General features: G+C 50.9%; 48 protein-coding genes (2 of these 48 running past the window's edge). 26 read left to right on the forward strand and 22 right to left on the reverse strand.

Annotated elements, in window-relative coordinates; genetic code table 11:
• Positions 1-283: the 5' portion of an LTA synthase family protein gene (locus Q0Y46_RS02605; protein WP_297944542.1), read on the reverse strand. It extends 1,637 nt beyond the left edge of the window; only the first 283 of its 1,920 coding nucleotides appear in the window; the start codon lies at positions 281-283; its stop codon lies off the left edge, out of view.
• Between the two features lie 212 nt (positions 284-495).
• Between Q0Y46_RS02605 and Q0Y46_RS02610 the strand changes: the two genes are divergently transcribed.
• From Q0Y46_RS02610 to Q0Y46_RS02675, 14 genes are all read left to right on the forward strand, one after another.
• A complete protein-coding gene (locus tag Q0Y46_RS02610; protein WP_297944545.1) occupies positions 496-1,095 on the forward strand; it encodes a flavodoxin family protein in 600 nt (199 codons plus the stop codon).
• 98 nt (positions 1,096-1,193) lie between these two features.
• Positions 1,194-1,697, forward strand: a complete 504-nt coding sequence (locus tag Q0Y46_RS02615) for a sigma-70 family RNA polymerase sigma factor (RefSeq protein WP_295681026.1) — start codon at positions 1,194-1,196, stop codon at positions 1,695-1,697.
• Positions 1,694-2,491, forward strand: a complete 798-nt coding sequence (locus Q0Y46_RS02620) for a hypothetical protein (protein ID WP_297944548.1) — start codon at positions 1,694-1,696, stop codon at positions 2,489-2,491. The genes Q0Y46_RS02615 and Q0Y46_RS02620 overlap by 4 nt, the downstream gene beginning before the upstream one ends.
• A gap of 8 nt (positions 2,492-2,499) precedes the next feature.
• On the forward strand, positions 2,500-4,911 hold the full coding sequence (locus tag Q0Y46_RS02625) for a caspase family protein (RefSeq protein ID WP_297944553.1): 2,412 nt from the start codon (positions 2,500-2,502) through the stop codon (positions 4,909-4,911).
• 137 nt (positions 4,912-5,048) lie between these two features.
• Positions 5,049-7,616, forward strand: a complete 2,568-nt coding sequence (locus tag Q0Y46_RS02630) for a TonB-dependent receptor plug domain-containing protein (protein WP_297944555.1) — start codon at positions 5,049-5,051, stop codon at positions 7,614-7,616.
• Between the two features lies 1 nt (position 7,617).
• Positions 7,618-9,282, forward strand: coding sequence for a hypothetical protein (locus Q0Y46_RS02635; RefSeq protein WP_297944557.1), 1,665 nt, complete (start codon positions 7,618-7,620; stop codon positions 9,280-9,282).
• Between the two features lie 80 nt (positions 9,283-9,362).
• A complete protein-coding gene (locus tag Q0Y46_RS02640) occupies positions 9,363-10,190 on the forward strand; it encodes a DUF3450 family protein (protein WP_295681039.1) in 828 nt (275 codons plus the stop codon).
• Positions 10,187-11,839, forward strand: a complete 1,653-nt coding sequence (locus Q0Y46_RS02645) for a MotA/TolQ/ExbB proton channel family protein (protein WP_297944560.1) — start codon at positions 10,187-10,189, stop codon at positions 11,837-11,839. Before Q0Y46_RS02640 ends, Q0Y46_RS02645 begins: the two co-directional genes overlap by 4 nt.
• Positions 11,840-11,962: 123 nt before the next feature.
• Positions 11,963-12,259, forward strand: coding sequence for a GIY-YIG nuclease family protein (locus Q0Y46_RS02650; RefSeq protein WP_295681044.1), 297 nt, complete (start codon positions 11,963-11,965; stop codon positions 12,257-12,259).
• Positions 12,256-12,939, forward strand: a complete 684-nt coding sequence (locus tag Q0Y46_RS02655) for a MotA/TolQ/ExbB proton channel family protein (RefSeq protein WP_297944564.1) — start codon at positions 12,256-12,258, stop codon at positions 12,937-12,939. Before Q0Y46_RS02650 ends, Q0Y46_RS02655 begins: the two co-directional genes overlap by 4 nt.
• 52 nt (positions 12,940-12,991) lie before the next feature.
• Positions 12,992-13,396: a biopolymer transporter ExbD gene (locus Q0Y46_RS02660; RefSeq protein ID WP_290959098.1), complete on the forward strand. Its 405-nt coding sequence runs from the start codon at positions 12,992-12,994 to the stop codon at positions 13,394-13,396.
• A 245-nt stretch (positions 13,397-13,641) separates the two neighbouring features.
• Positions 13,642-13,767: a hypothetical protein gene (locus Q0Y46_RS02665; protein WP_297944567.1), complete on the forward strand. Its 126-nt coding sequence runs from the start codon at positions 13,642-13,644 to the stop codon at positions 13,765-13,767.
• 4 nt (positions 13,768-13,771) lie between these two features.
• The gene (locus Q0Y46_RS02670) at positions 13,772-14,419 is read left to right on the forward strand and encodes an energy transducer TonB (protein WP_295681052.1); all 648 of its coding nucleotides are present in this window, start codon (positions 13,772-13,774) and stop codon (positions 14,417-14,419) included.
• Between the two features lie 54 nt (positions 14,420-14,473).
• Positions 14,474-15,565 carry a tetratricopeptide repeat protein gene (locus Q0Y46_RS02675; RefSeq protein WP_297944569.1) on the forward strand — a complete coding sequence of 364 codons (1,092 nt, stop codon included), beginning with the start codon at positions 14,474-14,476 and terminating at the stop codon, positions 15,563-15,565.
• 15 nt (positions 15,566-15,580) lie between these two features.
• Here Q0Y46_RS02675 and Q0Y46_RS02680 read toward each other — a convergent pair whose 3' ends face one another.
• Positions 15,581-16,648: a serine hydrolase gene (locus Q0Y46_RS02680; RefSeq protein WP_297944572.1), complete on the reverse strand. Its 1,068-nt coding sequence runs from the start codon at positions 16,646-16,648 to the stop codon at positions 15,581-15,583.
• A gap of 56 nt (positions 16,649-16,704) precedes the next feature.
• Here Q0Y46_RS02680 and Q0Y46_RS02685 point away from each other — a divergent pair, with 56 nt between their 5' ends.
• From Q0Y46_RS02685 to Q0Y46_RS02700, 4 genes are all read left to right on the forward strand, one after another.
• Positions 16,705-17,250 (forward strand): NUDIX domain-containing protein, encoded by a 546-nt coding sequence (locus tag Q0Y46_RS02685; protein ID WP_297944575.1) that lies wholly within the window; start codon positions 16,705-16,707, stop codon positions 17,248-17,250.
• A gap of 36 nt (positions 17,251-17,286) precedes the next feature.
• Positions 17,287-19,320, forward strand: a complete 2,034-nt coding sequence (locus tag Q0Y46_RS02690) for a hypothetical protein (RefSeq protein ID WP_297944578.1) — start codon at positions 17,287-17,289, stop codon at positions 19,318-19,320.
• Between the two features lie 18 nt (positions 19,321-19,338).
• Positions 19,339-19,578: a DUF1653 domain-containing protein gene (locus tag Q0Y46_RS02695; protein WP_297944583.1), complete on the forward strand. Its 240-nt coding sequence runs from the start codon at positions 19,339-19,341 to the stop codon at positions 19,576-19,578.
• Between the two features lie 74 nt (positions 19,579-19,652).
• Positions 19,653-21,125 carry an amidophosphoribosyltransferase gene (locus Q0Y46_RS02700; RefSeq protein ID WP_295681069.1) on the forward strand — a complete coding sequence of 491 codons (1,473 nt, stop codon included), beginning with the start codon at positions 19,653-19,655 and terminating at the stop codon, positions 21,123-21,125.
• A 51-nt stretch (positions 21,126-21,176) separates the two neighbouring features.
• Here Q0Y46_RS02700 and Q0Y46_RS02705 read toward each other — a convergent pair whose 3' ends face one another.
• Both Q0Y46_RS02705 and Q0Y46_RS02710 read right to left on the reverse strand, forming a co-directional pair.
• Positions 21,177-22,250 carry a glycoside hydrolase family 5 protein gene (locus Q0Y46_RS02705; RefSeq protein WP_295681071.1) on the reverse strand — a complete coding sequence of 358 codons (1,074 nt, stop codon included), beginning with the start codon at positions 22,248-22,250 and terminating at the stop codon, positions 21,177-21,179.
• Positions 22,251-22,278: 28 nt separating this feature from the next.
• Positions 22,279-22,569 (reverse strand): hypothetical protein, encoded by a 291-nt coding sequence (locus tag Q0Y46_RS02710; RefSeq protein WP_295681074.1) that lies wholly within the window; start codon positions 22,567-22,569, stop codon positions 22,279-22,281.
• A gap of 79 nt (positions 22,570-22,648) precedes the next feature.
• Between Q0Y46_RS02710 and Q0Y46_RS02715 the strand changes: the two genes are divergently transcribed.
• Together Q0Y46_RS02715 and Q0Y46_RS02720 are read left to right on the forward strand one after the other, a co-directional pair.
• Entirely contained in the window at positions 22,649-23,467 is an 819-nt protein-coding gene (locus tag Q0Y46_RS02715) for a menaquinone biosynthesis protein (protein ID WP_297944587.1), read from the forward strand.
• Positions 23,468-23,649: 182 nt separating this feature from the next.
• The gene (locus Q0Y46_RS02720) at positions 23,650-24,519 is read left to right on the forward strand and encodes a diguanylate cyclase (protein ID WP_295681079.1); all 870 of its coding nucleotides are present in this window, start codon (positions 23,650-23,652) and stop codon (positions 24,517-24,519) included.
• Between the two features lie 76 nt (positions 24,520-24,595).
• Here the strand turns inward: Q0Y46_RS02720 and Q0Y46_RS02725 are convergent, their stop codons facing one another.
• The 4 genes from Q0Y46_RS02725 to Q0Y46_RS02740 form a co-directional block, all read right to left on the reverse strand.
• Complete coding sequence (locus tag Q0Y46_RS02725; protein ID WP_295681084.1) at positions 24,596-25,225, reverse strand: bifunctional 4-hydroxy-2-oxoglutarate aldolase/2-dehydro-3-deoxy-phosphogluconate aldolase; 630 nt, start codon at positions 25,223-25,225, stop codon at positions 24,596-24,598.
• A 131-nt stretch (positions 25,226-25,356) separates the two neighbouring features.
• Positions 25,357-28,557, reverse strand: coding sequence for a glycoside hydrolase family 9 protein (locus Q0Y46_RS02730; protein ID WP_297944591.1), 3,201 nt, complete (start codon positions 28,555-28,557; stop codon positions 25,357-25,359).
• 98 nt (positions 28,558-28,655) lie between these two features.
• Positions 28,656-29,861: an ABC transporter permease gene (locus Q0Y46_RS02735; protein WP_297944594.1), complete on the reverse strand. Its 1,206-nt coding sequence runs from the start codon at positions 29,859-29,861 to the stop codon at positions 28,656-28,658.
• Between the two features lie 30 nt (positions 29,862-29,891).
• On the reverse strand, positions 29,892-30,596 hold the full coding sequence (locus tag Q0Y46_RS02740; RefSeq protein WP_366522468.1) for an ABC transporter ATP-binding protein: 705 nt from the start codon (positions 30,594-30,596) through the stop codon (positions 29,892-29,894).
• A 161-nt stretch (positions 30,597-30,757) separates the two neighbouring features.
• On the opposite strand from Q0Y46_RS02740, the gene Q0Y46_RS02745 reads away from it, so the two are divergent.
• The 6 genes from Q0Y46_RS02745 (at position 30,758) to Q0Y46_RS02770 (ending at position 37,178) form a co-directional block, all read left to right on the forward strand.
• A complete protein-coding gene (locus tag Q0Y46_RS02745) occupies positions 30,758-33,166 on the forward strand; it encodes an OmpA family protein (protein ID WP_297944600.1) in 2,409 nt (802 codons plus the stop codon).
• Between the two features lie 167 nt (positions 33,167-33,333).
• Positions 33,334-34,275: a hypothetical protein gene (locus Q0Y46_RS02750; RefSeq protein WP_297944602.1), complete on the forward strand. Its 942-nt coding sequence runs from the start codon at positions 33,334-33,336 to the stop codon at positions 34,273-34,275.
• An 18-nt stretch (positions 34,276-34,293) separates the two neighbouring features.
• Entirely contained in the window at positions 34,294-34,446 is a 153-nt protein-coding gene (locus Q0Y46_RS02755; RefSeq protein WP_297944604.1) for a hypothetical protein, read from the forward strand.
• A 464-nt stretch (positions 34,447-34,910) separates the two neighbouring features.
• Positions 34,911-35,891, forward strand: coding sequence for a hypothetical protein (locus Q0Y46_RS02760; protein WP_297944607.1), 981 nt, complete (start codon positions 34,911-34,913; stop codon positions 35,889-35,891).
• Between the two features lie 17 nt (positions 35,892-35,908).
• The gene (locus Q0Y46_RS02765) at positions 35,909-36,067 is read left to right on the forward strand and encodes a hypothetical protein (protein ID WP_295681107.1); all 159 of its coding nucleotides are present in this window, start codon (positions 35,909-35,911) and stop codon (positions 36,065-36,067) included.
• On the forward strand, positions 36,003-37,178 hold the full coding sequence (locus tag Q0Y46_RS02770; RefSeq protein WP_297944610.1) for a nucleotidyltransferase family protein: 1,176 nt from the start codon (positions 36,003-36,005) through the stop codon (positions 37,176-37,178). Before Q0Y46_RS02765 ends, Q0Y46_RS02770 begins: the two co-directional genes overlap by 65 nt.
• Positions 37,179-37,203: 25 nt before the next feature.
• Here the strand turns inward: Q0Y46_RS02770 and Q0Y46_RS02775 are convergent, their stop codons facing one another.
• The 14 genes from Q0Y46_RS02775 to alaS form a co-directional block, all read right to left on the reverse strand.
• The gene (locus tag Q0Y46_RS02775; RefSeq protein ID WP_297944613.1) at positions 37,204-37,788 is read right to left on the reverse strand and encodes a DUF1353 domain-containing protein; all 585 of its coding nucleotides are present in this window, start codon (positions 37,786-37,788) and stop codon (positions 37,204-37,206) included.
• Positions 37,789-37,993: 205 nt separating this feature from the next.
• On the reverse strand, positions 37,994-39,739 hold the full coding sequence (locus Q0Y46_RS02780; protein ID WP_297944616.1) for an FISUMP domain-containing protein: 1,746 nt from the start codon (positions 39,737-39,739) through the stop codon (positions 37,994-37,996).
• Positions 39,740-39,748: 9 nt separating this feature from the next.
• On the reverse strand, positions 39,749-40,582 hold the full coding sequence (locus Q0Y46_RS02785; RefSeq protein ID WP_297944619.1) for a TIGR02147 family protein: 834 nt from the start codon (positions 40,580-40,582) through the stop codon (positions 39,749-39,751).
• A 275-nt stretch (positions 40,583-40,857) separates the two neighbouring features.
• A complete protein-coding gene (locus tag Q0Y46_RS02790; RefSeq protein ID WP_297944622.1) occupies positions 40,858-42,684 on the reverse strand; it encodes an FISUMP domain-containing protein in 1,827 nt (608 codons plus the stop codon).
• A gap of 9 nt (positions 42,685-42,693) precedes the next feature.
• Positions 42,694-43,527 carry a TIGR02147 family protein gene (locus tag Q0Y46_RS02795; RefSeq protein WP_297944625.1) on the reverse strand — a complete coding sequence of 278 codons (834 nt, stop codon included), beginning with the start codon at positions 43,525-43,527 and terminating at the stop codon, positions 42,694-42,696.
• A 303-nt stretch (positions 43,528-43,830) separates the two neighbouring features.
• Positions 43,831-45,429, reverse strand: a complete 1,599-nt coding sequence (locus tag Q0Y46_RS02800; protein WP_297944628.1) for an FISUMP domain-containing protein — start codon at positions 45,427-45,429, stop codon at positions 43,831-43,833.
• A 17-nt stretch (positions 45,430-45,446) separates the two neighbouring features.
• Complete coding sequence (locus tag Q0Y46_RS02805; RefSeq protein WP_297944631.1) at positions 45,447-47,144, reverse strand: FISUMP domain-containing protein; 1,698 nt, start codon at positions 47,142-47,144, stop codon at positions 45,447-45,449.
• 9 nt (positions 47,145-47,153) lie between these two features.
• A complete protein-coding gene (locus Q0Y46_RS02810) occupies positions 47,154-47,987 on the reverse strand; it encodes a TIGR02147 family protein (protein WP_295681129.1) in 834 nt (277 codons plus the stop codon).
• A 220-nt stretch (positions 47,988-48,207) separates the two neighbouring features.
• Positions 48,208-50,235 carry an FISUMP domain-containing protein gene (locus Q0Y46_RS02815; RefSeq protein ID WP_295681132.1) on the reverse strand — a complete coding sequence of 676 codons (2,028 nt, stop codon included), beginning with the start codon at positions 50,233-50,235 and terminating at the stop codon, positions 48,208-48,210.
• Positions 50,236-50,244: 9 nt separating this feature from the next.
• Positions 50,245-51,078 carry a TIGR02147 family protein gene (locus tag Q0Y46_RS02820; RefSeq protein ID WP_297944636.1) on the reverse strand — a complete coding sequence of 278 codons (834 nt, stop codon included), beginning with the start codon at positions 51,076-51,078 and terminating at the stop codon, positions 50,245-50,247.
• 299 nt (positions 51,079-51,377) lie between these two features.
• A complete protein-coding gene (locus Q0Y46_RS02825; RefSeq protein ID WP_297944639.1) occupies positions 51,378-53,417 on the reverse strand; it encodes an FISUMP domain-containing protein in 2,040 nt (679 codons plus the stop codon).
• A 9-nt stretch (positions 53,418-53,426) separates the two neighbouring features.
• Positions 53,427-54,260 (reverse strand): TIGR02147 family protein, encoded by an 834-nt coding sequence (locus tag Q0Y46_RS02830; RefSeq protein WP_297944642.1) that lies wholly within the window; start codon positions 54,258-54,260, stop codon positions 53,427-53,429.
• A 234-nt stretch (positions 54,261-54,494) separates the two neighbouring features.
• On the reverse strand, positions 54,495-55,457 hold the full coding sequence (locus Q0Y46_RS02835; protein ID WP_297944645.1) for an FISUMP domain-containing protein: 963 nt from the start codon (positions 55,455-55,457) through the stop codon (positions 54,495-54,497).
• A 28-nt stretch (positions 55,458-55,485) separates the two neighbouring features.
• Positions 55,486-57,671: the 3' portion of an alanine--tRNA ligase gene (alaS, locus tag Q0Y46_RS02840; RefSeq protein ID WP_297944648.1), read on the reverse strand. The gene runs 460 nt beyond the window's last position; 2,186 of the gene's 2,646 nt are visible here — the last part of the coding sequence; its start codon lies beyond the right edge, outside the window; it ends in the stop codon at positions 55,486-55,488.

Consider the following 57,671-nt stretch of genomic DNA (forward strand, 5'->3'; position numbering starts at 1 on the left):
CTGCGACAAAATTCCTCCAGTGCGCGATGATGACGAGCCCGATATGTGTATCGGCGAAACTTTGCGAGACTTGGGTACAAAGGAAACAGGCAAGAAAAAACCAAATAAAAGTAAAAATGGTATTTTTTTGCGGTGTCGTATCAATTTCTTTGTGGCCGATGAAGGCGAAGGCGATGCCGAAGGGGATGGCTGCCTCGATATAGCCCATCGCTGTGAAGGTGCTGAACGCGACGATGCCTAGAACAATGCCTATGAATCGGCGAGAAGGAGTTCGGATTTTCACGAAATGTAAATATAGAAATATGAGGCTCGGGGCACGAGGCTCGAGCAGTGAGTAATGAGTCATGAGCGATGAGCCGTGAGCAATAACAACTTTTTCTCTCGTCTAATCCTAACCACTGCCTACTTCCTACTGTCTACTGTCTACTTCCTACTCCCTCATCCAGTAACACTTTCTCCCTCTTCCGGTGTTTAACTCCAAAAAGGATTGCAAAAATGAACATTTTAGTATTGAATGCGAGTCCGCGCAGGCGCGGGATGACTTCACAGGCGTCGGAGTGCTTTGTTGAGGGCGTAAGGTCTGCAAGCACCGATGATTTTTCTAGCGAATCGGTCCATGTGGATGTTCTGAACGTGAACGACCTGAATTTTTCCCCTTGCAAGGCGTGCCTTTACTGCCGCAAGCATGGCAATTGCTGCCAACCGGTAGATGATGCCCACAAAGTTGCAGAGCTGGTTCGTGCCTGCGACGTGCTAGTGGTGGCGGCTCCGGTCTATTGGGGCAACATCCCTGGGGTGCTGAAGACGCTTTTCGACCGCTTGGTGTATGTGCTGATGGGCGAGACCAAGGTGGGGATCCCGATTCCTAAACACAAGGGCAAGCAGGCCTATGTGATTACGAGCTGCACGACCCCGTTCCCGTTCGACGTGCTATGCGGGCAGACAACCGGTGTTTTTCGCGCCCTCAAGGAGGTTTTAGGGACATCCGGGTTCAAAATTTGCGGAAAAATTGCAATTCCTGGGACGCGAAAGCTTCAGGAGCTCCCCGAACGGGTAGGCAAGAAAGCCTATAATATGGGTGTGCGCTGTGTTTAAGACCCGATGCCATTCTCCTAACCACTAACCACCAACCACTAATCACTATTTTCTAAATTTGAGGTAACACTTTTGACCTCCATTGGTGTTACACAGGCATGGAAAGGACAAATCCCGCAGACCGCATGGCATTATCGAAACTCTACGAGGCATACGCCCCGATGGTTTTCCGCCGCTCCATGATGCTCTTGAAGGACGAATCCGAAGCCGAAGACATGGTGCAGAACGTGTTTTTGCGCGTGTTTGAACGCTGGGACAGCCTGGATGTATCGCAGCCGTCGAGTCTTTTGTGGAATACGGCGACGAGGCTCTGCCTCAACCGTATCCGCGACAAGAAACGCCGTGGGCTCGATTGCAATACGAGTGAACTGCTTCTCTCTATTGCTTGTGCCGACGATGAACAGGACTCTTTCGAAGCGAAAAACCTTCTCGCAAAAATTTTTTCGCGGGAACAGGAATCGACAAGGACTATTGCGGTGTTACACTATGTAGATGGCATGACGCTCGAGGAAACTGCCCGCGAGGTAGGACTTTCGGTGAGTGGCGTGCGCAAGCGCTTGCGTGGTTTGCAAGCCAAGGTAAAAAATCTGGAGGTAAAGTGATGATCCCCGATTGGAAACTGGAACGATACTTGACGGGCGACCTGCCCGAAAGCGAGATGCGCGAGATTCGCGAACTCGAGCAAAAGGACGAGATTTTCGCCCAGCGCGTGAAACTCATGCGCGAAGATAATGCGGCGATTCTCCGCAAGATGCCTTTTGAAAGGCTTTCCGAAAAACTGGATGCGATGCCGGAACGTTCGAATTCTGCAGGCAATATGGTGCCTGTGAATTTCAGGCTCGTGAAGTTCGCTGCCGCTGCGGCCTTTGTGCTTGCGGTGGTTTCTGTTGCGCTGTTCAGCCAGCGCGAGATTGCCAGCCAAGGTGTTGGCGGGCAGCTCGCAAGCGATGGCTCTGCGGAATCTGCAATGGAAGTCGCGATGGTCGATGAGGATAACGGTACGCGCATCAAGGGCATGGATGCCCGCATGGAAGTTTGGAAAAAGACGGGGGACAGTGCCGTGCAGATGCAGAATCTGGACGCTGCCAGCGAAGGCGACGAAATCCAGTTGCGCTATTCTGTGCCCGAAAAATGCTACGGGCTCCTCTTTAGCATGGACGGCAACGGCACTATCACGATGCATATGGGCGACAATAATCGCGCCATCGTACTTGAACCTGGCAAGATGACGACTCTCCCGTTCGCATACAAACTGGACAATGCTCCGAAATTCGAAAAGTTCTTCTTGCTAACGTCAAAGGCGGGTTTTGCTGTCGATGTCGACAATATTGATGCCGTGTTCAAGAACAAGGAAATAAGCAACGTATCTATCACGTTGCACAAGGTGGCGAAGTAGGAGGATGTATGAAGAATTTGCTGAAGAAAATAGCGCTTTGTGATTTTTATACGCAGTCGATTGTCATTTGTTTTGTGTGCCTTGCGGCGTTGCTCGTCCTTGCTGGCAAGGCGAATGCCTCCGAAGGGCAAGGGCCGATTGCGATTGACCGCTACGTTTTTGCGGTGAGTGCGAATAACGGTGGCAAGGATCGCCCGAAGTTGCGTTATGCTGAATCCGATGCGCGTTCCTTTGCAAATGTGCTTTCCCAGATGGGTGGTGTATCGAAGCAGAACATCATGATGGTCAAGGAACCGAAAGTCGCCGATTTGCAGCGCGAGCTCAATGCCTTGGACGAGAAAATCCAGGCTGCGCGAGCCAAGAAGAAAACGGCGGGTGCCGGTAGTTCTCGCGAAGAGGTGCTGGTGTACTACAGCGGCCATGCCGATGAAAAGGGACTGCGTCTCGGTAACGAACTGTACGGTTGGCAGGAATTCCGCAAGCGCATTGATGCCTTGCATGCCGACGTGAAGATTGCCGTTATCGATGCATGCGGTTCCGGTGCGATTACCCGCCTCAAGGGCGGTGTGGCAGTGCCTGCGTTCATGGTGGACCAGAGCAGCGACATGAAGGGTTACGCCTTTATCACGAGCAGTACGCAAGACGAATCGAGCCAGGAAAGCGATAAGCTGAGGGGATCCTTCTTTACGCATTCCCTGGTGAGCGGTATGCGCGGCGCCGGCGACCTGAGCGGCGATGGCAAGGTGACCTTGTCCGAGGCCTACCAGTTCGCTTTCAACGAGACTTTGCAAAAGACCGAGACGACATTGGGCGGTGCCCAGCATCCGAGCCGCGACATGAACCTTGCCGGTACGGGCGATGTGGTGATGACGGATCTGCGCAGTACAAGCGCTGGGCTGGAACTGGACGAAGACGTAGATGGCCGCCTGTTTATCCGTGACGAGAAAGGTGAGTTGGTCGCCGAACTTTACAAAAAGGGCGGACGTGCCATGAGCCTCGGCTTCCCGGCCGGTAAGTACAACATTCGCCTGGAACGCCCTGCCGAATACAAGGAAGCGAGCGTTACTCTCCAGGACAACTACCGTGCCCGTCTTTCGCAGAAGCAGTTTGCACAGGTTTCTACCGAAAAGACGACGCTCCGCGGCGAAATCGGGAAGGCGAACCGTACCGATTCTGTGCAACATTCCCTGGACTCTTTGGATCATAACGGAAAATATCGTGTGACGTTCAATCTTGTGGATACCGACAAGGAACCCCGCAAGGGCATGCAGTATGGCCTTTTCGCTACCATGACTCACGACTACATGCTGGGTTCGCAGGTAAGCTTGTTTGCAAATGCGGCGAAAAAGGAAATTCACGGCATGCAGCTGACGTTCGGCTTGAACATGGCCCGCGACAGGATTGAAGGTGCCCAGGCATCTACGGTTTTCAATTACGCTGGCGAGTTCGATGGATTGCAGGTCAGTTTCGTGAACGTCGTACGTAACCCCTCCCACGGTATGCAGCTGGGATACGTAAACTTCGGTGCCGACACGGTGAGCTTTATGCAGGCGGGTTTTGCCAACTACATGAGGCACGGACGGTTCGGTTTTGGTTTTCTCAATGTGGGCGTAACTTCGTCGGGCCTGCAGGCAGGCTTCGCTAACGTGGCCAGGGACTCTTCGAATGTCCAGGTCGGCTTTGCCAACTACATGGGGCACGGACGGTTCGGTTTTGGTTTTCTCAATGTGGGTGTAACTTCGTCGGGCCTGCAGGCAGGCTTTGCTAACGTGGCCAGGGACTCTTCGAATGTCCAGGTCGGCTTTGCAAACGTGAACGGCGGTACTGGTGGGGTGCAGATCGGCTACGCGAACTACGAGAGGCATGCGACTAATCGCCAGATAGGTTTTGTGAACGTCTGTGCAAAATGCGAGAAGACGCCGATCGGTTTCTTGAGCATTGTCGGCAATGGCGTGTGGTCCGCAACGACTTCCATGAACGAAATGGGCGCACTCGATCTCGCACTTCGATTCGGAACGGCCTATTTCTTCACCTCGTTTGAAGGCGGGCGCCTTATCGAAAAAGGTACGGAATTCGAACACTTCAGCGATGTGTATGAAAATGGTGTCGGTTTCGGTACGCAGTTCGGCAAGTACGGAAGCCACGCTGAACTGGAATACATGTTCCTGAATATATGCAAGGGCAGGATGTTTGACGACGATGTCGGCTATCACCACCGTCTGCGCCTGGGCTATACGAGCCAGCTTGTTCCGCTTGTCGGCCTTTCTATCGGGGGAACGCTCAACATGGCTACTATTGGCTACGGTGACGGCATTTACCTGAAGCCCCTGAGCGAATACCACGACGACTTCGGCTCCGAAAAGCACAAGGCTCGCTGGTGGCCTGGCTTCTACGCCGGTTTGACCGTCGGAAGGTTTTAAGTACTCCACAATCTCAAAGACCGCAAAACTGCGGTCTTTTTTTTTTGCAAATAAGTAACACATTCATCTTTATCAGGTGTTACAAGGGCAAATAGGGTTTCCTATTTGCTATTTTTTACTAAAATACGAGAATTTTGTTGAAAATCTATACTGGCATTATCGTTTTGTTGGCGGCTCTTGCCGCCATGGCACAGGAGCCGAGCGCGTCCGATGCCGTTGTTGGAGATTCTGCGAAGGTTCAGGGAATTGTTTTTAACGGCGTGGTGCAGGATTCTTCCTTTGCTGCGGGTGAAAAACTGAATGTGGAAATCCTTGAATCGGGCGAGGCTTTGCAGACGACAGTCGGCACGCCTTTCAGCGTCGTGCTTCCCGAAGATACTCTCTGGAACATTTGCGTTACCAATTCCGATACGGCGGGTGCCGAGAAGGAAAAATGCTACGAACTTGTGTATACGGGCTCCGAAGGCAGTTTCTCGCAGGCATTGGGAGAGGCTTTTGTAGACGAGAGCGCAGAGACGAAAGACGAGAGCGTGGCTCAGGGACCTGATTCCGCCAAGGTCGGTGCCAGTGCTGAGCTCGGCCGAAGCAAGCCTGCCGAACCGACCACTGCCAAGACGGAGGGCTCGGGGCCCGAGGCTCAAGACTCGAAAGATTCTGCACAGGCAAAAAAGCCCGCCGAGGACGTGGATGTGGACGCGCTTCTTGCCGGGGGTGACAACACGAAGGTCACCGAACTCAAGAAAGTCGTGGTGCAGCTGCGTCGCCGTCCCAAGCGCAAGCCGGGCGAATCCGTTGTGACCGCGAAATCTATCAAGCGCATGCCGGGCCTTGCCGAAGCGGACGTCATCAAGAGTGTGCAGGCGCTCCCGGGCGTGGTCGCGAGTTCCGATTTCAGTTCCAAGATTTACGTGCGCGGTGGTGCCGCCGACCAGAACCTCTTCTTGTTCGACAACGCGGTGGTGTATTCCCCGGTGCATTTCTTCGGCCTGTTCAGCACCTTCCTCGTGGAAGGCATCGACGACGTGCAGTTCTACAAGAGCGGTTTCCCGGCGCAGTACGGCAACCGCCTGAGTTCCGTGCTCAAGATGGACGGACGCGCCGGTGGCCAGGACACAGTCAACGAGTGGTTCAGCAAGTCAAGTCTCAAGATAAGCACGTTTGCCGCACAAGCCCACACCGAAGGACACCAGGGCCCGGCCCGCTGGGTGTTTGCAGGACGTACCACCTACATCGGCTACATGCTTGACCTCTGCAATGCTATCGGCATTCTGGACCTGGAACTAGATTACGAATTTACGGACTTGCAGGGCACGTTCATGTACAACTTTACTGACGATACACGCATCAAGTTCAGCTACTATGTGGGTAAGGACCGTCTGAGTTTTGATCCTCTCTACATGGACTGGGGTAACATCGCCATTCCGTTGAATTTCTACCATCGCTTTAACGGGAACTGGGATTACAATATGACTCTCGCATTCAGCGAGTTCTACCAGACCATGAAAATTAGCGATCTCATGTCTATCGAGATGTACCTCTACACCTTTGCCGGTAAGCAGTGGCTGAATTACCGCGGCATTGCTAACCACACGATAACCTTTGGCTACGAATTGGAATACGACTACGAACGTTACCAGGAAGCCATCGCCACGATAAGCATTACCGATATCCAGAAGCCGTTCCACCATGTGGCCTACTTGCAGGATGCCTGGAAGTTTGCTCCCGATTACCTGTTGCAATACGGCATGCGCTTCAATTACCAGACGGCGGCTGAACACTTCGGTGTCGAACCCCGCGCCTCCTTCACGGTCAACGTGGACGAGAACAAGACGGTTGAACTGTACGGTGGCTATTACCTGCAATACTTGAATTCCATCGTCTACACCGACCAGGAAACGCTGAACGAATTCTATTATCCGGCGACGACCACGACCAAGGGCAAGCATATCAAGCCCGCGTCTTCGTGGCTGTTTGCCGCGGAATACAGCCAGCGCAACATCTTCGAGGATTACGATGCGACCGTAGGTGTCTATTACAAGACGCAGAATAACTTGAACACGTTCCAGGCGGTGCTCGACAGCAACGAGGAAACGGCTTCGGACGACTTCGTGATTGCCGACGGGTTCGGCACGGCGGAAGCTTATTCCTTTGGTTACGAACTTTCTCTGCGCAAGGATAGGGGCTGGCTGTTTGGCGGTATCAACTGGAGCCAGAGCATCAGCGTCGCCAAGACTCATGACGGTTCTAAACCCTATTTCCCCAGTTGGCATCAGCCTTACGCGCTCAAGATGGATGCGGGTATCAACTGGAAGGGCGACGAGAACTCTCTCCGGAAACACAGGAAAAAAGGCCGCTATTTCCGCTCTTCCGTGATTCTCAAGTACTCTGCAGGCATGCCTATCAGCGAATACCTGGGCTACTACTATCCCGAAGAAATTGGAAGCCAGCAGTACTCGGACGAAATTACGGTGTTGCCGGGTAGCCGCAATGCCGGGCGCCAGACGGATTACTTCCGCATCGACGTGAAACCGATCGATATTGGAAAAGAAGACAAGTGGAATTTCAGTTGGACGATCATCAACTTGACAGACCACGAAAACATGTTCTACACATTCTACGATACGAGCAAGAACCCTCCCAAGAAGACATCCATCGCGCAGTTCCCCTTTTTACCGATAATGGTTAGCTATGAATATTATTTCTAGAATGCTTGTTGTGTTTGCGCTTATGCTGGGGGCTTGTGGTGATTTCCATGGGCCGTGGGACTACTATCCCGAAGAGCGGGATGTTTATCTGGGTATTTACACGTATGGGTATATTATGCCCGAGGAAAATTCGCACATCTGCTTCTCGAAAGTTTACGCTTTGGATGAATCGTCTGCGGAGGACTTCATTTTTTACGACAGTGCCTATGTGACGGTAAGTGGGCGTTTCTCAGTTTATGGAGAAAGAATTATTGACACCACTATGGTCTTGCAACAAAGCGGTTCGCCAAATTGTTTTAAAGATTATAATGGTAAAGGCGTCGTGGGTGAAACTTACACGATGGAAGCTTATTTCGTTTGGGATAGCGCGGGCCATACTGCAAAATCCAGATACAAGGCTGAAGCGAAAATACCGGAAGCCGTCCGTGTCAAGGGCCTGAACGTTCCGCAGCAGGATGGAAGTTACAAGTGGATGGAATATGACAAAAATAAGGAGATCACTGTCCAATTCTTGGAATTTCCGATGGATATGGAATTCATCAAGTGCGCCTTGGATTACGACCATTCTGTGCGCGGAGTCCTTTCTGTGATGAACTATGGGATTGAAGAAAACGCGGAATCGCAAAAGACGACTATTAACCAGATGCTCAAGGGGTTGACCGAAGAGGATTCACTAGGGTATAGGGGCATAGCCTTGCATGATCCGCTCGAGACTTCGCAAAATTTGGGCTATACGTCGAATTCTAAGGTGGCGGACTACTATGCACTCGATACGCTTTACCTGATGAACATGATGATGCCCTTGGGAAAAATCTCGGTGGATTTCTATGCAACCGATGCGGCCTACATTGACTATGAAAGTAAGGTGAAGGGCTCGGTGAGCGATTCCAGAATTATTCCGGAATCCAACATCGAGAACGGCATGGGGGTCTTTTCTGGGATGGCAAAGACGACGATTGAGTTGTTTGTCGAAGGAACTGGGGTGAATATGTGGTATATTGCTTCAAAACAGTGTCATAATGAGAAAGGTGATTTTTCGGATAGTTGGGATTCAAAGGCATGCAGGCTTTATAAGGATGCAATTTGTGCGGGAGATGAAAACTTGGATACCTGGCAGGATGGTTTAATGGGTGCCAACAAAAATGCTTACAAACTGTACAGAGATAGCGTTCCCAATATAGCAGTCAGGTCATGTTATGCTTCACATGTGAAGGCGGCGATGATGCTCGATACAACCAAGTGGTCTATCTTTTTGCCGGATACGATTAATGAAAAAGATAAAAATAATGCTTATGGCGATGGTCTGAAACGTTATTGCGTGGCAAGCAACTTTGAGAGCAACCATATTGCGGATTGTACGGAAATGTATGAACAGTGCATAGAAAGCCCTGAAAAGAACAACTGCAAGGAATATTTGTGGATGTGGTGTGCCGACCGGGATTGGGATACAAGGGAATATCCGCAGTGTAATTCTGCACTTGTGAGTCGTTACTATATCGAAAAGCCGAAATCAAACATATTGAAGCGGGAAGTGGAAACTATTTGTAGTTATTATTGGAATGAAGATGTCAAAGAAAAGGACAAAGTGAAGACTGTCTATCACTTGAGAAACCGTTCTTGTGAAAATTGGTGTAAGATGGATGACAAGGGGTTGGAATGCCAGTGATTGCTTCGATGGAAATTTTGTTATGGATGGGAATTTTTACGGTGACAAATGAGTTAGGCTTAGGTGTTTAGAAGGTGATTATGAAAACAAGAGTATTATTGACTGTATTTTTCCTTTTGGCGGGTGCGGCCTTTGCGGATCGCAGCTCGGAAATTCAGGATCTCAAGCTTGAAAAAGAAAAGCTGAATTCCGAAATCCAGAAGCTGAACCGGCAGATTGCCGCGACGGATTCGATGCTCAAGGCAGACGATTCCCGTTACAAGACGCTGCAGCAGCGTTACAAGGCCGATACGGAGCGCCGCCGTGCCGAAATCGACAGCTTGAACGCGAAAATCCGCAATGTCGCAGAACAGTTGCAAGACGAACGCGGCAAGCAGGCGCGCGCCAAGAACCGTAGCGAAAACGTCGCGGCAAAGCGCAAGGCCTTGCGCTCGGCGCTTTCCGCCGTCTGCCGCCAGCTGGAATCCCAGGTGGCCCAGACGCTCCCCTGGGAACGCGACACGAGGCTCGACCGCGTGAAATCCCTGACCCGCGATATCGAGGGCGGGAACGCCAGCGAAGAAGAAGCGTTTTCTCGCCTCAAGTCGCTTATCGCCGAAGAAACTCGGTTCGGCGACGAGGTGGCGATCATCAACAGCCCGCTCACGCGCAAGAACGGCGAACTCATCAACGCCTCGATATTGCGCATCGGGAACCAGTGGATGGTCTATAGTGACGACAATGGAACTGTTTTCGGTAGCCTTGTGCGCAAAATCGAGAACGGTAATATCGTTTACGAATGGAACGAAGATTTGAACTTGGAAGAACGTGCCGCTGTCAAGCTCGCGATTGATGTAAAGCAGGCGAAAAAGCCGCCTCAGGTCGTGAAGTTGCCGGTGAGCCTCTCTGTTGTGGGAGGTGGAAAATGAGAGATAAGAGACTAGAGGCTAGAGGCGAGAGATTAGAGACGAGAGACGAGCGGTTCGACAAGCTCACCGACCTTAATAAGGGCCCTGAGCTTGCCGAAGGGTCCGTCAAGTTGCTCGAAGGTTTTATGAAGGTGTCGTTGGTTTTGGTTCTCCTGGCGTCGTCGGCGTTTGCTTGGCCGTGGTCATCGAAAGAGAAAAAGCCGACTGCTGAAGACCAGGAACGCATCAAGGATTCCCTACAGCTCGAAGAAGTCCGCTCGCTGCAGCGCGAAGTCGAAACGCTGACCCGCATCCGTTTGCAGAAGGCCGACTCGCTCGAAAAAATGGAAGCGGAACACTGGAAAAAGCGCTACGCTGAATCGCAACTGACCGAGGAACACCAGGCAGAAACGCGCGAACTCGATGGCCGCTATTCCAAGCTCTCGACGGACTTGGGCCGCGTCAACGAAGAAGTGATGGCGAGCAAGAACGTGACGGGCGAGGCCGAAGAAAATGCGAAGGCCGAAGAGTCCGCCTACGATGCGCTGAACACGCAGGTGAAGCTTTCTATCGACAAGACGCTCGGCGAGGTGACGGGCGACTATCCCGTGGGCATGAACGGCCGCCTGCTGCGCCTGAAGCAGGCCGCTGCCGAGGCCGATGCGCAGAACCCGAACACGCTGGGTGCTGCCCGCGGTTACCTGACGGATTTGCTTTTGCGCCAGGAACTGACCTACACGCAGTCTTACGGCCGCGAGGTTTCGCAGGTGGGCAACCGCCCCGATGTGAACGTGAACCGCTTGCGTCTCGGTACGGTGTTCCTGGGCGAAGTCGCCGTGGACAATGGCGAAGTGCAGGCATTGCTCCGCTCGGGTGCTTTGCAGGGCAAGGTGTTCGAATGGAATGCAAATCTTCCGCCCGAAATGGCCGCGAACGTGAAGCAGGCCGTGACGCTTGCTCCGGAACACACGATTGTGAACATTCCGCTGGATGTTTTGCAGAACAAGGCAATCAAGAATGCGATTACCGACACGAAGGAACTCACCTGGAGCGAAGAACTTTACGCGTTCTTCAAGAAGGGTGGCATCGTGATGTACCCGCTCGCCCTTGTCGCAATTTTTGCTTTGCTGCTTTGCCTGGAACGCTTCTTGGTGCTTTCTTACCGCGGACATCTGAGCCGCCGCTTTATCCGGAAGCTGAACGGCATGGTGAAGGAATCCCGTTACGAGGATGCGGCAAACCTTTGCCTCAAGAAGGAAACGAGCCTTTCGATGGTGCTGTTCGCCGTGCTCAATCGCGCCCGCGAAGCGCGCGAAGATGCCGAGCGCTCCTTGCAGGAGGCCCTGCTCCGCGAACAGCCGAAACTTGAACGCCGCATGGGCTTGCTTGCCGCCATGGGGACGATTGCTCCGCTGCTCGGCCTTTTGGGTACGGTGACGGGTATCATCACGCTCTTTACCGTGATTACCGAAGTGGGTACGAACGACGCGCGTGTGCTTGCCGGCGGTATTTCCGAAGCCCTCGTGACTACGGAGACCGGCCTTGTCATCGCCATCCCCGTGATGATCCTGCACGGCCTCCTGAGCGAAAAGATTGAAAAAGTCACTAGCGAAATGTATGTGCAAAGTACAGCCCTTTTAAACCGCATTTTTGGAAAGGAGACCGTTTAAGTTCCCTTGGCTTGCTGAATCAACTGAAGCGGTGGAAATGGAAAGAATTATAAGATCGCTGATAAGGCCCCTGAGCTTGCCGAAGGGCCGAAGTGACAGAAAGGAAAAACAATGAGTAGCTACATGTACATACTAAAGTGTTCTGACGGCTCTTTCTACACAGGTAGTACAAGAGACTTGGAAAAGCGTGTTATGGAACATAACATGGGCATGGGAGCAAATTATACTCGAAAGCATCTTCCTGTAGAACTTGTTTATTTTGAGGAGTTTCAAAGGGTTGATGACGCTTATGCGAGGGAAAAGCAAGTGCAAGGTTGGACTCGCTCTAAAAAAGAGGCTTTGATCAAGGGTCAGTTCGGCAAGCTCACTGACCTTTCAAAAAGCACTTTGGCTAAACATTCTGCTGTGGGAAAAAATTGAACAACTCCTTCTACATATTCATCGAATCGTTGAAGAACACGTACGAAGCAGGCGGCGTGGTGATGCTCCCTATTCTCTTGGCGGGTGTCGTTGGCTTCTACTTCTTGTTCTCCGGTTGGTTCCGTATCGGTAGCGACTTCTTCCGCAAGGATATCCACAAGGTCATCAAGCGCATGCGTCTTGACCTGAACGGTGGAATCGAGGAATACGAGAAGAACGCCGAGCCGCCGAGCGTTGAGAAGGCCCTGCGCAGGCTTCGCAAGCGTGGCGGGCTCCTCGGTAGGGAACTTTGCTATGCGATCGAGGTGGCGAAAGATAATCCGGAAGGCTTCCGTGACTACATGCAGGTGCGCCTCGCCAAGACGGTGCGCTACATGGAGCAAGGGAACCATGTTGTCTCCGTGATGGCGTCTGCCGCTCCGCTACTTGGCTTGCTTGGCACGGTGACCGGTATGGTGTCGACCTTCGAAGTGATTACGCTGTACGGCAACCAGAACCCCGTGCTCATGGCCGATGGCATCTCCGAAGCGTTGATTTCGACGCAGAGCGGGCTTTTGGTGGCTTTCCCGTTGACCCTTTTGAAACAGCGCCTAGACGAACGTGTAGAAATTTTGCGCCAGAAAATGGAACTCGGCGCGACGGTGATAGAAAACTATTTTGTGGAGAAGCAGGACCGCTAAAATGTCATTGCGAGGCCCTTAGGGCCGTGGCAATCCAAGGATGAAGGTTTGTATGGAATTCAATTTGCCGAGAAGAAAACAGAAGGATATGGGCATAGAGATGGGCCCGCTGATGGACATCGTGTTCATCTTGCTCATCTTTTTCGTGGTGACGTCCTCGTTTACCCGCGAGACCGGTGTCGACGTGACCAAGCCGCAGGCGCAGTCCGCAAGCCAGCTCGAAAAGGAGAACCTGCTCATCGCCATCACGCGCGAGGGTACGATCCACATGAACGAGCGTCAGGTGGACCTTGCGAGCTTGCAGGACATTTTGAAACAATCGCTCGCGAAGGCGCCAGACCGCGAAGCCGTGGTGATTGCTGACAAGGGATCCGAAACGGGCGTGCTCGTGCAGGTGATTGATATGTGTAATTTGGCTGGAGTGAAGAAGGTGTCGATCGCGGCGCAGGCGGAATAGTAGGGGCTAGGATCTAGAGGCTAGGATCTAGGGGCAACGAGGTAGATAGTGATTAGTAAACAGTGGTTGGTGGTTAGGAATATAGACGAGATAAACGATACTAGGCACTTTAGTGCCTTAGTAGAGTTATCCTTTATGAGGAGAACGCCGCTGCGCGGCTACAGACGAGAGGAAAAAGTAAACAGTGATTAGTGGTTGGTGGCTAGTATTTGTCATTCGCAGGCGCATGACTCGTCGGCTCAGCCATGCCGAAACGCAAGCGTTTTGGTGTGGCATTCGCCTTGGTTGTCATTGCGAAGGGCGGAGCCCTGAAGCAATCTCCGCTACTCAACTGGCGGCCTCGTGCCTCGAACCTCGAGCCTAAATGGTAACGAAATGTTTAGATGGATTAAAAAACTGGTAAAGCGTTTTAGCATTCTGCTTGCGGCGATTCTCGCGAGTGCTTTGCTCGTGTTCTCCGTGACGATGGCGAACTTGTTTTTGACGGGCAAGGTGTTCCACGAAAAGAAGTACGTGAAAACCGAGGTCTCCGTGAAAAAAGTCGAGGAAGTCGAGAAGAAAATCGAGAAGAAGAAGCCTGCACGCAAGCCGAACCGCCAGCGTTCCAATTCCCGCTCGCCGAAGGCGGGCCCGCGCTTAGCGATGAACTTGGGGGCTGTCTCGGGTACGGCCGGTGCCGCCATCAGCGACGAACTGGTTGCCGATTTCCGCGGGGGCGCGCTGTCGACCGAGAAGGGCGACGTGGACAAGAAGCCCGAAAGCCGCGCGATGCCGAATTTCCAGGTGCCGCCGCAGATTCGCGATCGCGAAGTCGATGCGATGCTGCGGCTGAGTTTCTGCGTGGACGTGAGCGGCAAGGCGTACGATATCAAGGTTGTCGAGGAATCCCCGGCGGGCTCGGGGCTCGCCCAGGCCGGCCGGGAGGCTCTTGGCCGTATGACGTTCTCTCCGGCAGAGAAGGGAGGCAAGGCCGTGCCCTTCTGCGGGATGGAACAGCCGTTTGAGGTGAAGTTTAGAGATTAGTAGGAAGTAGACGGTAGACAGTAGGAAGTAATTTTTTTAGTAGAGATTAATGTTATGATTTTCGGAAAGTTCCTGAATGTTTTTTATGGATTACAGAAGCGTTCTAAGTTCTGTTTACTTCCTACTTCCTACTTCCTACTTCTGTTTTCCCTTGCCACGTCTGCATTCGCCGCGCAATCTTCCTACGACCTGATGGAACGTGCAAACGCCCTTTATCGCGAGGGCAAATTCAAGCAGGCCATCACGCTTTACCGCAAGGCGGAATCCCGCGGGGCCGACCCCGTCGCCACCAGTTTCAACATCGCGAATAGCTATTACCAGAGCGGCATGTATCCTGAGGCCGCCGCCTCTTACCGCAAAGCTGTCGATTTTTCGAACGGGGCTTTTTCTCCCGCACTTTTCAACATGGCGAGCGTGTACTTTAGGCTGCGCCAGTATCCCGAATGTGTGGCGGCGTACCACCGCGCGTTGAAACTGGAGCCGGAAAACGTTTCCGGCTGGCTTTACTTAGGCGAAGCCTACAGTAAAACAGGCGACGCGGTCGGCGCGCTCCGCGCCATTGAAAAGGCTTACCAGTTCGACAAGGACGACATCAGCATTGTTTACCAGCTTTCTGAGGCGAACATCGCGCTGAACGATTTTGACCGCGCCGTATCCGTCATCCGTGAGGGCTATGCGGCCCATCCCGACGAAGTTGACTTCCTCGTGTATTTGGGCGATGTCTACCGCCTGAACAAAAAATACGAAGAAAGCGCCGGCGCTTATCGCGAGGCTTTAGGCGTCCGTCCCGACGATACGGCGACCATGTACAAGTTGGCCGATGTCCTCGCCGAAGATGATAAACCGTTCGTGGCGATGGATGTGCTGAACAACATAGTGAACATCAAGCCCGACTTTACCGATGCCGCGATTTTCCTCGGGAACCTCGCTTACGATGCGAAGTTCTATGATCGCGCCGAATCGGCCTACGACTTGGCCGCCAAGCAGGGCAATGCCGAAGCCGTTTTCGGTTTCAAGAACATGGCCTACGATGCCCATGCCGAAAAGCGCGATGCCGAAGCCCTGCGCCTGTTGCGTGTCGCGCAGAAATATTTCCCCGATGATGTCACCATCCAAGCTGACATCTTGGAGTTTGAGAGTAATTAGCCTGTTTTAGAGGCTCTATAGTTTCCCAAAAAATGCATCGGCGAGGCATGCGCGGAAGGCGTGGATGCGGTCGGCGTTCGGTTCGCGGTGCGGGTAAGTAAAATCGCTGAGCAGGATGACTGCGGCGCCTGCGATGGGGTCGCAGACGATGCTTGCGCCGGTGAAACCCGTCTTGCCGAAGGTGCGGGGTGAGATATGCGACCCCATGAACTTGCTCTGGGCAAGTTCCCAGCCCAAGGCTGTGCAGGCGCCCTCCGCGGCAGTGGCGCCCGCGGGCATGAACTTGGTAGCATTTTCGCGGGTAAAGGCGTTTCGGCTTACTAGGTCGAGGATTCCCTTCGGCTCGTCGTTCATCACCATCTGCACGAACTTGAGCAGGTCGGGCACGCAGCTGAACATGCCTGCGCTCCCGACCGGGAATAGTTTGCGCAGCACCCAGGCGCTCTCGTCGTGGATTTCTCCCTGGATTTCGCGGCCGCGGAAGTTGCAGAACTCCGTCGGTGCAATTTCGTTTTTGGGTACCGGATTCCAGTCGCGGCTCAGCGGGTCCCAGCCGCTACGCGTCATGCCGAGCGGTTCAAAGAACCGCTCGCGGCCCTGCTGTTGCAGGTCCGCACCCGCCAGCCGCTGCAGTATGATTCCCAGGAGCACGCTTGCCGGGTTCCCGTAGTTGAAATCTTCGCCGGGCGCCTTTGCAAATTGGTACGTGTACAGCGCATTCAGGATCCCTTCGGGTGGGAGCTCGCGCAGGGTCTTCATTGGCACGCGGTAATCAAGACTGTGCGTGAGCAGGTGGAAAATGCGGATGTCTTCGCGGTAGTTTGTCTGTAATTCCGGTATGAAGTCGACGACCTTCGTATCGATGTCAAGTTTGCCTTCGAGAATGTACGATAGTGCAAGCGTCGATGTGGGGCATACCTTCGTGAGACTTGCAATGTCGAATACGGTGTTTTCGGGGGTATTGAGGGCTACGGTGCGTACCGACCCGTCGGGCAAGATGAACCCCGCGACCGCCTTGTGGAACACGTTCTCCGATTCGGCCTGCTGGAGAAGTTTTTTGATACTGTAATCGTCAAAATGCATGGCCTAATTTTAGAAAAAGGCTGTTGCCCCCGAAGTGGAAAAACTACTATTGACACATGCAAGAAGAACAGATAGACATATTGAATCCGGACGGCACCCCTGCGGGCTATTCCTGTGGCCGCACCCGCGTGCATGCTGAAGGTCTGTGGCACCGTACCGTACACGTTTGGGTGTTCAACGGCGAAGGAAAAATCCTTTTCCAGTTGCGCAGTCACCTCAAGGAGAACAACCCGAACCTGCTGGACACTAGCTGCGCGGGCCATATCTCGGCAGGGGATACCAGCAAGAATGCTGCCATCCGTGAACTTCGCGAAGAACTCGGCCTGAACAAATCCCCAGAAGACCTCGAGTTCCTCTTTGTGGCAATCCACGAGAATGCGCTGAATGGCGGAACCTATATTGACAACGAGTATTATGATACGTACCGTACGAGCGTTACCGACGAAGAAGCCGCCCATTTGGTGCCGCAACCTGGCGAAGTGGACGATTTCGTCTGGATGACTCTGGATGAGTTTTTCGCATTACATGCGCAAAATCCCGAAAAATTCGTTGAGCATCCAAAGGACTATGGCTGGCTGGGTGTTTTACGGGGGCGCAATTAGCTATATTAAGGGTATGTTAAGGAAAAGGGGACAAATATGGTAAAGAAATTTGCTCTTATATTGATGGCCGTGTGTAGTGCGGCTTTTGCGGTAAAAAGCACTTTCAAAGTGGAAGCTGCTAACGTCCCAAACGGGACAATTCAATTCTTTGGAAATGAGTTTGCTAACGATTCGTCGGTATATGTTGGCGCAACGGTGGGTGTACTTTATACTCCGGCAACAGGCTATGTATTGGAAAGTGCGAAAGCCTATAAGACTGCAGATCCCACCGAAGAAATTACGCTGCAGGAAGTTTCCAGTAACAATTACAGTTTCACGATGCCTTCGGCAGAGGTGACTCTCTCGGGATCGTTCAAGAAGGGTTCCTACACGGTTACGGTCAATGGTTGCACGCTGTTGGATTGCCCGGATCCTGTAATCAAGGAATTCGGATCGTCGGTCTCGTTCATCGTTAAAAAAGCCTCCAACTTAAAGGGAGGATTTGAAATAGGTGTGAGCGGCCTTGGTAATGGAGCAATCACCTCGTCGTCTTCAAATACTTCTGAAGGGACTGAATATACATACACCTTCACGATGCCAGGAAATGATGTGACCTTTAATATGACGGAGAAGCTTTCGGAAGCTCCGACCCGTTACGAGATTACCCTTAACGGTTGTGATGGCCTGAATTGCTCCGCTCCTGATTCCGCGGATGTGGACGATGAAGTGACTATTAGCATTCTCAACACCGATAGCGTGAGGACCACTGGAGTGGAAATTGCCGGTTTTGACAATGGCGATGTCGTGAGAAAGGTTGATAACGCCGATTCGACCGTCTATGTTATCAAGATGCCCAGTAACGACGTGACTTTGTCCATTTCTTCCGAAGCGATGACATACCTGGTTTCCGTCCAGAAAGCTCAAAACGGGACTATTTCGTACACAGGAGATTCTTACGTTAAATATGGTTCCAATGTCTCGTTCACAGTGACTCCCGACGAGAACTATGAGATTGATTTTGTAAAGGTGGTGAATGCCGTGGATGTGTCAAAATCGGTTACCCCGACCAAGAAGAACAATGTTTACACCTACAAGGTCCCCGGTTTCAACACAATCATTGCCGCCGCGTTCAAGGCTGTGGCTGGCTCCTCTTCGAGCGCGACGAGTTCGCAGAGCAATAGTTCCAGCAGCTCCAAAAAGGTTGAATCGTCGAGCAGCAGCTCCGATAGCCAGAGTTCCTCGTCTAGCGAAGACAACGGTTACTATTGCGTGAATGTGGAACCGGACGAAAATGGTGAAATCCTGATGGCGGGTTCGTTCTCTAAACAAAACAAGAACTGCACTCTCGAAGGGAACGAAATTACGCTGGGCGTTTATCCTGAATCGGGTTACACTTTGGAATCCATCTCGGTCAAGAAGAAAAATGGCGACAAGGTCAATTTGGTGCAGGATAGTTCCACGTACAAGTTCACGATGCCCGGCTCTGATGTGACCGTAAAGGCAACCTATAAGGTTGGCGAGTACGAGGTCAAGGTAGAAGGCTGCGGCGAACTGAAGTGCGAAGTTTCTAAAACTAAGGCAAAAGCTGGCGACGATATCAAGGTGACGATTACTCTTGTGTCTGGGTATACTGGCTTTACGCTCTCGGCAAAAGGAGTCACAAGCATCGACAGGAAAGATTCCGGTGCGAAAACGAACCTCACGTTCAAGATGCCCGGCAACGACGTGACCATAACGGTCGAACCGCAAGGAAAGTCGAACACGGCAACTTCTAGCAGTTCGAGCAAGGAAGGGGGCGATAGCAAGTCGTCCAGTTCCGGCAAGAGTAGCTCCAGTAAGAGCAGTTCCAGTAAGGGCAAGGATGCTATTCATGTCTCTGCCCAGCTGCCGCAGTTTAGCGTGATTGCTGCCGACCGTCAGATTCTCGTTTCCGGCGTTCCGGCAGGTGCCGACTACTTCTTGCTCGACATCAACGGCCGCGTGATGTCCCAGGGCTGCTCTGTTGCTCAGGACTTCGCGATTGCGGTTCCCCGTGCGGGCTATTATCTGCTCCGCGTCGGCAATACCGTGCGTACCGTGAACGTCCAGTAACGTTGTAGGTGCGTCTCCATGTCCAAGGCTATTGCCGGGCGCAAGTACCGGCATTACAAGAAGGCGACGATGGTTTACACCGTCGTCGTGGCCGATGCCTTGGATTGTGAAAGCGTTCGGCCTCTGGTTGTCTACCGTAGCGAATACGATTCGCCCGACCATCCGAAGGGGACGGTTTGGGTGCGTTCCCGAGAAGATTTCGAAAGCAAGGTGACGCTTGCCGATGGTTCTGTCGTGGACCGCTTCACGGAAATTTAATTGCCGGATTGAATCGTCCGTCCAAAATTTCTAATTTTGGCTAAAACGCTTTTTACTATTGCCAAGGAGTTTTTATGGGCGGCTTTTGCGGGGTTGTTTCCAAGGACGATTGCGTTAGCGACTTGTTCTTCGGAACCGACTACCATTCACATCTCGGCACTCACCGTGGCGGCATGGCGGTGCTGAAATCAAACGGAATGTTCCATCGTTCCATTCACAATATCCAGAACACGCCGTTCCGCAGCAAGTTCGAACACGACCTTGCTTCGTTCTCGGGTAAGGTTGGTGTCGGGGTTATTTCCGATACCGATCCGCAGCCGCTTGTCATGACGTCCAAGCTCGGGACGTTCGCGATTGTCACTGTCGGGCTCCTGACAAATATCGAGGAACTCAAGGACGAACTCTTCCGCAACAACTGCATGCAGCTCCAGTATTCCACGACGAGCGGCATGGTCGGACCGACCGAGGTCGTCTCCGCACTTATCGCGACCCGTGATTCGATTGTGGATGGCCTCAAGTACGTTCACGAGAAGGTGAAGGGTAGCTGCTCTGTGCTCCTCATGGATAGCACGGGAAGGTTCTTCGCAAGCCGTGACAGATGGGGCCGCACGCCGATTATCCTCGGCAAGAAGGACGGCTCGATGATTGTCGTCCAGGAAAGCTGCGCACTCCATAACTTGGGCTACGACTACGTCCGCGACCTGGGCCCTGGTGAAATTGTGGAACTCACTCCGGATGGCGACGTCACGCTCGTCGAACCCGGCAAGAAGATGGCCATTTGCTCGTTCCTTTGGGTGTACTACGGCTACCCGGCATCCAGTTACGAAGGCCGCAATGTCGAGATGACGCGCTACCGCTGCGGTTCCGCTCTCGCCAAGAGAACTCCCACCGAAGCCGATGCCGCCTGCGGTATCCCGGATTCCGGTACGTCGCACGCGTTAGGTTATGCACACGAAGCCGGCATCAAGTTTGCTCGCCCCTTCGTCAAGTACACGCCCACGTGGGCCCGCTCCTTCATGCCGCAAGACCAAAAACAGCGCGAACGTGTGGCTTCGATGAAACTCATCCCGATTCCTGGGCTCATCAAGGACCGTCGCCTTGTGTTCTGCGACGATTCCATCGTGCGCGGCACGCAGCTTGGCAAACAGGCTCAGAAACTTTATTCGCTCGGATGTAAAGAGACGCACATGCGTATTGCCTGCCCCCCGCTCGTTTATCCGTGCAAGTTCATCAACTTCTCTCGTTCCAAGAACGAGTACGACCTGATTACGCGTCGCTACATTCGCGACCAGGAAGGCGAGAATCCGGAAATCGAGAAGTACACCGACCCGGATACCGATGCCTACAAGGGAATGGTGGAATACATCCGTCAGAAACTCAACTTGACGACGCTTGCATTCCAGCGTATCGACGACGTGGTCCATGCCATTGGCCTCCCGGCAGAACAGCTTTGTACGTATTGCTGGAGCGGCAAGGATTATGCCGAGACCGGTGATTGCTACCACTGCCCCTGCGAAGAATGCCACGAGAAGTCGAAGAAAGAATAAAAGAACTTGAAATGATAATGCAAAAATGGCGGGTTTGACCCGCCATTTTTTTTACCCTTTTGCAAGTAAATCCAGCAGTTCCTGGTCGAGCCTTTCGGGGTTGTTGTACTGCGGCAGGTCGTTGTGCAGCGACTCTCCTTTGGAAACAATCCCGAAGTCCAGATTCTTGTAGTTCCAGTAGCTGTAGCCTACGTCGGCATCGCGCAGGATATCCATGAAGTCGTGCATCCAGGCCATCTGGTATTTGCGCGGCACTTGTACGTAAACTCCGAATTCGTTGCAGGCGACGGGCAGGTCGTATTTGGCGCGGAAGTCTAGCGCATTCTGGATGCTTGCTTGTAGCCTTGCCTTGTCCCATTTGCCGTATTCCACGTCAAGCCGGGTTTCGGCGCCTTGTTCGGGTGCGGCGTAGTCCCCAGGCCAGGGGCGTTCTATTTTGAAGAACGGGTCGGTGATCCAGGCGGCACCTTGGTGGGTGAACGTCACGGGGGTGTAGGTGTGGAAACTGTAGATGGCGTTGTCGTCGTCGAGCGGAGTCAGGTACTGGAATTCGCGGGCGCTGTTCCACTTGTTGCTCCCGACCACGATGGTGTTCTTGGGGGCATGCTTGCGGATGGCCCAGAAAATTTCGTCCTTGACTTTGTCCCAAATCCGGGAATCGGTGGCGGCAGGCTCGTTCAAGAGCTCCATCATCACGCGGGGCTCGTTGCTGTAACGCTCTGCCATGTAGGCCCAGACTTTCGCGGTGTCTTTGCGGGCATCGGCGCTGACGAAGAACGGTTGTTCCTGGTACGAACCCAGGTGGAAATCGTGCCCCGGGCACTTGTGCAGGTCCAGGATGACGTCTAGGCCGGTGGCCTGGATATCGCGGAGGGCCTTGTCGAGCAGTGCGAAAACCTCGTCCTTGGGCTTGAGTCCTTCCGTTTCGAACAGGTTAAAGTAGTCCACGGGCAGGCGCACGTGGTTGAACCCCGCCTTGTGGATTCGCGCGAAATCTTCGACGGAGAGGAATGTCCGGATGTGCTCCAGTATTCCGGGAAAACCCGCAGGATCCTTTTCTTCGATACAGTCGACTTGGCTAAACCAGCCGCCCAAATTCACTCCGCGCAGTCGTTCCCGCTTCATAACATCCCTTTGTTTGTTGTTGAAATAACTATTCGGCGGAGATCGTCAGGTCTTCGTCGGCAATGTTCAGCCCCATGATGACTTCCATGTCATCGGGGAGAGCCTTGAAATCAACGACAAGTCCGATTTTCTTTTCGTCGTCCTTCTGCTTCTCGAACTGGACGACGTCGTCAATCTTCATCTTGATCACGGCTTCCTGGGTGACAGGAATTTCAAGGATCATGCCCTTGCTGATCGGTCCTTCGACGATTTTTCCCTTAAAGACTAAACTGCTCTGGTCGTCTCCGACGGAGGTTTTCTTCACGTGAAATACAGCCATTATACCTTAATCACTATCTTTAATCGTTAGTTCTGTGGATTGCCTTTTTAGGCTAGCGAAGAAAAGTTAATTTTTTTGCATGAACATTTGCGTGGGTCGTATTCCTTTTTTGGTCTGTGCGCCGTTCTTTCACGATTTTTTGAGAGAGAACGCCGGATTGCCCGGTGTCGAATTCGTGGACGGGCCACCCAGTGCCCATTGTGCAGGGCTCAAGGAAGGGCGTATCCACCTTTCCCCGGCATCTTCTGTCACCTTCGCGCAGAAACCCGGAGCGTTCGTGCTGTCGCCGGAACTTTGCACCTCTTGTGGCTTCGAGGTCCGTTCGGTCAAGCTTTTTTCCCGTTACCCCATCGAGGAACTTTCGGGCAAGTCCGTCCGCATGACATCGCAGAGCGAAACCTCTGTCGCGCTGTTGCGGATTATCTTGGAAGACCGGTTCTCGCTGAAGCCGGATTATGTCTGTGGCGGTTCTGTGAGCCTGGCAGACGATGCGTGCCTCCTGATTGGAGACCAGGCGCTCGAGGAGAACGAACGGCACCGGTTCGCCTTCGGCTACGACCTCGGGACGCTGTGGCAGGCTTGGCAGGGAGTCCCGTTCGTGTTCGGGGCGTGGGTCATCTCGAAAGCTGTGCTTGGCCCAGATTGCCGCCCGACTGTGGAACGTTATATGGAATTGACGCAAGAAAGCATCGATAAGTTCCGCGAAGACAAGGCTCACGCATTGGACCTTTGGCTCGCAAAATATCCCGTGAACTTGCCGCGCCCTGTGGTGGACGAATACTACAATGCACTGGACTACCGGTTCACGGAGCAGCGCAAGGAATCGCTCAAAATGTTCTTCGAATATGCGTCCCGCCGTGGTTTGGTGCCTTGTGTCCCTCGCTTGGAGTACCTCTAGAGCGCCTTTTTGATACGGCAATTTGTTATAAAGATGTTACATTGTGCGGGAAAAAAGCCTTTTTCCGCAAAAAAGAAAGATTAGCAAGATTTCCTATTTTTCGGGGTATTCTTTTTCGGTAAAAGAATATTAGATTAGTTGTGCTGTGACCTAGAGGCTATGTGTCACAGAAAGAGGGAAACATGGTTGAGGAAAGAATTCTCATTGTAGACGACAATGTCGAAATGCTGGATAAGACCAGCGCGCTTTTGTCCCATGTCGGGTATAGTGTCGTGACATGCACTTCGGGCGAAGAGGCTCTTGAACGGCTGGAACACGAAAGGGTAGACCTTGTCTTGCTCGATATCAACATGCCGAGCCTGAACGGATTCGAAGTGTGTCTCCGTATCCGTCAGATGTACGCCCTGGACGATTTGCCGATTATCTTCCTCACGAGCCGCGAGGATTCCGACAGTGTCACGAAGGGTTTCCATTCCGGTGCTTCTGATTTTATCAGCAAGTCCGCCATCGCCGACATCTTGCTTGCGCGTGTCAACGTGCATATCCGTTTGTCCAGGACACTCCGGTTCTTGCGCGACATCTCGCTTACGGACGATTTGACCAAGTGCTATAACCGCCGCCATGCCATGTACACCCTCAGGGAATGGTTCTCCCGCAGCAAGCGCTATGGGACTTCGTTCTCGCTCGTGTACTTTGATTTGAACGGTCTCAAGTTGGTCAACGACAAGTACGGCCACCAGGCAGGCGACCTCTTGCTGCGCAGTGTGGTGGGTGTCGTCAAGAAGCTCTTGCGTGATTCCGACGTGCTGTTCCGCATGGGCGGTGACGAGTTCATGGTGCTATGCCCCGATACCGACAGGCAGGGTGCGCTGACTTGCGCAGAACGTATGCAGAACGCCGTGTCGGGCATTACCATCGTGGACCAGTCCGTGACCTTCGCCTATGGCATAGCCCATTCCTCCGAAGATTACAAAGACATGGACGACATGCTCCACAGTGCCGATGCCTCCATGTACGAGTGCAAGAAACAGATGCACGCCGGGAGAAAATAAGGAATAAATTCCTTGCTTTGAAATTCAAATGGCGGGTTTTGGCCCGCCATTGCTGTTTAATCGATATAGCCTGGAACTACTTTATCGCATCGAGCAGGGCTTTCAGCTTGTTTGCGATGGTGTCCCAGTCGCCGGCAGCCATGAGCGTCGGGTTGAAAATGCTTGCTCCGAACGAGACGAGGTTCGCTCCCGCCTTGAAATAATCCTGGGCGTTTTCCGCATTGACTCCGCCGCAGGCCATCAGCGGGATGTCGCGGAAAGGGCCGCGCAGCGCCTTGATGTATTCGGGGCCGCCTACGCAGTTGACCGGGAAAATCTTCACGGCCGTGGCACCGAGGTCAAAGGCTTTTTGCACTTCGGTCGGCGTGAGTGCCCCCGGAATGATGGGGATGCCTGCCGTACACGAAAGCCGGATGATTTCGTTGCGGGTGTTCGGGGTGACAATGAATTCTGCTCCAGCGGCAAGAGCCTTTTCCAGGTCGTGCCCGTGACGGACTGTGCCTGCGCCGACTGTGATGCCGTGAGGTTTGGCAGCCGTCTTGAGCGAGGCGATGATTTCGGCGGCATTCGCCGTGTTCATCGTGACTTCGATGGCTTTGAGGCCACACTGGGCGGCCGTCTTGACGCACGCCTCTTCGGCGCCTTGGGGAATGTCGCGGAGAATGCCCACGACCGGCATCGGTTTGATAAATTCTAGCAAATCCATAGTTATAGTATAGAAAATAGACGGAGGGGCGGCATTGGGTGCCTACGGACGGGTGGGGAATGAGGGGAATAAAGAAACCCGCTATACTAAATGTAAATAGCGGGTTAGATTATGAGAGAGTAGATTGAGTTTTATTTCATTTTGAACGTCTGGATGGCAAGCGGTTTGCCGTTGGACGTAAGCTTTGCGATAATGGTTCCGTGACGGGGGAGCCTTTCAAGGCCTATATCGGCGCGTGTGCCATCGAATGTCGATTCCATCAGTTGGTTACCGAGAAGGTCAAAGAGCTTCAACGTCTTTGTTCCCTGTGCGGTCGTCATGACAAAGAGCCTCTTGCCGCTTAGTTGCATGCGGGCCTTGTGGCTGACTTCGACTACCCTGGCTATGTGATTATGGACGTCGGTTGTTTTTCCCGGACCGTAGCCCCATAGGAGATTGCCCTTGCTGCGGATGACGATATACGGATCTTTGGGAGCCTTCTGGATGTCGCCTTGGTCCTTGTCCCATTCGGGAGCCCCGTCATAGGCGGGCGCGTCGTTAGTTTTGGCATGGCTAGTAAAGCTCCAGCCGTCAACGATATTGGCCTTGGCTGGGGTGTGGTTTATGCTGCATTTCCCGTTAACGAGCGAACCTGCGGTGGCCACCAGATCTAGTCGAATCTGGCTCCCGTAATTAATGGAATCTATAGGAATTTCTTGTACCCAGGTGTATGTTTTTTTGTCTTTGTCGAACGAGTCTTCGATTATATAGGGAGGATTATTTTTAACGAAGTTTTTAATTTCGTCGTTTCCATCGCAAAGTTCGTAGTATCCGGCAATGTTGAGTTTATGGCACAGATCCAGTTCGAAGAGGGTTTTGCAGGAATCCATGTCTTCTTTGGTCGCTTCAAAATATATGTAGGCTGTAACGCTGTCCAAATTGTCCAGGGTACCGTTTTCGATGGAGATGCTGAAAAAGTTTAGATCGGCCCATATGTAACGATAGACCAATGGGTAGATGTTTCCGACAAATGGTATCTTGGGGTCAGTCTTGCAACTGTCGCACTTCTTTTCGTAGTAGTCGCTTCCACCGTTACTTGCGATGGTGAGGGCCGACATGAGAAGTGCAGAAGCAAAGAGGCAGGTTTCTGATATATTGTATTCTTCCCAGCTCATGCTTGATCCCGGGTTCCATTTGTTTTCCTGGCCTGGCCGCGCGCCTCCCAAAATTGCACCGACGGGACACCTGTACTTGTAATCAAGGCCGGGAGACATACTCCCTTCGGGGTTTGCGGCTCTGTGGTGCGGATGGGCGTCGTTCTTGTCGCCGACTCCGTAAACGAGGGAGATATCCCAAGGGTTCATTCCGAAGAGGTAGTTCAGCTTGTTGATGGCGACTTGGAATGTTTCTTCGGACATAAGGCTGGATGCCGTGATGTTGGGGAGCGTTTCTCCTTGTTTCACAATATTTTTTGCGACATCTGCATAGGCAAGGAGGTCAAATATGTTGCCTACCTGGCCGTAGTTATAATACCGTTGTGTTGTGGAAAGCATGGAGAACCATACATGGTCTTCTGTCGCGAATATTCGATTGTCGGGGGGCAATCTGAAGTCTTCGTGTCCTATTGGAATCGATAATTCGGCGAGATTGAACCCCAAGAGATCTATGACTTTTTCGATATACTTGAGGCGATCGCTGGCGCTGATGCCGTATTTGGTGCTCGTTGTTGAATCTTTCAGGAGTAATTTATAAAAGGCATACAGGGCGTAGATCTGTGTGCTGGTCCAATCCGTATTCTGGCCCATCTTGCGCAAGCCGAAACTTTCCCACGTCATCCATTTGCCAATAGTGTCTTTTGCGGCATCGTCCAGATAGTCCATTTTCTTGGTTGTCTCGTAGGTGGCGTAATGGAGCGCTATAGCGGCGACGGACAGATCGTCATAGGAAGTGGAGTTGCCGTTATAGGCCGGAGTCGCCCAGCTTTCTGCTTTTATGTTATGGACATAGGTCTTGCCGCCGTCGTATGTTCCAGGACCACCACGGTTCCAAGTCTTAAGTTCAAGGTTCTTGGCGAATTCGTACATCTTTTCTGCTACCATAAGGCAGCTGTCGGCAAAAGCAGAATCGTATTTGGCGTAGTCCTTGCCCAAGATGGCGAGTCCCGCGGCGATTTCGGCCGAAACGTTGGAGCCAAGTTCGCCCAAGCGGACATCGCGTTCGTCGGCTCCTCCGCGACCAGTTATCGCGATGTTGTCCTGTACTTCGGGACGGCCCCAGTATCCGTGGTCGTAGTTATAATTTCCGATAGAAACGGGCATTTTGTCTATAACGCCGTTGGCTACGCGGTAAGCCCTTAAGAAGAAGTCGGCTCCGTGCTTGGCTTCGCGTAGGATATCCGGGATGCCGTCGGTCTTTTCAAATTCACCCTGATTGTAGGCGTAGTGGTCTACATCCTTGGAGGGATTGGTGGCCGACATCACGGCAAGTGCCGTGAAGGAGAATGCTTGCGACTGCGATTCCTTCAGGTGGTCTCCGCAATCGTACCAGCCACCCTGCAGGTCTCCCTCCTTCAGATAAGTCGTGTCGGTCACGGCATTGCCTGTTACAAGGTTGACTAATTTGCCGCCACCGTCTTTCTGGTGACTCGGCCCGTGAAACCAGGACTCGGAGTTGCCACTGCGCTGGATGCCGAAAAACTTGAGCGAAGCGTCTTTTGCCATGGTGTAGACGTCGTCGCTGACGATAAAGGTGCTGGAAATCTCGTTGCCGACTTTGATGCGCAGGCGTGTCCCGGTGGGCACGGATTGGGGAATGTTGCCGATGAAAATTTTTCCGGAGGGGCCTGTGAAATCAACTTTGTAGCGAATGTTGTCCGACGATCTGCGGTCTGGACCGGCGATAATGGTCCAGCTACTCTCTGTTTCGTTCTCGCTTGTGGTAAAGGTGCCGGTTATTTTGGTGCTGAGGGACTTGCCGTAAGCATCGACAACCTCGAATCCTTCTGCCTTGTCGCCGATGAAGTAGAATCGGCGTTCCTTGTCGCTTTTGAGATAGCCAACCTGGTTCACGCGGATGGCGGAAATCTTGGAATTGAGGGCGTCATAGTAGACCTGGTCCAAGGTGTCGGGGATGATTTCTCCCGCCTTGAAACTTGCAGGAGTCTTGGCAAAATTCAGGGGATTGACGAGTTTGCTTCCTGTAGTGTCGAACTTGTCGAACGCCGTGGAATCCCAGCTCACGGGCCAGGTGGGGCGAATCAGATCGTAGGGAGAAGTGGCAGCGAATGCTGCGGTTGCAGAAAGAGACGCTAATGTGGCGACTGTTGCAAGGGCTCCCTTTTTGTATCGAAGCATAACATCCTCCTGCAACGTAAAATAATATAACATCGCTTACTTTGTTCGGTGTTAAAAAAGTAAGCTTAAAGGCGTGAGCTATGTCACGCAATCTTGCTTTATTCAAACCGGAGCGCTTCGATGGGGTCGAGCCGGCTCGCCTTACGTGCGGGGTACCAACCAAAGAAGACTCCCGTGGCAAAGCATACGGCAAAGCTCACGATGACGCTTGTAATGGAAACGCTCATGGGCATGCTGAAGAAAGTCTTTACGATTTCGGAAGCGGCGATGCCGAGCATGATGCCGATGACACCGCCCAGGAGGCTGATGATGACGGATTCAAACAGGAACTGGAACATGATGTCGCGGCTGCGGGCCCCGATAGCCATGCGTAACCCGATTTCCTTGGTGCGTTCGGTAACGGACACGTACATGATGTTCATAATGCCGATACCGCCTACGAACAAACTGATTCCTGCGATAATCGTGAGTACGAGCGATATCAGGTCCGAGGTGCTCGTGACCATTTGGATCATTTCTTCTTGCGTGAATACGCGGAACGGGTCGGTGGGCTTTGTCCAGTTGCGGCGTTCCTTGAGGATTCCCATAATCTCCTCGGTCGCCTTTTCGGCATAGCCTTCGCCGATGGAGTTCGCATAAATTTGCCGGATGTTCGTTGTCGCCGAGAACCTGCGCATCACGGTCTGGTAGGGCGTGAAAATCACGTCGTCGTTGTCTTGCCCAAAGTCGCCGGAGCCTTTAGCCTTCAAGGTGCCGATGACTTTCAGCGGAATGTTCTTGTAACGGATAGTCTTGCCGATGGGGTCGCCTTCGGGGAACAGGTTCTTTGCGACAGTCTGGCCTATAACGCAGACTTTCGCCATGCGGTCGGTGGCATCGTCGAACATCACGCCGTCTTCGATTTCGTAGTTGCGGATTTTGAGGTAATCGGCAGAAACGCCAGAAAGCGACGTGGGGGAGTTGTTGTTGCCGACAATGGCTTGCCCGTTCACGGTCATCATCGGGGAGACACCGTTAATGTAGGTTGCCTGCTCGCGGATGGCGATGACGTCGGCTTCTTCGAGCGATTCGGTAGATTCCATCTGCACGCCGCCGCGCCTGTCGCGGTTGGGCATGATGATGATGGCGTTCGAGCCCATCGAGGTCATCTGTTCCTTGATGGAGATGCGGGAGCCTTCGCCCATGGCGACCATGGCAATTACGGCTGCGACACCGATAACGATGCCGAGCACCGAGAGGAAGGTGCGCATGCGGTTGCGCAATAGGGCGCGGAGGGAGATTTTTATGAGAGTTAGTGGGGACATTATCAATTATCCATTATCAATTATCAATTATCAATTATCAAAAATCTCCGGTGGTGGCAGTGCTTCGTATGCGGCTTTTGCGTCTTGGATGTTCTCGTTGATGATGTCCTTCTTTACGAGTCCGTCGCGTAGCGTGATGGTCCGGCCGCTGAATGTAGCGATGTCGGGTTCGTGCGTCACGAAGGCGATTGTTTTCCCTTGCCGGTTGAGTTCCTGGAAAATCATCATGATTTCGTAGCTCGTGCGTGTGTCCAGGTTCCCGGTGGCTTCGTCGGCGAGGATAATTACGGGGTCGTTCACCAATGCGCGGGCGATGGCGACCCTCTGCTGCTGGCCACCCGAAAGCTGGTTGGGGAGGTGGTTCATGCGGTCGGCGAGCCCGACCCTTTCGAGCGCCTTGATTGCCCTGCGGCGCCTTTCGGCAGAGGAAACCTTCGAATTGTATAATAGAGGCAGTTCCACGTTCTCGATGGCGGTGGTGCGGCTCAACAGGTTGTAACTCTGGAATACGAACCCGATTTTTTGGCTGCGGATGCGGGCGAGGGCGTCGCGCTTGAGTTTTTCGGTGTGTTCGCCATCCAGTATGTAGTGCCCGGCGGTGGGCCTGTCCATGCACCCGAGAATGTTCAGCATGGTGGACTTTCCGGAGCCGCTTGCTCCCATGATGGTCACGAATTCGCCTTTGTGGATGTCGAAACTCACTCCTCGCAGCGCATGTACGGTCTCGTCGCCCATTTTAAAGTCGCGACGGAGGTTCTGGATAGAGAGAATAGGGGATGTGTCCAAAATAAATTCCTTTTTGCCGAATTAGATGCCTTGTTTTGTGATATGGATGCAACCTTTTTGTCAAAAAAATATATTTTTCATCACAAACCTTTAACAACAAGGGATGATAGATGAAAAAGTTAATAGCACTTTCGCTGCTCTCTGCCGGGATGGCTTTTGCTCAGACCGGTCTACAGGGCGGATCAGATGGTCTTCATCAAGTGAATGCCAAAACGTTGGGACAATGGAATTTCTCCTTCGGTCTGGGTGGTGATTTTGCATTGGATTCCTGGTCTCTTAGTCGTGGCGGTACTTATACCGATGAAAATGGCAAGACTTCTTCATTCAATGCCGACGACGCCTCGTTGTCGGGGAACGTGAACCTGGGTATCGGTTTGCTTGACTTCTGGGATATCGGTGCTAGCCTGCCGGTCTATTACGATCATGCCAATTCCGATGAAGGCTCCCCTGTGAGCGACGAAATGTGGTCTTCGGGCATGGGCGACGTGGATGTCTGGACCAAGCTCCGCGTCCCGTTCGACGACAATTTCTTCTTTGGCGTGGCTACGTTCCTTGAAATGTACATCCCGTCTGGAACTGACGGTGCCGGTGTGCGCCCCCGCCATGCTTGGTATCTTGACGACAAGGGCGTGACTTCGGCCTATTCTGGCGAAGGAATGGCTCTTTCTGCATCCCTTGCTTTGTCGCTTGATTTGACGAAATTCGGTTTTCCGCTCCGCTGGAACTTGAGCGGTGGCTTCCTCAAGGCTCTCGGCCACGATGCGGCCAACGTCGTTTCTTACGCTACGGCCCTGAACTTGGTTCCGGGTAACGCGGTTGACTTCTTCGTCGAATTCTCTGGTGAAATGCGCGTGGAAAAGACCGATTACCCGCGCGATCCGGTTGTTGACCCGATGCTCGTTACTCCGGGTTTCCGTGCTCACCTCGGCGACCATGTTGACTTGACGATGGGTGTCGACTTCTCTTCCCGCTTCTTCATGAACCCCGGATACAAATCGGGTGAAGAACGTGATAATTGCGAAAACTACCAGGTCCAGTTCCGCAAGAATGGCAAGTCTGCTACCTATTGCTATGCTTCCACCCCGATCATTGCCGGTGTTGCTGCCCTTGTGTGGCATTTCGATGCCCGCAAGAAGGCTTACGACGACCCGAAGATTATTACGAAGGGTGACAAGCTCGCCTCGAAGCAGTTCAATGATACCGATGGCGACGGCGTTCCGGACATTAAGGACAAGTGCCCGTACAGCAAGGCGGGCGCAACAGTCGATAGCCTCGGCTGCGGTATCGATACCGACGGCGATGGCGTGATTGATATTGATGACAAGTGCCCCGATACTCCGAAGGGCGTGAAGGTCAACGATGTGGGCTGCGTCGGCGATAGCGACGACGACGGTGTCATGGACGACCTCGACAAGTGCCCGGCCACTCCGAAGGGCTTCGCTGTGGATAGCCTCGGCTGCCCGTTCGATGCTGACAAGGACGGCGTTGCCGACATGCTCGACAAGTGCCCGAATACTCCGGATAGCATCAAGGTCTCGGCGGACGGTTGCCCTGTCGATACCGACAAGGATGGCGTTGCCGATTACCTCGACAAGTGCCAGAATACTCCGTTCGGAGCCAAGGTTGACTCTGTGGGTTGCCCGAAGGATTCAGATAAGGACGGCGTGTTCGATGGTATTGACCAGTGCCCGAACACCAAGAAGGGTGCCAAGGTCGATACTCTCGGTTGCGAACCGGACTTCGACAAGGATGGCGTTCCGGATGGCGTGGACCGCTGCCCGAATACTCCGGCCGGCTTCGATGTGGACAGCCTCGGCTGCGTGAAGGACGATGACAAGGATGGTGTCCCGGACAAGCAGGACAAGTGCCCGAATACTCCGAAGGGTATTACGGTGGACAGCGTCGGTTGTGCCCTCGACTTCGACAAGGATGGCGTCCCCGATCAGATTGACCAGTGCCCGAACACCTTGCCGGGTGCCAAGGTAGACAGCGTCGGTTGCGACCGCGATACCGACAAGGACGGCGTGGCCGATGGTATTGACCAGTGCCCGAACACTCCGAAGGGCGCTCCTGTGGATTCTACCGGTTGCTCTCTGGATAGCGATGGTGACCTTGTCCCGGATTATAAGGACAAGTGCCCGGGTACCCCGAAGGGAATCTCTGTCGACGCTAGAGGCTGCTCGGCCAGCAAGAAGGAAGACCTTGAGGTTCTCGGCCGCGGTCTCACCTTCAACAAGGGCACCGCTACGCTCTCTAAGGGCAGTGCGACCTCCATTGCGAACATCGTTGCCCTCATGAAGAAGGTTCCGACCTTGAAGCTCGAAATCCAGGGCTATGTCGGTGGCAATGGCAATGCCGAAAAGAACAAGAAACTCGCCCAGGATCGCGCCATTGCGGTGCAGAGCACCTTGATGTCCAAGGGTGTCGATGCCACTCGCCTCCGCACGGCAAGCTTCAGCGGCGAGGAAGCCAACCAGAAGAGCGGTAAGCAGGAACGCATCGAGCTCGTCGTCTTCTAATTTGAGTATGTCGTAAATTAGCCGTCCCCTTTAGGGTGACGGCTTTTTTTTGCGTTTTTTTTTAAGGTGCCCTGCAAATAGGGTAGGAAAAACGGGGCTTTTTAGGGAGCCGACTTGCAAAGTGGGGGAGAATGTTATAGATTTTGAGTAAACGAAGAAGGTGCAAAATGAACAAACAATATTTATGGGCGAAAATCGCCATTGTCGCTGCGTTTTCCGCAGCATCATCGGCCGCTTGGGCGGGGAACTGTTATTTTACGGGCGGCCATTACGAATCCGCTACTCATACGCTCTATTTAGAGTCTTACACCGATACATTGGCGGCAGTGGTTTTTGATCAAAGCGCCGTGAACTGCCTTAACCAAAATAACCCGAGCGGTATGAAAGTCGTTATCCTGCGCGACACACCGCTCAAAGCCAACTCGACGCTTGTGCTCCCGTTTGCGGCGACGGTAGATGATGATTGCATTGCTCTTTACGATGTTTACGATTTTAACAATCGGAGTGGAACGTGGGAGGCGGTAGGTTACAATACCATGGGCGGCGCATCCATGAATCAGCCGTACATTATGGCTGTTTTTACGGACAAAGCTAAGTGTCAGGATCGTCGAGAAATTCATTTCTTGGTGAATACTGATAATTTTGCGGTTACTCCTCAAGACCAGCAGCTAGAAAAATGGATGGGAAACAATACGGGAAATCCTGGTTTCACTCTTCGGGGAACTTACAAATACAAAAAGTGGGAATCTGGAGCATCCGGTATTAATAAAGTTTACGGCTACGCAGCTAAGGATATGGGCGGCGTTTCGGGTGGCCAGTTCGTCAAGATTGGTGGTGGCGCCTATCTTCCGCCTCTGCGTGCTTATCTAGAATATCGCGGTGATGGATTGGCGAAAAAATCTTCGGATAACAGAGAGGACTTTGAATTGCCCGAAACAATCGAGGTTCGCCTCATCGACGGAGACAGCACTATGTCCATCGGCAAGTTGAATCCGGTCACGGGTGAAATCCAGATGGATAGCCGCCGCTTCGATCTCAATGGCCGTGCCATCAACGGGAAGCCGGCAAACCATGGTGTGTATGTTAACAAGAAAAAGGCTGTTCGCTAATTAGGAGGGAGAGTCAAGATGAATAAGAAAGAATATAAAGCTCCGGAAATGGAAGTATTGGATCTCAAGCACCAGGCTCCTTTGCTGAGTGGCAGTAGTGAATGCACTGATGGAGATTATTGCGACGAACTTGGTTTCGACATTCGCAGTACGGACCATCCGAAGGCATAGCACAAGCATCATCCGTTCAAGGATTTTTATGGCGTCCCCTCTCGAAGGGGATGCCTTTTTATTGCCCTCGATAGGTTGCAAAGTCATATTTGAATATTCTATAGCGGGCACACTAGCGATGGTGGTTCGGCGTGATTTTTTCAGATTATTTGATTTGTAAATAATTGTTATCGTCAATTTCTTTTTGCGAAGTTGGATAATATTATTTAATTACATCTTTGATAAAGAATGTAATAACAGAGCGGTTTGTAGCGATGCATGTATTTGTGTCGTTGAAGTACGCTTCTTTTGTATGTAATCTTTCAAAAAGATTATTTTGTGTAAATTAATTCCCTATTTCTGTAAGAATTGTAAGAAATAAAACATTAAATTACTTTGTTTTGTTTTTGAAATTTTGCTTTTCTCGCATTGCCAAGGTGTATGTCCTTTTATAGATTTTGCGCACAAAAGAAAAGGTGGGAACAATGAATACAAACTATTCGGCCTTCGCGAAGGTCGCTTTGTTTTTGATGGTCGCCGTGATGGCAACGTCCGCATGGTGCGCTCGTCCGAGTGAATCACCGACTTGCACGTTTACAGGCGGCGCCTATTACAAATCCAATAACACTGTGTATCTGGAGTCCTTCGCTGAGAAAGGTGCTCTTGTTAAATATGATGCAAGTGCAGCATCTTGCCTTAATAAAAACGCTTCTGATCGTTTGAAGGTCACGATTGAACGCAGCGCAGCCCTTACGCAGAATTCGACGCTTATTTTGCCGATTGCGGTGAGGAAAAGCGGCCAGTATACCAGTTCCTGTGTCAATATGTATGATATCTACAATTTCAGCAAAGTGAACGGTAAGTGGATTGCTGATGGCAAGAATATGCAGGACAAACTTTCTGCCAACAGGCCGGCTCTGATTGTTGCCGATACAAAATCGAGCAAATGCAAAGACATTAAGGAAATTACATTCCTGGCCCAGAGTTATAACAACAACCCGGCGCCTGCACATGATCAAAATCTCGAACTTTGGTTGCACGATAATAGCGCACATACCGAGAGCTTCGTATTTGCCGGAACATACAGCTATGTTGAATGGAAAGCGGGTGATGGCAAAATTGGTAAGGTTTACGGCTATGCGGCCAGGGATAAGGGCGCAGTCACTGCCGGCCAATTTGTGAAGGTCGGAACGGGTGCAAATATTGCTCCTCTTCGCGCTTACTTGCGGTACAAGGGTCGTGGCCTGGCCAAGGTTTCTAGCGATGCTGTTGAAGAAGAAGATTTGCCCGAAACGATTGAAGTTCGTCTCCACGATTCTGACAGCACGCTCTCCATCGGCAAGTTGAACACCATCACGGGTGAATTCAAGATGGAAGGCCGTCGTTTTGATTTGAATGGCCGTGCGGTTGGCGAAAAGCCTGCTAATCACGCCGTGTACGTTGACAAGAAGAAAGTGGTTCGTTAATTTTTGGGGGAAGCAAAATGAAAAAGAAAGAATATGTTGCGCCAGAAATGGAAGTGATGGACCTCAAGCACCAGGCTCCCCTGCTGAGCGGCAGCGGCGAAGAGACATGTGATGATGGAGATTATTGCGACGAACTCGGCCTCGATATCAAAGGAAGTGTGCAACCCAGGGCATAGTTCCGTGCGTCCGCTCGACGAAGCGTTTTTTGCAATCCTGCGTTTGGCTCTAGGGGCCGCGCAGGATTTTTTATTTGACCTTGATGCGTCGCAGTGGAGTGCGTTGTATTCCATGGCGAAACAGCAGTCCCTGATGGGGGTTGCTTTCGACGGCATTTCCAAGCTCCCCAAGGAGAAACGCCCGCCAAAGGAGCTCATGCTGCAATGGTCGTGCGTTGCCGAGTCTGTCCGTGGCGTAAACGACAAGATGAATCGCGAAGCTGCCCGTATTACGCGCCTGTTCGAGGAGAACGGCCGCCGAGGCGTTATCCTCAAGGGCCAGGCGAACGCGCGGCTCTACCCCAATCCGCTGGCGCGGCAAGCTGGCGATATCGATATCTGGATTCCGGGCGGGTTCCGTGGCGTGGTAGATTTTTTGAAAGGACTCGGCCTGATTTCGAACGGCAAGGACCTCAAAGGCATTTTCCACCATGTGGAGATGCACGGCGAAGGCGGAATCCCCATCGAAGTCCATTACAAGCCCGCGTCGGGCATCCCGTTCCGGGATGGCGAATTCCAGAAATTCCTTTTGGACGAGGTCAAGAGCGCGGCGCTCGTTCCCGAGGGGTTCTATGCCCCGTCTATCAAGTTTGCGCTGGTGATGCAGCTGGCGCACTTGCAACAGCATTTCTTTAGCAAGGGCCTGGGCTTGCGGCAGTACATGGATTACTATATGCTGCTCCTCCATTCCACCGAAGAAGACCGTCGCGAAGTCGCCGCGGTGATGAAGCGCCTCTCGATGATGCGGGCGTGCTCCGGCGTGATGTGGGTGCTCGGCCACGTGTTTGCGCTGGAGCGGGAAAAAATGCTTTGCCCACCCGATGCATGGCGCGGGCGTCGCCTGCTCCGCCAAGTCTTGGAAGGTGGAAATTTTGGACAATTCGGCAAGGAATACCGGCTGCGGGGTGTGCCGCGCTGGTTTAACGACAGGTTGCGGATGCTCCGCTGGCTGTCGTTCGATCCGGTGAACGTGCTGTTCAAGGAACTGCGCTACTGGCGTGCCACGCTTTTCCTGATTCCGCTGCGCATAAAAAAACGCGAGTTCTTCCTCAAAAGAACCCGCGAAGAATAAATGCTAGATTACTGTGCGGCTGCTATTAGTCGTATATAATCGATGCCGAGAAATATGGCTTGCAATGGAGCTCTTTGTCATTGCCCCAGTGGTCGGGCCCACCTGCGACCATTCTGACGCCTTTTCTGCCGATGCTCGTTTTGACGGTGTTGGAAAATCCAGATTTGTCCCAAACACCTTTGAGAATGTCGTCGCATTCTCTTCTTGTAAGTGTGTGCCAATCTTTGTTTTTCCGGGTGCTTTCAATATTGGGTTCTTTAACTTCTCCCTCGTATGCGTACAGTCCATCGTGAATAAAGGCTGCTGCGTTGTATATGTGGGCTCCTTCGTCATCCATGGCGATATAGGTTGGCATTTCCCTTCTAAGTTTTTCTGGGACGGAGGCTCCGTCTGTTAAGAACCCTTTTTTGAAGGTTATGTCCAGCGTAGCTCTTGCATTTTTTTTGCCAATGCTTTTGGCTGAACGTTTTATTTTCACTATGATGCGGGCGTCTTCCAAGAGTTCAATGACGTCCCCTTCGTCTACTGGATCGAATACAAATTTTTTTTTGACCTCAACGCCTGTTACGGTGATTTCGTTTATGCCAAACCAGTATTTTAAAATGCCCATTGTGCCTCCATGGGTGTTTCGTGTAACATAAAAATAATATATAACAGAAAATAATAAAAAGAAATAGTTTACCCTTATTTAAGTGTATAAGTTTGTTTACGTTTGTTGAAATGGCCGATATGGTGCAAAAAAAAGGGGCCGCGACCCTGGAATCGCGACCCTTCCGGCCTTTCGGCCTATCCTCCAACCCCTGGATGATAGAGGTTTAATCCTTGACGCAGCGGATGGACAAGGTCTGGGATATTTGATCTGCAGGCATTGTAAACGGTTTTCCGTTGTCCATGATGAGGCCGAGTATCGACCAGGTCCCGTCATCACCTTGTTCAAGGAAGGCGAATATTTCAAGAGTGAAATCGCCAAATCCAATTGGTGGCAGGTATTTCGAGGCGTACCATCCGAAACCGTCGTTTGCCTTGAATTCCTCGCAGCCTGGGTAATCAGGGCAAAATCCGGAAGCATATTCCACAAGACGCATCAGACGAGTCCATTCTTCGTGAGTCGGAATGTGCCAGCCGTTGGGACAGATGCTCTGGAAGTGCCCCCCTTCCATTATGATGGTATCGGCGCCAATCACGTCATGTTCTGCGTACCGGAAAAAGGTGTTCCAGTATGTGGAATCAAGGGAATTCATGTATTTGGTGAAGAATCGCTCGCGGCCCTGGGTTAATCTGTATATAGAGGAGTCGAGCCCGATGGCGGGATGGATGGAATCGTTGCTGTATGTCAGGTTTTCTGCCATCCATGTAAACGGGGTCCCTTCGATGTTGTATGTGACCGTCTTGTAGGTTTTTCCGTCGCGGTCGTCGGTCATGGTGCCGGTTTCGAAATTCACTTTTTCAGTTATTTTGTATCGTCCGGGTTCTGCCGTCCATGCTCCCGATAGGCACGTGAAGTTCAGGTATTGGTCTTCGTACCCATCTGTTTCTACTGTATCGCCTTCGCGTGCGGCAGTACATTCGCCTAAACTGTATAACGCTGCGAGGAATCCCGTTACGAAGGCTTTCTCGCTATTGCTTGCATAATCAACGTCATTAAGGCTCCATCTCAGAAGATTCTTTAATAAGGCTGCTTTGACGGAATCGACTGCTGTGAAGTTTCCTGATTTGCTAAATGCGTTGACTGCTGACGCTGAGTAATCGGGCGCAGTGGAATACATATGAAGAGAGTAATTGTTTAAGTCGACGCCGGAATAGGTGTATATATATATGAAGCTTTCAACTCGATATGCCATGAGCACTTTGTTACTGTCCTGGACAAAATCACTCTTGTCAAAATTGAACGTCCCGTTGTATACTCCCACGGCTTCCAGAATTTCCTGATCGGCTTGCTGTTTTGCCGTTGCGAAAGCGGTCCCGTTTTTAAATAGATGCTTTATGCGGGCCGCTTCAAGGCGGGTCATTATGTTGATCGCAATGTCATCAGTCGTGCGCAAATCGACGAGCGCACTGTAATTGTGATTGAGAGGGCCCATTAGGCTATAGTGAATTGTGTCGGAGAAATCCTTTAAATCATCTTTGTTGACGAGTTCCCATTCACTATCGTCATAGATTTCGGGCAAGAGTTCGACCAATACATAGGGGCTGTTCAGTGAGATGCTGTCAAAGCTGAATTGCCCGGTTTTGTTTGTACAACGGGTGAAATAGAATTTTCCCGTTGCATCCAGCGTGAGCGAGTCCAGTTCGGACAACCTTAAAACAGAGCCGTAGCGGATAAAGGAACCCTGCATTGAAAGAGAGTCGAACGAAGTGGGCGTTACGGAAGCGTTCGCAGTCGAGGTGCCCGTTCCCACCGCTCTTCCAGATATAGTGAAGTTCTTTGCCTGGAGGCCTCTCTCTTCTGCTGTGCCTCCATCGGCAATAGACTTGCTATCTTCGGAGCATGCGATGAGGGCCAAGGCAAGCAATACCGTCGCCTTGCAAACCATTTGTTTGACTATTCCTGAGTAATTCATGGTATCCTCCTAACCCTTTTTGTTTGAATTTTTGTTTGTCATCGGGAACAACTGCATGTTCAGGCGGTAGACCTCGTCTGTCGCAGCATTTTTTGTCGCGATGGCGATAATGCGCTTGCGGCATTCGGCGATTTCTTGCACGATTTCTTCGTAGGCGTCGTGCGTGATGCCGAGCGTGATGCCCGAAAAGTGACGTTTGTCCTGGGCGACTCCTTCGATGGCGTCGAGCGCGAACTGCCCCATTTGGCGGTGCATTCCGCGGACGGCCACGGGGGTCACGTCCATGTTGCCTGTCGTCACGGATTTTTCTGTCTGGATATAGTTTCCGTTGTCGTCCTTCTTGAGCAGGTCCGCCTTGAGAAGGAACTTCAGCGTTTCGCTGACTTCGGCGGCCGTGATTTCCGGGCGGCAAGCGTGGGCGAGCGCGAGTGGCTTCGCACCCGGCATCGAGGGTGCCAGTTCACGGATGACCGGATTCTTCCAGTCTTCGAAAAAGCGGAATGCGTCGCCTTCCAGGATTTTGGTCTTGTGGGCTTCGGCAATCGAAAGCATCTTTTTGAAGATTGTTTTTTTGTCGGCATCCTTTTTCGCGTGGTCGAACTTGACCATCTCGGCAAAGTATTCCTGTTCGTAGTCCGCCAGGTGCATCGCCTTTGCGACGCGTTCCACGGCTGCGTCGCTCAGGTTAAACCGGCCCTCGCTTACGTATTTAAGGTAGACTGGCGAAGAAAAGCCTGCTGCCTGTGCGAACTCCGGCCAAGTAAATGCGGACTTGGCCTTTCTGTCGGCGTAATAGTCCGCGATGTACTGGCGGTAGTTTGCGTATTCTAGTACATCTTTCATTGTTTCCTCCTAACCAAACGGCCTCCTGGTTTTTGAGCCCCGTACCGTTTACGCTTTTAATATACATCGAAAAAATGAAAAAGTCAATAGATTTCACAATAAATAATTGTTGTTTTTGTTAAAATTTAGGCATTTGTTTAAATTTTGTGATAAAAATAGTGAAATTTCACAATAAGAAGACGCGGCAATTCGCTAAAAACGGCAAAAAAAGAAAGGCGGGCCGAAGCCCGTCTTCCTTTTCCTCCTACCCAGATTGTTTGATAATGACCGAAATATCAGTTTTTGATGCAGCGGACCGCTCCTTTCGAGTAGAAATCGAGCTCTCTGGTTCCGCTAAAGTCGTTTATTTGTTCATTCTTGAAACTGAATCCTCTTCTGCCGCCGGCTAGGAATTCTATGGTATATATGGTGGAATCTGCTACGACAAAAATGTCATCAAAGAGACAAAGCGTTGACATAGAGATATAAAAAATAGAAGATACGTCATAGTTGGCTGATTCGCCATATATGTAACTGTTGGATGTGATTGTTTCAAGCGTATAGGCGGGTACGATGCTGTTTAATCCAAATCCTGTGGCTGTTTCGTCGTAGAGGGCTGGTACAACCTTATCATATTCAACTCCGTACTCGGTTCCCATATTTTGCAGTAGCGTTTTCCAGTCGTTCCAAGTCGGGACTCTCCATCCGTCCGGGCATATCCCTTGATAGTTTTTTTGTGTTAATTCAGGAAGGTTCTCTCTCTCTGTAACATAACATTCTGTTATGCTTGTATCTTTTTTGGGAATCAAAAAACAGGTGTCAACTTCGGTTTTTTCTATATCATCGTATCCGAGATTCATTGAGGCCATCCAAGTATAAGCGTGTCCATACGCGAGGTTTGCCATTTGAGGATTCGAACTAATGCGATCAAAATCGTATAGATAATAAGAAATGTTGCCCGACAAATTGGTCCTTAGTGCGCTGTCGATGCTTAAAGAAATTGTGTCTGTAAAATCAAGGTTTTCTGCCATCCAGGTTTGTGCTCCTTCGGCCCAGTTGTAAGTAACCGTCTTGTATGTCTTGCCGTCGCGAACGTCTTCCATTGTTCCTTCCGTATGATTTATCTTTTTGAATCCGAGAACCCATTTCTTGGAACGACACACCACGTCGAAGTACCCCCAATAGTGATTGAGAGTATGAACTTCGTCTTCTCTAGACTCGGTGCATTCTCCAAGATTGTTTCGACGGGCGTAATAGGCGACTTCATATTCAACCGCTTTCAGGGCGTTCGAATAGAATTTTTTCAATTCATCACTGAAATCGGAGACAGCTTCTGGTAGAGCGAATGGGATGGAGTAATCAATGGGAAGTTGTAATCCGTAATTGATAGTGTCCAGCATGCTCAAGTTAAATAACAGTTGGGCGACAAAAGACAATTCGGTAATGCTGTCGCTCAGATTTTCAAAGGATCCCAAGTCCTCGTATATCCCGAGGCTTTCGAGAACGGCGCGTTCTGCCAATTGGTTGGCTTCGTCAAAGGAATTGCCTTCGGCAAGGTAATTCAACAAGTACGGGGCCTTGGCGTTTGTCAACCGATTGAGGCTAATTTTGCTTTTTTCCCGTAAATCAACGACGGCCTTGAACCAATCGCGATATGCGGTAATGGGCACACACTCCATGTTGGTGCTATCGACCGGCACGTAGACGGAGTCGTAAAGTTCCCGAGTCTCGATCAGCACGTACGGACTGTTCAAGGAAAGGTCCTTGAATTCAAAGCGACCTTCATCGTTGTCGATTGTGTCCACGAAGGTTTGTCCTGTTGTATCGAACGTTACGGAATCTAGTTCGTGAACGGTTACGATGGTTCCTTTTGCGGCAAGTATAAAGCCGACGGGATTTTCAGAACCTTCCGGCTTCCTTAGTCTCGGCATGACATCGCCGGCTCGGCCAGACAGCGCGTAGATGCGCGTCTCTTCTGTGGAGCCGCCCATGGAACCTACGGGCCGCACGCTTTCGTCGTTGGAGCAGCCCGAAAACATCAGGATGAGTACAAGTGCCATGACTAGGCAGAATGCCGTCCCGATAAAATCGTACACTAGCGTGTTTTGTGTTTTGTTTTTCATGGTTTCCTCCTAACCCTTTTTATTGATACCCTTTTTTGTCATCGGGAAGAACTGCACGTTCAGGCGGTAGACTTCGTCTGTCGTCGTTTCCCTTGTCGCGATGGCGATGAGGCGCTTGCGGAAGGCATCGATTTCTTCTACGATTTCGTCGAAGGATTCGGTCGTGATGCCCAGCGTAAGGCCCGAGAAATGGCGCTTGTCCTGTTCTACGCCTTCGATGGCCTCCAAGGCGAATTCGCCCATCTGACGGTGCATTCCGCGGACGGCCACGGGGGTCACGTCCATCGGCCCGGTCGTTATCGACTTGTCGGTTTGTGTGTAATTGCCGTTCTCGTCTTTCTTCAGCATGCCGGCCTTGACCAGGAAGTTCAGCGACTCGGTCACCTCGGCGGCCGTAATTTCGGGGCGGCAAGCGCGGGCGAGCGCGAGCGGCTTTGCGCCGGGCATCGCTGGGGCGAGTTCGCGGAGTACCGGATTTTTCCAGCTCTCGAAGTAACGGAACGAATCGCCTTCCAGGATTTTGGCTTTGTGTGCGTCGGCAATCGCAAGCATCTTGTTGAAGGCGGCCTTTTTGTCGGCGTCCGTCTTTGCACGGTCGAACTTGACCATTTCGCGGAAATATTCCCGTTCGTAATCGACGAGGTGCATGGCCTCCGCAACGCAGTCGGCGTTCGCTTCGCTCAGATTGGAGCGTCCCTCGCTCACGTATTTCAGGAATACCGGCGACGAGAACCCCGCATCGCGTGTGAACTCCTGCCAAGTGAACGCGGACTTGGCCTTTTTCTCGGCGTAGTAGTCCGCGATGTACTGGCGGTAGCTCGTGTATTCAAGTACATCTTTCATTGTTTCCTCCTAGCAAACGACGTCTTGACTTTGTGGCCCTTGTCGCTTGTGTTTTTAAATATATACCACCTTTTTGAAAAAGTCAATAGTTTTGTGATAAAAAATATGCGATTTTAGCTAAAAATGAGCAATTTTCTAGAAAATCAATAAAAAATGCAATATTTTGTGATACGTATAACATAATTTCTGTGTAAAAATTGGCCATGACGTGGCCACCGGAGTGCAAAAAAAAGAAAGGCGGGCCGAAGCCCGTCTTCCTTTTCCTCCTATCCCAATCAGGGGTGCTTTTGGATAAGTGGGAGACTAGTCTTTTATGCAGCGGACGGAACCGGAAATATACTCAAACGGGGGTGTGCGGCCTAATGCTGGTAGAGGTAAATAACCGTCTATCACAAAGAAACCATAACTTCCACGTTTCAATCCGAAGCCAGTCGGATCCCCTAAAGGCGAATCGTACAAAATCTCCCGTATCCAGCCTATTTTTTCGTCTTCTTCAAGATCTTCATATTTCTTGGGAATAGAGGGCTGGTACCATTCCATTAGATAATCCGACAATGTATTCACTTCATTCGTTGCTGGAATATGCCACCCCTCAGGACAAAGACCCTGATAAATTCCTTTTTCAGTCATAACCGATTCAACATGCGACACGGATTTTAATTGGAAGTAACGTCCTTCACGCTCGCTGCAATCGCTCATAGCTGTCATTGTATCTCCTCCCGCACGAAAGTCGTACTTGTTAAACCATAGTCCTATACAAGAATCCGTTGATGGATACACCAAAGAAGAGTCTATATTTAGCGCACCTTCTACGAAATACAAGTCGCAATACTCTGTACTTTCTTCGCATGGAATATGCAGACTATCTATAGCATATGTTAAATTTTCCGCCATCCATGTTTGTGTTTTGCCGTTTAAATCATATGTTACGGTCTTGTAGGTTTTCCCGTCACGTTCATCTGTCATCGTTCCCATGGTATGTTCCATTTCTTTATACAAGAATTTCCATTCTCCAGAACGGCATCTTACTGTAACGTCAAAGTTCAGCCAAGACGAAGGAAGGGCTTCAAGTGAATCCCCTTCTTTTTCGGCTGTACACGTTCCCGCGTCAAGCATTTTTGCATAGAAATTTCCCAAGAACAACGGGGTCTGCTTCACGAGATCCATCGCTTCCGTCAAGTAGCGCTTCTTCAAGGATTCCTTGTCACATGTAATATTACCGCACTTTTCAAAATATGTAGCAATTGTGTCTACCGACGAGTGTTCTACAAAGTCAGCAATAAACGCTATATATTTCGTATAATCTTGATTTTCTATATTCTCTATGTCGCCTTTGTCGTACGAATCGTTATACGTACCAAACGCTTGAAGAACTTCTTTACTTGCTTGTTTCTTTGCGTCGGCGAATTTCATTCCCGAATTTGTCAAATAAACTAAGCGAATACTTTCTAAATAAGTCTTCGTGTTGACTGCAAAAGCGTCCGACTGGCGTAAATCAACTATGTTGTATTGGTGACCCGAATATCCTACCTCAATTTTCGCATAGGGACTTTTTACAGATAGATTGCCGATAACGAAAAAAGAAGCACCTGGATTGTATAGACGATCCGAGACGCCAGCTGCCACTCTTATTGGATCAAAAGTGACAGAGTCTAATTCGGATGCAGCAAAGAAGGTGGTTCTTTCGGGCGAATAGATTTTTATTCCCCTATAAGTCGTCATTGGTTCTTCAATCTGGATGCTGGAACTTGAAGCGGGGGCATTTTCTTCGCTTGAAGACGAAACGTTCGAATCGCTTGAGGTTTCGATCGAAGAATTGTTCGCTGCCAAGCTGTTGTCTTCGAAACAGGCGACAAATACGAGTGGCACCAAAAACGCTATGAGTATTTTTTCGATTTTCATAATCTTCCCTCCTTTGTTTAATCCTTGACGCAACGGACAAAAAGTGGATTTTTATCTACATATACTGTTAGGAGTTCCACGCTTTCTATGCTGACATAAGCCCAGTTTGTGTTTTGGATGAAAACCGCGCTTATCCTAGAATCATAAACAGGAATATGTAAATTCTGATCAAAATGAACTGTACTGTCGATTTTAACGGCATATACCGACCCGGTTTCTGCATCAGATTCTCCGAATCCGGCGATTGCCATAATATCTTCAAATCTTAACAGGTCCAAATTAAGCTTTTCTGTCACATAGTCACGCAACGTTTGCCATTCATTTGCGTCGGGAAGATGCCATCCATCAGGGCATATCCCTTGGTAGGTTTTTGAGGCCGCCTTTACAGAATCCGTTATGGCCCAAATTTTTTCGTAGTCAAGATACTTCTTTTCTACTTGCATGCGGTCGCAATATGAATATTTTTGTTCTTCGATGCAGGATTCGTAGGGAACCAGTGCTATAGAATCGGGCAAGTTCATGGCTTCATGCCAAAAATAGAGGCCGTCTGCGGAATTATATTTCAGGTTTTCGGCAAGCCAGGTTTGCGTTTTGCCATCAATGTTGTATGTTACGGTCTTGTATTTTGTGTTATCACGGGAGTCTGTCATCTGTCCAAAGACGGCTCCTACGCTATCAGAGACGGCATAATGAATTAGATAAGACCATGTTCCCGTTTTACAAACAAAGTCAATCTCTTTAAGTTCGCTAAGAGGATAATTTTTAGGTTCGCTATAAGGATATGTGGTGCTGTAACCTTCGTTTTCGGCAGTGCACTGACCAAGGCCATAAATGGCGGCCATGAAGTTCTGCATGTAGTCTTGCAAAGATGCCTTTTCGTCTTTGTCAATCCATTCTGATTTGATCCAACTGTCCACGTTTTTATCAAGAAAGTCCTTTATGGAAGAATCCGCATTAAATGAGCCAGATCCGCCAAACGAATTCGTTATGCGCAACGTAGATACCGGCGTATAATTGGTCATAAGCCAAACGCTTAGATTGTCTGCCATTAGAATTTCCGTGCGGTTTTCATCAGAAACGATCTTGTCAAAGCGGTAAGGAACGCCATAGATGCCCAAAGCACGGAGTATTTCACTTTCGGCCGTCGCTTTGGCGTCTTCAAAGCTCATTCCTTGGCTCATCAAAGTCAGCATACGACCTGTCACTATGGTCGTTACCACGTTGATGCCGACATTCCTAGACTCTCGCAAATCAACGATTAGACTATATGGTATATAATGAACGTCGTTCACGTAGCATACATCTGCCCAAGCAATTTTTTCTTCCGCTTCATTATATGTGCAGCAAGGAGAAGACAGCTCAAGCATAACATAAGGGCTATTCAGCGAAATGTTATCAAAACTGAACACCCCCGTAGAATCTTCACTGTGACTATAGTAAACCGCACCTGTTGTTTGGAAAGTGAAGGAATCCAATTCAGACATTCTTATGATAGAACCCGGAAAAACTGAACTGATCAATCGAGTCGCAGAGGAGTCGAAGAGTGAGTCAATGATAACGGGCTCGAATCGTCTTGCCTGCGCGACCACCTTGATGTTTTCGAGAAATGCGGTTTCTTCGGTGTAGCCACCGTCGTTGGAACATGCTGCGAACATCAAGGCGAGCAGCATCGCCATTTTGCAGGCCAGGTGCCTGCTGATTCTTGAATAATACATGGTTTCCTCCTAGCCCTTTTTATTGATACTCTTGTTTGTCATCGGGAAGAACTGAACGTTCAGGCGGTAGACTTCCTCCGTTTCAGTGTTTCTCGTTGCGATGGCGATAATCTCCTTGCGGAATTCGGCGATTTTCTGCACGATTTCTGCGTAGGCTTCCCGCGTGATGCCGAGCGTAAGGCCCGAAAAATGCCGTTCGTTTTGCGGCACGCCCTCGATGGCCTCCAGTGCAAATTCGCCCATTTGGCGGTGCATGCTGCGGACGGCCACGGGGGTCACGTCCATCGGGCCCGTCGTTATGCCCGTCTCGGTCCGTGCGTAATTTCCGTCTTTGTCTTTTTTGAGCAGGTCTGCTTTGATGAGGAAGTTCAGCGACTCGGTCACCTCGGCGGCGGTAATTTCGGGGCGGCAGGCGCGGGCGAGCGCGAGCGGCTTTGCCCCGGGCATCGAGGGGGCGAGTTCGCGGAGAACCGGATTCTTCCAGCTCTCGAAATAGCGGAACGAATCGCCTTCCAGAATTTTTGCCTTGTGTGCGTCGGCGATCGCGATCATCTTGTTGAAGGCGGCCTTTTTTTCGGCGTCGGTCTTTGCATTGTCGAGCTTGACCATTTCGCAAAAGTAATCCTGCTCGAAATCGACAAGGTGCATTGCCTGGGCCACGCGCTTCGCGGCGGCGTCGCTCAGGTTGAGGCGGCCTTCGCTCGCGTATTTAAGGTGAACTGGCGAAGAAAAACCCGCTGCTCGTGTGAACTCCTGCCAGGTGAATGCCGACTTGGCCTTTTTCTCGGCGTAATAGTCCGCGATGTACTGGCGGTAGTTCGTGTATTCTAGTACATCTTTCATGGTTTCCTCCTAACGAATTTAAATATAAACCCCATTTTTTAAAAAGTCAATAGATTTATCATAAAAATATTTAGTAATTAACGAAATTTGGCCAATTTTTATGCATCTAACAAAAAATAGTGATTTATGATAATACAAATAACATATTATAAACAAAAAAAGAAAGGCGGGCCGAAGCCCGTCTTCCTTTTCCTCCTAGCCTCCAAAATCGGGAATGTGGCTAGTTCTTTATGCAGCGGACGATTACCTCGCTTTCAAGGGTTCTGAAAGACATGTTCCCGTAATACTCGTATGTTTTCGTTGACGTATTAAAGCCTGTACTAATATTGAAATAATAAGCGGGTGGGTAACCCATGCGTATTTCGTTAGTGTCTGGCACGGAAGCGAAAAAACCTCCGGAAATTTCCCTAAAACCCATGAACAATTCAGGGGGATCTGAGTCGAGAAGAGTCACTGCCGTCAGTTCCGAGTATCCAAAACCGCTTCCAGCGATATCACTAAGCTTAGCTCCTTGCCTGGTTACGTTTTCAAGTAGAAGGTTCCAATCTTCTTTATTTGGAATGCGCCATCCGTCCGGGCATACTCCCTGATGTGCTGTGGGGCCCGTTTTCGAAGTGAATGCAGAATAATCCATACGGACGCTCCAATATTTACCTGTGCAATATTCGTAGAAGGAGTTTACTGTATTAGAATATAGGCATTCGCCTGTTTCTGACTCCTCAATGCAAAATTCGTAAGGCGTTTTGTTGTCAAGGTTTGCTGCTAGGCATTGTTCTTCCACGGCCACGGTATCCCAAGTTTCATCTACTATGTTGCCATCGTCGTCATATGTAGTTTCACGCGAAAAGACGGCGGTTAGATTGAGGTCGGCCTTACTAAGGTTCATTGCTGCAAGCCACGTGTATTGACGGCCATAAAATTCACAGGAAGGATCGGTTTGCCGACAGTGGGTGCTTCCGAGCAAATTTATTTTTAGGGCGCTATCGGCGCTTTCAGATGTCGTATCCGCATAGTTTAAATTTTCGGTCATCCAAGTTTGCGTGACACCGTCCCAATCATATGTGACCGTCTTATAGGTTTTGCCATCGCGGTTGTCGGTCATTGTTCCGCTTGTGTAGTCTATCTTTACCCATCCCTGCACCCATTTTTGTGAACGGCAGACTATTGTTGCGTGTATGAAGAAATTGTTTTGCACGTCGGGACGATTTTCGGAGGGACCAACGTAGTGTGTCTCGTTTTCACGGGATTCCGTGCAGGCTCCGAATCCTTTTCTATGGACGTAGTAACCAATCTCGTAATCGATCATCTTCAGGGTATTCAAATAGACTTGTTCTGCGGTTTCTCCCAGTGCGGTGACCGCAGCAGGCGATATGCCGTAATAAAAGTCCATTATTTCTGCTAGACTATAATCAAAAGACGAGGTGTCCATGCGCGCAAGATGGGACATCATCTGCAATACGTAAGATAATTCCCCGTTTACGCTTTCTAGGCTTTCAAAATCCCCTAAGTCTTCGGATATGCCAAAGTTCTCAAGGACTTCCTGTTCTGCTTTTTTGCTTGCAGCGGCAAAGCCCATTCCTTCGGCAAAATATTTTTTGACAAGCGGGATTTTCATATAAGTTAACGAGTTGACGCTAATTTCGTTATACTTCCGTACATCGACAATTGCGCTTAAAGGGATGGGATATTTTGTAGAATCCGAAGTTCCACAGTAGGTGGGGAGGGCCCCCTCCCAGCCAGCCTCTCTCAGCGAGTCGTAATTGCAGGGAACGTCGAAAGTCATCGGATAAGCGTAGGATCCCCACACGCCAAGTTGTCGACAATCGAAGGCGGTACAGGAATCTTGAATCTCGATTAACGCATATGGGCTAATCAGGGAAAGATCTCCAAAAGCAAATTGTCCGTTCTGGTTGTCTATGGTGTCTACATATACGCGGCCCGACTCTTCAAGAGTTAGGGAATCCAGTTCATGAATGATCACGACGACCCCCTCCTTGACGCGCACGAGTCCATCACTTGACGCAATCGCTTTATGCATCTTCATCAATTTCGGATGGATGTCTCCAGCTCGGCCCGACAGTGCGTAGATGCCGGTTTCCTCTTCGGCGCCGCCCAGGGAGCCTACGGGCTGCTTGGATTCGCTGTCGGAACAGCCCGAAAACATCAGGATGAGCGCAAACGCCATGACCAGGCAGAAGGCCGTCCCGATAAAGTCGTACACAATCGTGTTTTTAATTTCCTTTTTCATGATGTCCTCCTAGCCTTTTTTGTTGATACTCATGTTTGTCATCGGGAAGAACTGCACGTTCAGGCGGTAGACTTCGTCTGTCGCAGTTTCGCTTGTCGCAATCGCGATGATTTCCTTGCGGAATGCGGCAATCTTCTGCACGATTTTTTCGTAGGCCTCCCGCGTGATGCCGAGGGTGAGGCCCGAGAAGTGCCGCTCGTTCTGCGGCACGCCCTCGATGGCGTTGAGGGCGATTTCACCCATCTGGCGGTGCAGCCCGCGCACGGCCAGCGGGGTGAAATCCATCGGGCCGGTCGTCACGGTTTTGTCGGTCTGTTTGTAGTTCCCGACCTTGTCTTTCTGGAGCAGGTTCGCCTTGACCAGAAAGCTCAGCGATTCGCTGACCTCGGCTGCGCTGATTTCCGGGCGGCAGGCGTGGGCGAGCGCGAGCGGCTTCGCCCCCGGCATCGCGGGAGCCAGTTCGCGGAGCACCGGGTTCCTCCAGCTTTCGAAAAAGCGGAACGATTCCGCATCCACGATTTTTGCCTTGTGGGCTTCCGCGATGGACAGCATTCTGCTGACTGCCGCCCTTTTTTCGCCGTCACTTTTTGCATGGTCGAGCTTGACCATTTCGACAAAGAATTTGCGTTCATATTCGGCCAAGTGCATGGCCTGGGCCACGCGTTCTGCGGCAGCCTCGCTCAAGTTGAAGCGCCCCTCGCTTACGTACTTGAGGTAGACTGGCGACGAGAATCCGGCCATTGTTGCAAACTGCTGCCAGGAGAATGAGGATCTCGCCTTCCTGTTGGCGTAGTAGTCCGCAATGTACTGGCGGTAGCTCTTGTATTCAAGTAGTGGTTTCATTGTTCCTCCTAGAGGCGGGTTCGGGGGTGGGCCCCTGCCCGTCCTTGTAAATCAATATACCATCTAATTTCTGAAAAACAATAGTCTACAATATGAAATTTTAATTTTTGTGCTAAAATTAGCAAATTTTGACAAAAAATCAAAAAATTTTGATTTCTACAATATGAAAAAGGATTGCCTTTCCACAGACAGCGCACAGTACAATCAGAATTCATTAATCAATACGAAAAGAAGGCGGGCCGAAGCCCGTCTCCCTTTTCCTCCTATCCTCAGGTTTCAGGATTTTTTGATGAGAGATTCTAGTTCTTTATGCAGCGGACATTGGCACTGTAATAGTTGGATGCACGAGCTGTATACCATTGATCTTCGTAATAGCTCATTTCTATCTTGTCTATAGGTAATATTTGTTTGGCGTTTAGGAAAGTGATTGTAGGAATTGACGCATCGGCGATAATGAACGTGTTGAACCAGTATTCCCCTGACAAATATATTGTATTGGGATTACTATATTCGTCAAAGGGGAAATCGTCGTCGACACGCACTTCGGTGACGACATTCTTTATTCCAAATCCAGTTGCATATTCGTCGTAAAGAACAATTCCTGCTTTTTCATTGTCAACATCATATTGTTTGCCCATCATTTGCAACAGGGTTTTCCAATCGTTCAAAGTCGGAATTCTCCATCCATCAGGACATACGCCTTGATAGTTGTTGGCATCCTTTTGTGACATATATTCCTTGTAACCGAGTGACCAATCTAGGTTTTCCGTCCATGTACCGCCGTATAAAGAATCGCAAACTTGCTTTGGATTGACCTCGCATTCATCTACATTATAGTTGTCGCACTCTGCAAGCATTGAATTGAAACATTCCTCTATTGCACTGTCATTTGCGCCAACTCTTTTGGGAAGATATTTGGAATAACAATATTCTTGGTCCCTTGTTTGCTGGTCCATGCAACTAAGATCATCTTCGGGACATTCCTTCGTTTCGGCGTCAAAGCATTTCTGCTCTAAGAAGATTGTATCTCCAGCGGAGTTTACCGAGTATATTGTCACATCGCTCTCTCCAATATTCATTGCTCCAGTCCATGAATAAGAACGACCATACATTTCGCAATTTTGATCGTTGAATATGCACAATGAATGATCCTTCAAATTGGCCTTCAGTGTACTGTCTGCATTTGGTGATGTTGCGTCAAAACTCAAATTCTCGGCCATCCAAGTTTGCGATATGCCATCCAGATTATAGGTAACGGTTTTATATGTTTTCCCGTCACGATTGTCTGTTACGGATCCGATAGTATGTTTGACCGTTTTAAAACCAATTGTCCATTTCTCTGAACGACATACAATTGTAAAGGGTCCGTCGTTAAATTCGTTGATTGACTTCATTTCGCCTTCGCGTGATTCCGTGCATTGTCCAAAGCCCGTCTTTTGCGCTAAATAGCCGATTTCGTAATCAACCATCTTTTTTGTATTTTCAAAAATCGTTTCTACGTTGGTTCCTTGCGCAGTAATTACTGAGGTAGGAATAAACAACATCGTACGGATGTAGTTTTCAAGATTGATATTTAAATAATCAGTATAAGTGTGAAGATCTCGAGACAATTTTATTACATAGGTCAATTCAGAATCGCCTTCGGGGAGCATTTCAAACTGGCCAAAACGTCCGTATATACCGAAATCTTTTAGAATTTCTCTTTCGGCTTTTTTATTCGCTTCTGTAAAACTCATACCATCGGCAATGTATTGTTGCAAAAGCGGAACCTTCATATTCGTTAATGTGTTGATGCTGATTTTTTTAATTTCATCTAAATTAACAATAGCCTTAAGAATATGAATATATTTGGTGGAACTATCGGTAGTGGCAATAGAATCCCAATCCGTACAGGTTGGACATTCTGTTGAATCGAAAAATTCCTGGGTTTCAATCAACACATATGGACTATGTAGAGAAAAGTCATTGAATTCAAAGCGACCATCATTGTTCTCAAGGGTGTCTATATAGGATTTTCCGGTCTTGTTGAATGTCAGCGAGTCCAATTCGTAAACGGTGATAATCGTTCCGCTCTTGGCGAGTGTTGTCTGGCTCGTCGAGTTGGGATGGACCGATGCGCTGTTTGATGCTTTGATGGACAGCGTCTTGGGGATTATATCGCCGATCTGCCCAGACAACGCATAAATGCCGGTTTCTTCTCCGGCGCCACCCAGCGAAATCACGGACTTGGAGTCTTCGGAGCAGCCCGAAAACATCAGGATGAGTGCAAGCGCCATGACCAGACAGAATGCCGTCCCGATAAAATCATACACTAGCGTGTTTTGTGTTTTATTTTTCATGGTTTCCTCCTAACCCTTTTTATTGATACCCTTTTTTGTCATCGGGAAGAACTGCACGTTCAAGCGATAGACTTCGTCTGTTGCGGAATCACGCGTCGCAATCGCAACGAGTTCCTTACGGAATTCGGCAATCTTCTGCACGATTTCTCCGTAGGCATCCCGCGTGATACCTAGCGTAAGGCCCGAGAAATGTCGCTGGTCCTGCGGAACACCCTCGATGGCCTCCAAGGCGATTTCGCCCATTTGGCGGTGCAGTCCGCGGACCGCTACGGGCGTTACGTCCATAGGACCTGTCGACACGTATGTGTCGGTCTGTATGTAACGGCCTTGTTCGTCTTTTTTCAGCAGGCCCGCCTTGACAAGGAAATTCAGCGCTGCGGTCACCTCGGCGGCGGTAATATCCGGACGGCACGCATGGGCAAGCGCAAGCGGTTTTGCCCCGGGCATCGCAGGCGCCAGTTCGCGAAGGACCTGGTGCTTCCAGCTTTCAAAATAGCGGAACGCGTCTCCTTCCAGAATTTTGGCCTTGTGCGCCTCGGCCATCGAAAGCATTTTCTTGAAGTGCGTTTTTTTGTCGGCATCTGTCTTTGCGTTGTCGAACTTGACCATCTCGGCAAAAAATTCCCGCTCGTAATCCACCAAGTGCATGGCCTTGGCCACACGGATGGTCGCCTCTTCGCTCAAGTTGAAGCGGCCCTCGCTTACGTACTTGAGGTAGACCCGCGAGGAAAAGCCCGCCTCGTCTGCGAAGTCCTGCCAGGTAAATGCGGATTTTGCCTTCTTGTCGGCGTAGTAGTCCGCAATATACTGGCGGTAGCTCGTATATGTTAGAATGTCTTTCATTGTTCCTCCTAGAGGGCCGCATGGACTTTGTGTGTCCTGCTTGCCCTCGAAAACAAATATATCCCCAAAAATTAAAAAAGTCAATAACCCACAACACAAAAAGTTGATTTTTATTAAAAAATGTTGATTTTTAGTGATGAATTTATAAAAATATTGAATTTCTGCAACACGAAAGAAGCGCAAAATGCATCATAGTGAGGGGTTTTGCCCTGCACGCTTGATGAAATGATTCTGCTAGTTTTCTTCGGTGGTTTCGTTACTGCTGTGGCAGACGATGCTAACCGGGTCTATGCACGGGTCTTGGGGTGCCAGTTGGTAGCAGCGAACCGCCGCTCCCCGTGTCTTTTTTATCATAGTATCAATGATTCTTCTAAAACTGACGCCGTACGTATTATTTCGTTCAAGAAGACTTCCGAAACCACCGATATCTTCGCCTCCGCCTTGCACGGACCAGTAGTAGAAGTTTTCGCCTACTTCCTTAAACTCGCCGTCTTCGTAATACCCGTTGGGCAAAGCGGTAAATCCCAATTCGTTCGTGCAGCCGGGATACATCCAACCGTCCTGCGCACAATACGCTTCTGACTCAAACTCATACCTGAATATAGTCCAAATTCCCATGTTGGCGTACATGAGCCATCCATCGGGACAAAGTCCCTGATACTGAACGTCATAGGTATTGTCGGTTTTGTCTGGATAATGTTCATAGTTGTATTTGGGATCCACATTCATGGCGGCTGCCCAAGTATATAGGCGCCCGTACTTGGAACAGGAATCCAAACTGTTAAAGGGACACCAAGAGTTTCCCAACAAATTTGGATTGGCGACGGAGTCCGAATAATTCAGATTTTCTGCCATGAACCGGAGGCGACCATAATTTGCATCTACATACTTATACACATGCCCGTCCCGCTCGTCGGTAAACTCGCCGTAGGAAAGCGCCGGGTTCAGGTAATCCCACGCCAGGTGTTTTTCGACATAGGGCTTGGAATTGGAACTTGCGACAGACGAAGAGGACTTCGCCGAAGATGAACTCCGGATGGAAGAACTGCTCGGTATCGACGATGACGATTCGATGATTTCTTCCGAACTGGAGATTTCTTTCGAACTGGAGGTCTCTGGTGCCGGAGATGAACTTGCATCATCTCCGCATGCGATGAACATGCAGGCAATAGAGAGTAATGCTATTGCTTTACGCATCGTTGTCCTCCTTTATTATGGGCAAATTTTATGCGCCCAGCTTCGTGCGGATCCAGTTGTTCGCGTTGGCGATAGCACCGGCAATCTTGTCGACTTCCTTGGTGCCGGCCTGAGCGCGGTCCGGACGTCCACCGCCGCGGCCACCGCAAGCAGCGGCGAGGTCCTTGACGATGTCACCGGCCTTGATGCCCTTGGCCTGAACGTTCTTGCCGACCATCACGGCGATGCTTCCGTTGCACTGGCACTTGTTCGCAATCACGGCGACGCTGTCGGTGTCGAGCTTGTTCTGGATACCATCGAGCAAGTCCTTGTACTTTTCGTCCGGCAGGGCCAATTCGCGCACGAACAGGTTCACACCCGCCACGTTGATGCCACCGTTCAGAATTTCGGCAGCGGCAAGCGTCGCGAGTTCGAGCTTCACGGACTGGAGACTCTTTTCGAGGTTCTGCGTCTTGGCGAAAGTCTGCTGGATGCGATCGAGAACGTCGGCATCCTTGCAGCGGAGCTGTTCGCGGAGAGCGGTCAGGATGTGCGTGCCGGCGCGGAGCAGAGCGAGAGCGCCACGGCCAGAAACAGCTTCGATACGGCGCACGCCAGCGGACACGCTGGATTCGGAAATGATCTTCACCATGCCGATGTTACCGGTGTTCTGCACGTGCAAGCCACCGCAGAGTTCCTTGGAGAATTCTTCGTTGCAGGCGCCCATCTTCACGACGCGGACTTCGTCGCCATACTTTTCGCCGAACAGAGCCATGGCACCGCTTGCCTTAGCTTCGTCCACACCCATCACCTGAGTGTTGACCGGCAAGCATTCCATGACCTTAGCGTTCACGATGTCTTCTACCTTCTGGATTTCTTCGGCAGTCATTGCGTTGAAGTGGCTGAAGTCGAAGCGGAGGAGTTCGTTCGAAACGAAGCTACCCTGCTGCTGCACGTGAGTGCCGAGCACCTGACGCAGCGCTGCCTGCAGCAAGTGAGTGGCGGAGTGGTTCTTGCGGATGTCGTTACGGCGGTCGTTGTCGACGGTTGCCATGAACACAGCACCCATCGTCGTTTCGTTGGCCGTACCCTTCTTTACCTTACCGCGGCAGAGGGCGGTGTCATTCACCTTCACGGTGTCGAACACGTCAATTTCGAGGTCAGCGGAAACGAGCGTTCCCTTGTCACCAACCTGGCCACCCATTTCGGCATAGAACGGAGAAGTTTCGAGCACGATGCTCAAGACGCCCTTGTCTTCACGCCAACGGACAACCTTCGTTTCGCAAGCGGAGAGTTCATAACCGACAAACTTCGTGCTAGCTTCGCTGTACTGCGTCCAGCCTTCGGTACCCATCGTGTTGATGCCCTGCTTCATGTTGTCGCGAGCACGTTTCTTCTGTACTTTCATGCATTCTTCGTAGCCCACATCATCAATAGTCATCCCTCTTTCTTCGGCGAGAATGCCAGTGAGATCCTTCGGGAATCCATAAGTATCATACAGCAGGAACACCTTGTCACCAGGAATAATCGTTCCCCCACCAAGTTCTTCAACAATCGAAGCGAAGCGTTCGAGGCCGGCGTCGAGCGTGCGGATAAAGCTTTCTTCTTCGCTCTTGATCACGGAAGCAACGAATTCCTTGCGTTCGCGGATTTCGGGGAAGGCATCGCCCATGGTATCGGCGAGCACCTGCACGAGCTGGCAAATAAACGGCTTCTTCTGGCCGAGGAGGCGGGCAAAACGGCTCGCGCGGCGCAAGATGCGGCGGAGCACGTAGCCACGGCCTTCGTTGCTCGGCAGGGCGCCGTCGGCAATAGCGAAAGAAATGGCGCGGATGTGGTCGGCAATCACGCGGTGCGGGGTGCCGGCTTCGCCATCGTTGTACGGAACGCCACTGAGTTCAGCAATCTTTGCGATAATCGGGGTGAACACGTCGGTGTCGTAGTTGCTGGTCTTGCCCTGCAAAATAGCGCAGATACGTTCGAAACCCATGCCGGTATCGACGTTCTTGGCCTTCAGCGGAATCAAGGAGCCATCGCTCACGCGTTCATACTGCATGAACACGTTATTCCAAATTTCGATGTAGCGGTCGTTTTCGCCGTTCACGCCCTTGATCGGGTCCTTGAACGTTTCGGCCTGCGTGGCGAGGTCGCCGCGGTCGTAATGGATTTCGGAGCAGGGGCCGCACGGACCGGTGTCGCCCATTTCCCAGAAGTTTGAGTGAGCATCGAAGCGCA

Origin of the sequence: uncultured Fibrobacter sp., from assembly GCF_947305105.1 — a bacterium.
Lineage (GTDB): Bacteria > Fibrobacterota > Fibrobacteria > Fibrobacterales > Fibrobacteraceae > Fibrobacter.

Excerpts from the sequence above, each read along its gene's own strand:
- Q0Y46_RS02715 (WP_297944587.1), top strand. The coding sequence starts at position 22,649 with ATGAACATTTGCGTGGGTCGTATTCCTTTTTTGGTCTGTGCGCCGTTC.
- Q0Y46_RS02745 (WP_297944600.1), top strand. The coding sequence starts at position 30,758 with ATGAAAAAGTTAATAGCACTTTCGCTGCTCTCTGCCGGGATGGCTTTT.
- Q0Y46_RS02735 (WP_297944594.1), bottom strand. The coding sequence starts at position 29,861 with ATGTCCCCACTAACTCTCATAAAAATCTCCCTCCGCGCCCTATTGCGC.
- Q0Y46_RS02675 (WP_297944569.1), top strand. The coding sequence starts at position 14,474 with ATGATTTTCGGAAAGTTCCTGAATGTTTTTTATGGATTACAGAAGCGT.
- Q0Y46_RS02705 (WP_295681071.1), bottom strand. The coding sequence starts at position 22,250 with ATGAAGCGGGAACGACTGCGCGGAGTGAATTTGGGCGGCTGGTTTAGC.
- Q0Y46_RS02770 (WP_297944610.1), top strand. The coding sequence starts at position 36,003 with ATGATGGAGATTATTGCGACGAACTCGGCCTCGATATCAAAGGAAGTG.
- Q0Y46_RS02690 (WP_297944578.1), top strand. The coding sequence starts at position 17,287 with ATGGTAAAGAAATTTGCTCTTATATTGATGGCCGTGTGTAGTGCGGCT.
- Q0Y46_RS02825 (WP_297944639.1), bottom strand. The coding sequence starts at position 53,417 with ATGAAAAATAAAACACAAAACACGCTAGTGTATGATTTTATCGGGACG.
- Q0Y46_RS02685 (WP_297944575.1), top strand. The coding sequence starts at position 16,705 with ATGCAAGAAGAACAGATAGACATATTGAATCCGGACGGCACCCCTGCG.
- Q0Y46_RS02765 (WP_295681107.1), top strand. The coding sequence starts at position 35,909 with ATGAAAAAGAAAGAATATGTTGCGCCAGAAATGGAAGTGATGGACCTC.
- Q0Y46_RS02635 (WP_297944557.1), top strand. The coding sequence starts at position 7,618 with ATGCTTGTTGTGTTTGCGCTTATGCTGGGGGCTTGTGGTGATTTCCAT.
- Q0Y46_RS02725 (WP_295681084.1), bottom strand. The coding sequence starts at position 25,225 with ATGGATTTGCTAGAATTTATCAAACCGATGCCGGTCGTGGGCATTCTC.
- Q0Y46_RS02750 (WP_297944602.1), top strand. The coding sequence starts at position 33,334 with ATGAACAAACAATATTTATGGGCGAAAATCGCCATTGTCGCTGCGTTT.
- Q0Y46_RS02650 (WP_295681044.1), top strand. The coding sequence starts at position 11,963 with ATGTACATACTAAAGTGTTCTGACGGCTCTTTCTACACAGGTAGTACA.
- Q0Y46_RS02775 (WP_297944613.1), bottom strand. The coding sequence starts at position 37,788 with ATGGGCATTTTAAAATACTGGTTTGGCATAAACGAAATCACCGTAACA.
- Q0Y46_RS02615 (WP_295681026.1), top strand. The coding sequence starts at position 1,194 with ATGGAAAGGACAAATCCCGCAGACCGCATGGCATTATCGAAACTCTAC.
- Q0Y46_RS02695 (WP_297944583.1), top strand. The coding sequence starts at position 19,339 with ATGTCCAAGGCTATTGCCGGGCGCAAGTACCGGCATTACAAGAAGGCG.
- Q0Y46_RS02625 (WP_297944553.1), top strand. The coding sequence starts at position 2,500 with ATGAAGAATTTGCTGAAGAAAATAGCGCTTTGTGATTTTTATACGCAG.
- Q0Y46_RS02810 (WP_295681129.1), bottom strand. The coding sequence starts at position 47,987 with ATGAAAGATGTACTAGAATACACGAACTACCGCCAGTACATCGCGGAC.
- Q0Y46_RS02815 (WP_295681132.1), bottom strand. The coding sequence starts at position 50,235 with ATGAAAAAGGAAATTAAAAACACGATTGTGTACGACTTTATCGGGACG.
- Q0Y46_RS02610 (WP_297944545.1), top strand. The coding sequence starts at position 496 with ATGAACATTTTAGTATTGAATGCGAGTCCGCGCAGGCGCGGGATGACT.
- Q0Y46_RS02660 (WP_290959098.1), top strand. The coding sequence starts at position 12,992 with ATGGAATTCAATTTGCCGAGAAGAAAACAGAAGGATATGGGCATAGAG.
- Q0Y46_RS02755 (WP_297944604.1), top strand. The coding sequence starts at position 34,294 with ATGAATAAGAAAGAATATAAAGCTCCGGAAATGGAAGTATTGGATCTC.
- Q0Y46_RS02740 (WP_366522468.1), bottom strand. The coding sequence starts at position 30,596 with ATGGGCGACGAGACCGTACATGCGCTGCGAGGAGTGAGTTTCGACATC.
- Q0Y46_RS02785 (WP_297944619.1), bottom strand. The coding sequence starts at position 40,582 with ATGAAAGATGTACTAGAATACGCAAACTACCGCCAGTACATCGCGGAC.
- Q0Y46_RS02700 (WP_295681069.1), top strand. The coding sequence starts at position 19,653 with ATGGGCGGCTTTTGCGGGGTTGTTTCCAAGGACGATTGCGTTAGCGAC.
- Q0Y46_RS02805 (WP_297944631.1), bottom strand. The coding sequence starts at position 47,144 with ATGTATTATTCAAGAATCAGCAGGCACCTGGCCTGCAAAATGGCGATG.
- Q0Y46_RS02800 (WP_297944628.1), bottom strand. The coding sequence starts at position 45,429 with ATGAAAATCGAAAAAATACTCATAGCGTTTTTGGTGCCACTCGTATTT.
- Q0Y46_RS02665 (WP_297944567.1), top strand. The coding sequence starts at position 13,642 with ATGCCGAAACGCAAGCGTTTTGGTGTGGCATTCGCCTTGGTTGTCATT.
- Q0Y46_RS02835 (WP_297944645.1), bottom strand. The coding sequence starts at position 55,457 with ATGCGTAAAGCAATAGCATTACTCTCTATTGCCTGCATGTTCATCGCA.
- Q0Y46_RS02645 (WP_297944560.1), top strand. The coding sequence starts at position 10,187 with ATGAGAGATAAGAGACTAGAGGCTAGAGGCGAGAGATTAGAGACGAGA.
- Q0Y46_RS02820 (WP_297944636.1), bottom strand. The coding sequence starts at position 51,078 with ATGAAACCACTACTTGAATACAAGAGCTACCGCCAGTACATTGCGGAC.
- Q0Y46_RS02710 (WP_295681074.1), bottom strand. The coding sequence starts at position 22,569 with ATGGCTGTATTTCACGTGAAGAAAACCTCCGTCGGAGACGACCAGAGC.
- Q0Y46_RS02680 (WP_297944572.1), bottom strand. The coding sequence starts at position 16,648 with ATGCATTTTGACGATTACAGTATCAAAAAACTTCTCCAGCAGGCCGAA.
- Q0Y46_RS02780 (WP_297944616.1), bottom strand. The coding sequence starts at position 39,739 with ATGAATTACTCAGGAATAGTCAAACAAATGGTTTGCAAGGCGACGGTA.
- Q0Y46_RS02670 (WP_295681052.1), top strand. The coding sequence starts at position 13,772 with ATGTTTAGATGGATTAAAAAACTGGTAAAGCGTTTTAGCATTCTGCTT.
- Q0Y46_RS02760 (WP_297944607.1), top strand. The coding sequence starts at position 34,911 with ATGAATACAAACTATTCGGCCTTCGCGAAGGTCGCTTTGTTTTTGATG.
- Q0Y46_RS02830 (WP_297944642.1), bottom strand. The coding sequence starts at position 54,260 with ATGAAAGACATTCTAACATATACGAGCTACCGCCAGTATATTGCGGAC.
- Q0Y46_RS02720 (WP_295681079.1), top strand. The coding sequence starts at position 23,650 with ATGGTTGAGGAAAGAATTCTCATTGTAGACGACAATGTCGAAATGCTG.
- Q0Y46_RS02730 (WP_297944591.1), bottom strand. The coding sequence starts at position 28,557 with ATGCTTCGATACAAAAAGGGAGCCCTTGCAACAGTCGCCACATTAGCG.
- Q0Y46_RS02790 (WP_297944622.1), bottom strand. The coding sequence starts at position 42,684 with ATGAAAAACAAAACACAAAACACGCTAGTGTACGATTTTATCGGGACG.
- Q0Y46_RS02640 (WP_295681039.1), top strand. The coding sequence starts at position 9,363 with ATGAAAACAAGAGTATTATTGACTGTATTTTTCCTTTTGGCGGGTGCG.
- Q0Y46_RS02795 (WP_297944625.1), bottom strand. The coding sequence starts at position 43,527 with ATGAAAGATGTACTTGAATACACGAGCTACCGCCAGTACATCGCGGAC.